Origin of the sequence: Virgibacillus salexigens (genome assembly GCF_014905415.1) — a bacterium.
Classification (GTDB): Bacteria; Bacillota; Bacilli; order Bacillales; family Amphibacillaceae; genus Virgibacillus; species Virgibacillus salexigens.
In genome coordinates, this window is sequence record NZ_BNEO01000005.1 from 230,687 (window position 1) to 274,809 (window position 44,123).

The window sequence follows — 44,123 nt, forward strand, 5'->3', positions numbered from 1 at the left end:
CCTAAAGAATATTTACCTACCTTGTCGTTAATTGGTTTTTCAAGACCAACAAGGGTGACAACTTCTTGTACACGTTCCTTTGTTACTTCTGGCATCATTCTGGCGTAATGCATTAAATTCTGCCATCCGCTCATAAACGGATACATTTCTGGATTCTCAACAATGGCACCTACCTCCTTTACAGCCTCCTTATAATTTGTTGAAATGCTATTTCCGAGAATACGAACATCTCCAGCCGATAATTTCATTAAACCTACCATCATTCGAATTGTAGTCGTTTTTCCTGCGCCATTTGGACCAATAAAACCAAATACTTCTCCTTTATAAATAGAGAATGATAATCCTTTAATAATTTCTTTGTTTCCTACTGATTTTTTAACATCGATTAATTCCATCGCTGTTTCCGGCATTTTTAAACCTCCTATATCATTGTTATTAGGTATTACGTAGGGGCTTACTAGATTGTTTCATTCCTTCAAAAAAAATCCAATATATAAAGAGGAAATTCCTCTTCATATATTGGTGTTTGTCTATTTATAGGGGGAATTGAATGATGAATGTCCAGCAATTGTCTGTCCAATCTTTGTTTAATCGTATCTTATTTAATCAAATCAGGGTTTTCGTTTTTTGCTTCACGGACTCTTGATTTACGATATCCACCAGCGATGTCCGCATGTTTGAAGTCCTTTGAATAATGAACTTCTTGTGCGTCAGTCAACTGTTTGTTTTTCGTTGGTTGATATTGTGTATTTCTACTCATCTTTTAAAAATCCTTTCTTAAAAATGGTTACATTTCTCGTATTCCCGTTAGAAATATACTTAAACGTAAAAAATTGATCCATTTACAGCGCTTTATACGTTTCCTCTTTAGATGATTAGAAGATGCTGCTTTTATGAATTCGATCAAACCTATGATATTCTATAGGCATATTGCTATAAAGGAGAATAGGATGCGAGAACAAGATATTGAATTATTTCATCGCGTACAGAATAAAGATGAAGTCGCTTTAGAGCTACTTTATGATCGCTATGAGAAATTACTCTTTTCTTTTTCTTTTCGTATGACCAATAATAAATTCTTGGCGGAAGAAGCCGTTCAGGATGTGTTTACTAAACTTTGGTCAAAATCATTGCCTTATTCGGAAGAAAAGGGTAAATTTTCATCTTGGTTGTTAACTATTACACGCAATGCCTGTCTTGATTTATTAAGAAAAAAGAAATCAAATGATTATGAGCTAAAGGAGAGGGACGCTCTTCAAGAAGATAATGATCCTTCTCCAGAAGAAACAGCTGAATGGAAAGAACAGCATGAAGAGATACAACATGCGATTAAGGAGTTAAAAACAGAACAGCAGGAAATTATTAATTTGTTCTATTTTAGAGGATTTACTCAGTCCCAAATTGCAAAGAAGTGTAACCTTCCGTTAGGTACAGTTAAAGGAAGAGTTCGTCTTTCGCTACAACACTTAAATAAAATACTGACTAAGAAAAAAGAAAGGGGGATTCGTGAATGATGGATAAACAATGTGATCTTTTACTAGATTATTTTAATGGGCATTTAACAAACCAACAGAAGGCTGCATTTGAATCGCATTTAAAAGATTGCCCATCTTGTCAGGAAGAACTAAAGGAATTAGAAGAGCTGACAATGGATCTCCCATATGCAAGTGAACCTATTGCTGTTCCAGATGGTATGAAGCAACGTATTTTATCAAATGTTAAAGACGATTCACAGATAGAGAATAAGGCCACATTTGATCAAACAGACAGTGAACCTGGTCCGAAACCACCAATAAAACCGAAGCGTACATGGTTTAAACCGTTTATGGTAGCAGCATTAACGTTATCGTTAGTGGGTAATGGGGCGGCCTTGTACTATATTAATGAACAAAAAGATGACGCTGATACTGGAGAATCCTTTTCTGTAGATAGCATGAAGGAAGCCTACACACTTCAAGCTTCTGAAGATATTGAGGCAGCAGCAACAGCGATGATGATCGAACAGAACCGTGAGACGAACCTCATTATTCAAGCAAACAATCTTCCAGAATTAAAAGGAGATGAAAAATACCAAGTTTGGGTGTTAGAAGAAGGTAAACCGTTTCGGGCTGGTACGTTTGTAACCAATCAAGACGGCAAAGGTGGTGTATCCTATACATTGCATGACATGAAGGAGCGGAATTATGATACGATTGCAATTACAAAGGAGCCAAATGCCAATAGCCAACAACCACAAGGAGATATTTTATTGAGTTCTCCATTATAATTTAGAGGCGGAACACATGAAGTGTTCCGCCTTTTTTAGCTATGGATAATAAATTTTTTGATAAAAATGTGATCTAAATTTATTTCTATTTCGTTCGCTTTACAGATTAATAAAAAAGGAGAGAGTGAAATGAATTGGAAAAAGACATTGGTTATTGCACCTTTAAGTGCAACATTACTATTTTCAAGTAGTGTAGGTGTGGTAAGTGCAGAGGAAACGACAGATAAGCCAACCGTAGAAACAGCAGCAGTAGATTTACGTGCTGACTTAGGACATTTATTAAGTGAACACGCATTTCTAGCGATTGAAGCAATGCGGAATGGTGCAGCGCAATCAGAGGACTTTGACGCGTCTGTTTCCGCTTTAGAATCGAACACAGAAGATCTAACGGCTGCAATTGCATCGGTTTACGGAGATGATGCAGGTGAATCATTTCAAACGATGTGGAGTGACCATATTGGCTACTTTGTTGACTATGTAAAAGCCACTGGCGAACAAGATGAAGAGGCAAAACAGGCAGCTTTGGATGAGCTTTCCCAATATAAAGAAGATTTTTCGAAGTTCTTGGAAGAAGCAACCGGAGAGAGATTAGAAGCTGGTTCATTAGCGGAAGGTCTTCAAATGCATGTTAACCAACTAATTGGAGCATTTGATAGTTATGTACAAAAAAATTATCAAACTGCTTATGAACATGAAAGGGAAGCTATTGGGCATATGCATATGGTAGCAAAAGGTCTATCATCTGCAATTACAGATCAATTTCCAGAAGACTTTAATAATACGAAAGCAGTAACACCTGCAGGAGATTTACGAGCTGATTTAGGACATCTATTATCTGAACATACTGGTCTAGCAGTAGTAGCAATGCAGAATGGAGCAGATGGGGCTCCGGATTTTGAAGCAGCGGCAAATGTATTAAATGCAAATACACAAGATCTATCGAAGGCTATTACATCTGTATATGGCGAAGAAGCAGGAAAAGCATTTGAGGAGATGTGGTCTGAACATATTGGCTACTTCGTTGATTACGTAAATGCAACAGCTGAAGAAGATGAAGAGGCAAAACAAGAAGCACTAGATAACTTGGCTATGTATAAAGAAGAATTTTCTAGCTTTATGGCCGAGGCTACAGAGGGTAATGTTCCAGCCGACGCTTTAGCCGAAGGTCTACAAATGCATGCAGATCAACTGATTGCAGCATTTGATGCATATGCAGAAGGTAACTATAATGAAGCGTTCACGAAAGCACGCGAAGCATATGGTCATATGTATGGAGCAGCCGCACAATTATCATCCGGTATTGTTATGCAACACCCTGATAAATTTGCTCAAGAAATGCCATCTGAAATGCCAAATACCGGTCTCGGAGCACCAGAAGATCAATCTTCAACTATGGCATGGGCATGGATCGTTGGAGCAAGTGTGCTTGGTGCAGCTATACTATTTGTTATTAGAAAAATGAAATTAAATAATGAACGGAAATAGTAGATTTCAAGAAACAGGAGGGATTGGATGATCAAATATATAGCTTTCGTTGGAATAGCTATTTGTTTAGTAGCGTGTTCTCCATCTCAGAATGAAACAGCTGACACTTCGGTTTCCTCCAATCCTTCCAATAGTAATTCAGGTATGAAACAGGAACAGTTGGAATACAATTCGGAAACTGCGAATGTAGAAAATAAGACCTCGGATTCAATAATTAAAGATAAAGAATACCATCTTACGCCAAAAAAAATTACCATTGACGCTATTGATGTCAAATCTGAAATCGAAAGTGTTGGTTTACTGGATAATGGTGAAATGGCTGTTCCAGAGGATTTCACGAAAACAGGATGGTTTGACCTTGGTACGAAACCAGGAAATCGTGGAAGTGCGGTAATCGCTGGTCATGTTGATGATAAAACGGGTCCGGGGGTATTTTTTGATTTAAAAGATTTGAAAATTGGTGATGAAGTGAATATAACTGGAGAAGATGGACGAACGTTAACTTTCGAAGTAGTAGATAGACAGGTATTTCCTAAAGATGATGCACCAATTGAAGATATCTTTGGTTATACATCAAGACGAATGTTGAATCTAATTACTTGTATTGGAACATTTGACCATTCCATTGGCGGGAGAACAGAAAGACTTGTGGTATTTACAGAGTTAAAAGAAGAATAATTACTTAAGAAGCGTTAGAGTAAAAAAGAATCATCCGAACAATTCCTTAGAAATATTCATTTATTTATATTTGGAGAATTGTTCGGATTTTTTAATTGTTAATTTTTACAATTGAATTGCTAGGGAAGGAATGGATATCTTTCCTCTTAATCTTAGCAGCATGTGAAATAGGGATGAATCGAGCGGGAATAGCACAGTTCCGAAGGTCCACACAGATAAGCGACTTTTCTTTTAATCGAGTTAGCTAAAGCCGTGCCCGCGGGAGTTCCCTTATTGCATTGTACGGTTAATGAATAAATGTGTATTCGAAGTTAGATATCAGCACTTCTTGTGGCCAACACAAATAATTGGAAGTTAAATAATTTTTACATCCAGAGCATATTTTTTTTCTATAAAATAAATCATTAATTTGATATGATAATGCTAGTGACTTAATCAACATTTGGTTAGGTTTTTATTTTGTTTAATCCTATGTATAAGCAGGAAGAAGATAGAAACAAATCTTAACCATCAATAAGGGAGATTAGAAAATGGAATGGAAAAATATTTATCGTGGTATATTTATGGGAGCAAGTGATGTCATTCCAGGAGTAAGTGGCGGAACGATTGCTGTACTATTAGGAATATATGATCAATTAATTGCTGCAATTAATGGGTTCTTGAGTAAAGAATGGAAAAAACAACTAGGGTTTTTAATACCACTGGGAATTGGTGTTGTAATTGCGATATTTACATTAAGCCATGTAATTGAATGGCTATTTGAACATCACCCTGGACCAACCATGTTTTTTTTCTTAGGATTAATTATTGGAGTCCTTCCGTATCTTTTACATAAGGCCGAAGCTAAGAGCAAATTTAAAGCAAACCATATTGTATTGTTAATTATTGGTGCGATTCTGGTTGGTTCTATGGTTTTCTTACAGGCTGGCGAAGGGCCAGTGATTACGGAAATGAATATGTCAACCTATATTTTACTTTTCTTTTCCGGTTTTATAGCAAGTAGTGCTATGATTTTACCTGGAATAAGTGGGTCATTTATGTTGCTTGTCCTTGGCGTCTATCCTACTGTTATTGGAGCAGTAAGTAATATGCATGTCGATATTATTGCAGTTACTGGTATTGGGATTGTAATAGGAATTGTCGTTATGAGTAAAGTAATTAACTACTTTCTTACTCATTACAGAACAGGGACTTTTGCTATTATCATTGGGATGGTAATCGGTTCAATCGTTGTCGTATTTCCAGGATGGCCAGCAACAGGTTCACTTGTTTTAATCAGTGTTGCGACGTTTGCAGCTGGATTATTTGTCGCATATATTCTAGGTAGAGTAGAATATTAAGATAGAGCAAACCATAAGACAAACATATAAAAAATCGGTACAATAAACATTAGAAAAAGAGGGGGTAGTCAAAATGGAAGCAATTAAAACAGAAGAAGCTTTTTATGAAATTATTCAAAACGATGAACCAGTTATCGTTAAATTCTTTGCGGATTGGTGTCCGGATTGTAAACGGATGGACATGTTTATTGGCGATATCTTGGAAGAATTTAATAACTATAAATGGTATGAAATAAATAGTGATGAAGTCAAAGGTATTGCTGAAAAATACGAAGTAATGGGAATCCCTAGCCTATTAATTTTCCAAAATGGGGAAAAGAAAGCACATCAACATAGTGCATATACAAAAACACCAGAATCGGTTACAGAATTTCTTCATCAGCAATTAGGATAATTATAAACAGGCTGTCATTTATGACAGCCTGTTTATTAATGGTGTGAGTTTTTTTAATCGAACACCCTAAGTAAATGGGTGTGCTTGCGCTCTTATCTGGCAGCTTTTTGATATACTGTATATTTCTTAGCCATTTCCACGGCTCCATTTGCTTCAATATATCCCCAAATATCATTGAGCATTGGCTCAGAAGAAGATTTAAGGATGCTTTTGATATCGTTCGGACTTAAATTGGGATTTGCCTCCAGCATTTGAGCAATTACTCCTGCGCAAATCGGGGTTGCCATGGAAGTTCCTGATAACTGTAAATAGTTCTCATCGATGACTTGCTCAGGAAGTTCTTGTTCTAAGGCAGAACCAGGTGCCAATAAAGATATGATGTCTGTGCCAGGTGCGTATATATCAGGTTTCACAAAGGAATCTACAGTGGGACCTCTGCTTGAATACTCTGCAATTTGATCATCTGATCGTGCTTCAGTATTTTGGTCCATGGTTGATCCGACCGTAATAATAAATGGGTTGATGGCCGGTGTACTAATGGTTGTTTGTTCTGGGCCACTATTTCCTGCGGCAGCACATACAACAATTCCCTCATGCCATGCTTCCTCTACAGCAACTGATAAAGGATCGTCTCGGAATGATTCAAAGGCTTGAGCTCCAAGAGATAGTGAGATAACCCGAATGTTATACTCATCTTTATTACTTATGCACCACTCAATCCCTTCAATAATTGTAGATAATCTCCCACTTCCATTCTTATCAAGTACTTTTACACCAATGATGGATGCTTCTGGAGCGGGTCCAACATATAATCCATCGGACTGTTGACCGTTACCTGCTGCATCTCCAGCACAATGCGTGCCATGTCCATTATCATCATATGGCTCTTCTTGATTATTTATAAAATCTTTAAATGCTATAATACGATTATTTGGCTTTGTTAAGTCACTATGAGGGTGGATACCTGTATCAATAACAGCGATGGTGACGTCTTTTCCTGTTAACCCAGCGCTTTCCTGTAGTTCAACAGAACCAATTTGTTTACTGGCAACGTCTAATAATGCAGTAACTGTACGATCGTAGAAAATACGGTCAACAGCTTCATGATCTTTAATTTGTTTAATCATTTGTGGAGTTAAATTACCTCGAGCAGTTCTTCTTCCAATATCTTTGTCTAGCTTACTGTTGTTATCTGCTTGGCAAGCTGTTAACAAGTCTTTCTTCTTTGTGTCATCTGAGTCTTTTGAATAATAAACAATTACTGGCAGTCTTTCGTTACTTGTCTCATAAGGATCTTCTTTCCGTTTTAACCGAAGTTGTTCTACTAATCCTGGATCTAGTCTGCGGCCGGCCTCTTCAAACCAAACTCTTTTTCTGTTACTCATTTTCTTCCTCCTTGTGATTTTAAATTTAAAATCTACGAAATAGAATACCAGTAACGAGAACAACCCCCTATATTTGTATCCCTGTTAAGAGAGAGTGGGTCGTATAGAGAAAATAAGTAGTCGTTTGTTTGATTTGATAGGGGTGAGTCCTTATAAATAGAATAGCACTGGATGATTATGGTAACAATATGTCAAAATTACCAATTTATACTATTCGTATATTACATTGTATTCAGTTGATAGGAAGTGGTATGTGTAATAATCATGTCTTTGTGCAAGTGATGGCAACTGTGCAACATTGTTAAAAACATGGAATAGTTATATCTATGAAAACTATCCGATTCTCCATACCGTACGCATCTATTATATAGAACCGTTTACCTAGATTTGCAGTTTTGAAGTCAGTTATTCACTTATGCTAAACATAAGCTTTTTTTCTTCTTCAAACTGTAAATTCGTGTTAGCCAGCTGGAAATGATTAGCTTGGATTCGATGTTGGTACAAGGCTTTAAATTCATTGACAGGTAAGGTAGTAGCAATATTCGTTATGTTTTGCTTATTAATTAATTGTTTATCATCTGGAACATTCATTGAATTTCCCCATTGAATTAAAAAAGGGAAGTACTTTTTCGGTTGTGGGAAAAGCATTTGCCATGTTAAGTCCATTCCATTTGGCTTTTTTCGATGACCATCAATGGGACCGATATATGGAGTCATCGCTGTGTCATAATGTTTGATAAAAGATGTCATGTTTTCTGTTCTTAAGGCGAATTGAATTGGTCCTTCTTCAGAATTATCTAGAGCTAAAATGAGTTGTTGAATTAATGGATTTTCCGATTGATTGGCTAATCGCTGGTTGAATATTCCTAACCATTCAATATAGCAGTTATTTGCGAAGTACGCTAAATGATTATAGGTACCCCACTTCTCATGTTTTCCACCTTCTATCGTTTTGATATGATTCTTAGATGCAAAAGCAAGAGCAGCTGTTTTCGGTTCCTTGGCAGCAACAATGATATGGTCCAATGCCAACATATTACTTATCCCTCCTGGTTAAAAAATAGCTTCCTATTCTCTTGTACCTTAAGTATAATGGAAAAAAATTATTCGTGAAGGGATGTAAAGGAAATGCAACCAATTTTAAAGGATTTTCCACATGAGTTCGAAACAAAAAGATTGTTTATCCGCTTGCCGCTTCCTGGGGATGGCAGTGAAATTTATGATGCATTGCAAGCAAGTCGAGCTGAGTTAAAACCATGGTTACCCTTTGCGCAAAATGACCAAACAAAAGATGAAACAGAGGCAAATGTTCGTCAAGCACATCTGCATTTCTTAAGTAGAGAAGATTTGCGTTTTCATATTTATGATCGAAACAGAAGAAAATTCATCGGTTGTACTGGGCTGCATCGAATTGATTGGGATGTTCCCAAATTTGAAATTGGTTATTGGATTGATACAAGGTATCAGGGGCAAGGTTTGATGAAAGAAGCAGTTCAAGGATTGATTGAATTTGCGTATTCTGAATTTCATGCACATCGCATTGAGATTCGTTGTGATGAAAAGAATGTAAGAAGCAGGTCTATTCCAGAACGGCTGGACTTTGCTTTGGAAGGTATTTTGCGTAATAATTCGAAAGCGGTTGATGGGGAAGGGTTACGCAGCACATGTATTTATGCAAAATTAGGATAAGAACAGACTTTTTACCATATATTTGTTATCTTTAAGAAGAAAGAAATGGTAATTAGTTGAATGGGTATACAAGCAATGAAAGTTATCAATAATCTAGATTAAAAAAGCAGGTGGAATCATGGGGCAACCAAACATTTTAATTGTAGAGGACGAGCAAAAGTTAAGCAGAGTTCTGCAATTGGAACTGGAGTATGAAAATTACGAAACGACAATTGCTACAAGCGGAAAAGAAGCGTTAAAGCAAATGGAAAATAACCAATGGGATTTAGTGCTTTTAGATATTATGCTTCCCGAATTAAGTGGTTTAGAAGTGCTGCGAAGAGTAAGAAAAACGGATGAAACGACACCAATTATTCTGCTTACTGCCAGAGACCAAGTCCATGATAAAGTTAGTGGTTTGGATTTAGGGGCAAATGATTATATTACGAAACCCTTTCAAATAGAAGAATTATTAGCACGAATTCGTGTTCATTTACGTAATCCGATTAAGAAAAAAGAAGAGAATGGAGATTTACTTGCAGTTGGTGAATTACAAGTCAATCAAAATAGTAGAGAAGTAAAGCGTGCAGAAAAACAAGTTGAATTAACGCCTCGAGAATTTGACTTACTTGTATGTTTGTTACGAAATAAAAACATCGTTTTAAATAGAGAACAATTAATTGAACAAGTATGGGGATTTGATTACTTTGGGGATACGAATGTCGTAGATGTCTATATTCGCTACTTGAGACAAAAAGTAGACAAAGGCTATGATCAACCCTATATCCAAACCATTCGAGGAGTTGGCTATACAATAAAGGATATTGAAGCATGAAGCTTAGAACAAAAATCCAACTATTTACAGGTTTGTTTATGCTCGTTGTAACGTTATTAATAAATACATCTATTTACTTTTTGTTTTATAAAATCTCCACGGATAGTGAATTAGAGGAATTAGCAGATCAAACGGAGCGCTTGGTAGAGACGATTCAACAGCAACCGGATGTTGCTTCAAAAGAATTATTTACTTCATTTTCTCCGCAACAAGGAATGATTCAAGTCATTAACCAGTCAGATATAGCGTTTCTTGCCGCAAACCCCGCAAATTACGAACCACCAACGGCGTTTTCGGCTAACGAGGAAAATACAATTATAGAACAAAACAATGCACCGGATGTAGCATTAGTATCCAAGCCAATTATTTGGGAGACAGGCGATCAGGCTGGTGAGGTTGTTACCATCCAATTTTCAAATCAGCTGACTACATTAGATAGTACAATGACAACTTTGTTTTATGTATTATTAGCTGCATCAGGGTTGATAATTATTCCAATCATTATCGCTGGTAATGTGCTAAGCAGATTCTTATTAAATCCAATAAAAACATTAATTCAAACGATGCGTGAAAATATGCGCGAAGCCAATTGGAAGAAGATCAATGTCGACAATCGTTCCCGAGATGAGCTCTATGAGATGGAGAAGACCTTTAATGAAATGATTGATCAGTTGAAAGATAATTTTGAGAAACAGGAAATATTTGTATCGGATGCCTCTCATGAATTAAAAACACCTATTTCTATAGTGAAAAGTTATGCTCAGCTATTAGAGAGACGAGGAACGGATAATCCATCTCTTGTAAAAGAGTCCATTGAGACCATCGATTCAGAAGCAGATCGAATGAGTAAATTGGTGGAACAAATGCTGCGTTTAGCTAAAAATAAAGAAGCATCTGTAACGGAAACGATAGATATCTCTGCATTAGCAAAGGAGACAGTATGTACATTTGATGGTGCTTATTCTAGAGAAATCCAATTTGATCAAAGAAGACAGCAATTGATGGTAAATGGCAGTCGTGATCAATTGGAGCAAGTAATGTATATCTTAGTAGATAACGCGCTTAAATACAGTAATGAACAGGTAGAAGTCAGCATTGATCAGAGCAATGATAAGGCTGTTTTTTCTGTACGTGATTACGGCAAGGGGATTCCTGAGCAAGAGCAAGCGCGTATATTTGAACGATTTTACCGTGTAGACAAGGCGAGAAGCAGGGATACAGGTGGAACCGGTTTAGGCCTTGCTATCGCGAAGGCAATCGTTAAAGAACATCAGGGAGAATTAACGGTTTTTAGTAAAACGGATGCAGGTTCGACATTTACGGTAAGCCTACCAATTGTTGATTCTTAGCAAATTTTAATGTGAATCACCACTGCTTCTCATGCGCTTTATTTATCCTTGTAATATAAGGAGGGAAGACCTTTGAGTAAAAAAATAGGTATCATTGTAGCAAGCATAGTAGGAGTCATTCTTTTTGGTTTTGGGATGATCTATTTTAGCGTTACATCATCAGGGACGGAGCTCTCCAAATCAGAAGCAGAGGATATTATTACTAGTCAATACCCTGGGAAAATTAATGGTGAAGTAGAAAAAGATGCAACGCATGGATATTATCATGCTGTCATTGAACATAATGGGAAAGCTTATGACGTGAAAATTGATGGAAATACCGGTGAGGTATTAAATTTAAAAAAACTACAAGTACCTGTTGATGATCATTCTACGGAAAACCAGGAGGATAAAAACGCAGCGGATTCGAAAAAGAAAAAAAACGAAGAAAATCAAAACAATCATGAAAAATCCAATGAAAACGAAGTAGTAATAGATATAGAAAAGGCAAAAGAACTTGCTTTAGAACAATTTGATGGAACAGTCGAAGACATAGAAAAAGATGAAGATGATGGCATTTATGTTTATGAGGTTAAGGTTGTAAATGGTGAAGACGAGGCAGAAATTACAATTGATGCATCAACTGGAGAAATTATTTATAAAGATATTGATGTTGAGAGAGAAGATGAAGATTAATCTGTATGGTTCCTGTTACAAAAACAGGGACCTTTTTATGGAAGCTGACCTTGCCATAGAGCGGATATTCTAGTTAAACCTGCCTTTAAGAGGGTATTTCCTTTTTATTTTCTCATTAAATTCTAATCTTGTTCACACGATCCTCTTATCCCGAATGGTTATGATAAGACTAACAACAAATTAGGAGGAATAAATATGAAAAAAACATTCGGTATTATTATTGGAGCATTGGCAGGGACAGCAGTTATTGGATCAGGAGTTTACTATTCAGATGCAGATGTAAAAAGTCCAAAGTTAAATAGTGACGAGATTCGACAAATGGTCGAGGATCAGTATGATGGAACAATTACTGAGTTAGAGCTTGATAAGGATCGCAATCAAGCTGTATATGAGGTAGAGGTTATCGAAAAAAGCAAGGAGCATGACCTTAAGTTAGATGCTGATACAGGAGAAGTATTACGTGAAAAATCAAAAGACATCAATAAAGATGACGATGATATCGAAGATGATGTTAAACTTGATATGAATAATGAAGATTTGATTGGTGTAGAAAAAGCAAAAGAAATCGCCAAAAATAACTTTGATGGGAAAGTAGTAAGCATTGAGTTGGATGATGATGATAATCGCTTGATATATGAATTGGAATTAAAAAATGGTAAGAAAGAAGCCGATTTTGATATTGATGCCAAAAACGGTGAGATTTTAGAAATGGATGTAGAAGCAGACGACGATGACGAATAAACATAAAAAATATCCAGTTGATGATGCATCAGCTGGATGTTTTTTATACAGTCACGATAAATCATTTATTTGGCGATAACCTTATAATTATTTGTTACCGTAGCTTCTATAGTGGTATATGTATCAAAGTATTCTCTGATTAGTTCAACGGTGTCTTTTTGAATTTCTTTTATAACGCTTTTCCCTTTAAACATTGCATAATTTCCACCGCCTGAGGCACGGTAGTTATTCATAACAACGGAATATGTAGCCGTATTTTTAATTGGTTGTTTTTGATAAGATAATTTTTCTATTCTATTGCCAACTGGATTGGCGACATTAATGGTATATTCAATTCCTTCCCACATATCATAATTATAGTGTTGCGGCTTTGGATCTTCATATGCAGGATTAACAATGATTCTCCCGTCTACGGCTAATTTAAAATAGGTTGCGGTTTGTTCTAAAGCTTCCTTTATGTCTTTCCCGGATAGCTCTAAAACAACCAATGTATTAGGGTACATATAATTACTAACTACATTACGCATTGTAACTGTTGAAGAGAACCCTGTTGCGTGGTTATTTAAGAGAGCAGTTACAGAAATATTAGCTCCGCTAGCTCTCATTTGTACTTTCTGGATAAATTCTATAAATGGGTGCTTGTTTATTCGCGCCTCAAATGGATTACGTATGGTCATATCACCAATAATATTACCAATCGGTTGGTCTAGCCATTTCTGTGTGGATGCTTCTAAATAGGAAGCATCTTCAACAATTTTTTTATCTGTATCCATAGTTTCTAAACGACCAATGGATGCTTGTTTATTTATAATGTTCCAATGATTGGTTTCATCTTGTTCAAGGGTCACTTGTATTTCACCATAGGTTACCGCGTTATGACCAGGTTGAATAAATAGTGTGCCATGTCTATCTCCAATGATTTTTCTATGTTGATGGCCAGTGAGTAATATATCAATTCCTTCCAAGTCGCACATTTCATATGCTTGATTTTCTCCAGTTAACGTCTCTGTAGGTTCACCAGTTTGTAAATCTTTTTCAAATCCGCCATGATAAGCAGCAATTAAAACATCTGGCTGTTCAACCATTTGAATATGAGAGACCCATTTTTGAAGGGTTGAAGATGCATCTTCAAAATTAATCCCTTGAAGGTGATCCGGGGATTCCCAATTTGGAATATAATGTGTTGTAACTCCAATAATTGCAATCTTTAAACCATTCTCAAATATTTTTGTTAGATAGGGCGGCCCAAATTTTGGTTGATTGGATTCCTTATCAATAATATTTGCCGCTAACCATGGATAATGGGATTGATCTATGGCGGCATGTAATACATTCATCCCATAATTAAACTCATGGTTACCTATCACGCCGGCATCTATTCCAATCGTATTCATCGCTTGTATCATTGGATTTAATTTGTTCATATGTTCTTTTACATAATGTGTCATTAATGGCGTGCCTTGAATCAGATCACCATTATCAACTACGATCATGTAATCTGACTCTTTTCTTTTTTGTTTAACTACTGTGGCATATTTCGCTAAACCACTATCCGTTTTTTCATTGGTAGCATAATTAATTGGCATGATATGTCCATGAATATCACTTGTATATAAAATAGTAAGATTTATCAACTTAAAAAGCATCCTTTCGAAGCTAAAATGGTACTTGAGGATTTAGTTTATAACGTTTTACATCATTCCATGCCTTTATTAAATACTATTTAAAACAAAAAAGCTATATTAAATTAATATGATAGGAAGACGCCCAATGATTAGATGTAATGCATGGATCTTACATGGATAGGTTTCTTTTCACATATATAAGGAAATAAATAAGTAATAGCGGAGGAGTGGAGGTTTTAGCAATGGGTTATAATAAAGCATTATATATATATAATGGAAACGCTGGAAAAGAAGCAATGGAAGAAAAATTAGCACAAACGTTACCCATTTTATCCCAAGCAATCAAACAATTAATTATTATTCAGACGGAATCAATTGAAGATGCTAGAACAACATGTATCGACTATGCTTCGCACATAGATTTGCTGATTATCTTAGGTGGAGATGGAACGATACATAATTGTATTAATGCGATAGCTCCTTTAAATGAACGACCGGTAATTGCTATACTCCCTGGAGGAACTTCAAATGACATTACGAGGATGTTGCAAATCCCCCAAAACTTATACCAAGCAGCTAGTGCGATCATAGATGGCAAGGTTGTTCCTATAGATGTAGGCAAAGCAGATGACCGTTACTTCCTTAATTTTTGGGGAATTGGCTTAGTCGCAGAAACTTCCCAAAACATTGACAACGACCAAAAGAAAAATTTAGGCGTTCTTAGTTATTTTATGAGTACGTTAAAGACAGTAGGTCAAGCTAAAAGCTTTTCTTATGAACTAAAAACAAGTTCAGATAGATATCAAGGGGAAGCGGTGATGGTGATTGTGCTCAATGGAAAATACCTGGGGACGAGAGAAATCCCGATAACATCAATCAGCCCTTCTGACGGGAGGTTAGATGTCTTAATAGTTAAGAATTCAAGCTTAGCATCTTTTCGAGAACTATTGTCTATGAACAATCCAGAAACAGAAATAAACGATCTCCAAGAAATTACGTACACACAAACAAATCGGTTACACATACACACAAACGAAACAAAGGATGTGGATACCGACGGTGAAATCATATCTGGTACCCCCTCGACTATTGAAATATTACCATCGCATCTGCGCATGATAAAAGCTACATCAAATTAAAGAAAAACACAATTCCATTTTTTGGGAATTGTGTTTTTAAATTCGCTCTAATTTACAAATTTAGGAAAGAAATTATGCTATAATACCTTTAATTATGGAATCGGAAAGAGGGGATGAAATGATAATAGATAATACATTAAAAGAGAAAAAAGAGGATGCCTCTCTAAAATTATTTGTCGTTCTTTCAAAGGCATACCGAACAATTATGGAACAAGTAGAAGCTGATATTCAATCGAGAGGACTCAATTTAACGGATTTTGCAGTGTTAGAATTACTCTATCATAAAGGAGCACAACCTTTAAAAAGCATTGGAGAAAAAATACTATTAACGAGTGGAAGTATTACGTATGTCATTAATAAGCTTGAAAATAAACGGTTATTAACAAGAATACCGAACGCTGAAGATCGACGTGTTACTTTTGCTGAAATTACTGAAAGCGGGGCTGACTTATTGCAAACCATTTTCCCAGGACATTGGGAGAGGATTGAGGAAATTACTGCTGGATTAAATGATGCAGAAAAAGAAATTGCGATTGATTTATTAAAAAAATTGGGTACTTCTATCCGATCTTTATAACATATTTTATTTCCATCTGTGACGAACATCACTGATGAAAATAGAAAAAAATGGTAATATATACAATGGATATGGGGATGTCCCAGCTCTATTATGATATAACACGAGTCAAGGTTCCGTTTACTTGACTATAAAGAAGCAAAATGTCTTTTAAAAGATGTTTTGCTTCTTCTCTTTGCGGATATAGTATTTAGTGTGCTAATTTTGAGTTTCAAAGGGGGGGAATAATCATTTATGCGAGTGCTCGTAATAGGAGCTAACGGTGGAGTAGGAAGGCATATTGTCACCAAACTAAGAGCAGAAGGACACGAGCCTATTGCAATGGTTCGTAAAGAGAGTCAGTTGTCAGATTTTGAAAAAAACGGATGGAAGGCTGTTCTTGCAGATTTAGAATCTGACTTTGAATCGGTATTTAATCAGATAGATGCAGTTATTTTCGCTGCAGGTTCGGGTTCTAATACAGGTGCAGATAAAACAATTATAATTGACCAAGAAGGTGCGATTGCAGCAATGCATCTGGCTCAAAAGCATTCTATTAAACGGTTTTTACTGCTTAGTTCAATGGGAGCAGATCAACCAAAAGAAGCTCCTGATTCGATCAAGCATTATTTGTATGCAAAGCATCGAGCAGATGAGTATCTAAAACAGTCACGTCTTGCTTATACAATTATACGTGCGGGTTATTTAACGAATGAAGAAGAAAAAGGTACAGTAACTTTACAAGATGAAGAAAATGAAATAGAAATTGACTCGGTAACGCGAAGTGATGTTGCAGCTGTAATGTCAGCTTTACTAACAGATGAGAGAGCTCAATATAAGGTTTTACAATTAACGAATGGAAAAACACCAATTAGCAACCTTTTTCAGTAAGTGGGCTATATAAATCTGCAGCTAGGTATCTTCCTAGATCGTAGGTTTATTTTTATGACAAATAATGCAAATAATGTAATCAAGATGTAATCATTTTATTATATTTCTGTTTGTTTTTCCTTTATGACGGGTACTATAGCATTAAGCAGCTGATAAAGATGAAAAAGGAGGCTCTTAGTTATGGCAGATCCAGAGGTGGTCGTTTTTGTTAGCAACGATAATGCTGAATGTGAAAAGTTACTAGAACATTTGCGTGATTGGAATGTCACTTATGTGACTAAAAATGTTAATACAGATAGTGGTCACATGAAGGAGTTGCAAGAAAACGGAATCTACGGTACTCCAGCGATGTTTATCAATGGAGAAAAAGAACCAATTTTGGGCTTTCAGAAAAACAAAATAAAATATAGACTTGGTTTAGCTAATACCGATGTCTCACATTATAGTTCATTGTTTGAAGGGTATGAAAAATGATGCATTCATCTAAATGTCACACACCTTAATGAACAACATAAACTAGTAAAAAAGATAAAGAAGGTGTGTGTTCAAATGTTTCATCGGCCTTATTTTGATCACGCTTATTTTCATGATGATGGCCAACGTAATTATCCTTATCCTCAACAATATAACTACAATTTGAATACGGATCCAGGGAATCAAAATTACCACGGGAGTAATCCATACAATTTTCAAGCCGTGCAGCAGACCCCCTATGATTATTTTGCTAAGCCACAACAACCAATGAGCTGGCCAGGTACAAAATCGCAACTAAATCAACAAACGGATTATCAAGACATGAATGTTCCAGAATTTGCTACACAAGATCAAGCTCCCCCTGGACCAGGTCAACAATTAGATTTAGATAAAATGTTATCAACCGTAGGGCAGTTAGCTAATACGTATCACCAAGTGTCGCCAATTGTGAAGCAATTCGGTTCACTAATAAAGACGTTTCGATAGAGGAAATCAAGCTGATGGTAAAAAAGGAACACATCAGCTTTTTTGTTGGAAAAATAGTTTGTTATTTTATCCATTAAGTAACTATAATAATTTTTTCCTTTATCGGGTAAACGAAGATATAGGATATGAAAGAGGAGAATAAATATGATGACAGCATGTTTAATTATTCATGGTTATACTGGCGGCCCTTATGAAGTGGAACCACTAGCCAATTATTTACATGAACATACCAATTGGCATATTAATGTTCCTACGCTACCTGGACATGGAAGAAGGCTTAACTTAAAAAATGTTTCTTATAAGAAATGGATTAAAGCAGCAGAAACTACATTGCTGCAATTAAGAGAGAAGTACGAGACAGTATATCTTATTGGATTTTCAATGGGAGGAATGATTGCTGCTTATCTTGCAGCAAAATACAAAGTAGAGAAGCTCGTTCTTTTGGCAACTTCAGGAAAGTACTTGTCTTTTAAACAAATTAGCTTAGACGTTGGCGGGGTAATTGCTGATGCAATAAAAGGTGATTTAGGAAGGAATAAGTTATACATCCATTATAAAAAGAAATTAGGAGCCGTACCGTTAAAAGCAAATATTGAATTTCTAAAATTGGTAAAATTCACAAGGAGATATTTAAAAAAAATTAAATCGCCTGTATTAATTGCTCAAGGGCAACAGGACGGAATGGTACCATATAAAACCGCTTATTACTTAAATAAAGAAATTACTTCAGAACGCAAGGAAGTAGTGTTTTTTGAACGTTCCAGACATTTAATTTGTTTAGGGGATGATAAAGACACCCTTAATCAAATGGTCTATTCATTTCTTACCAAACAAGAGGTAGTGATGAACACATAAAAAGAGTCTGTAACCCATGTGTTAACAGACTCTTACATACATAATTCAGTCTCGAAAGAAGGAAATGACGAGGGCACCTTCACCACCGTAGGTAGAAATTAGTGGACCAGTATCCATGAGATAGGCGTCTTTGAAATTGTACTTTCTACGAATTTCGGCTAGTACGTTATTTGCCCGCTCCTCGGCATTACAGTGTGCTAATGATATAACCTTATCTTCCACATTTTTAGTATATTCTCCGATCTGTTCAATAAATCGGCGAATGGATTTTTTATCACCACGTACTTTTTCACTAACTTCAATGGTACCTTCCTCACTAGCTCTCATTAATAACTTAATGTTTAATGTTTTGGCTATGGTACCTTTCACTTTGTCTAAACGACCACCTAGAATAAGATTTTCAAGCGTTTTAAGCACAAATAGTGTGGTGGTGTGCTCAACCATTTGGTGCATATGCTCTACTAATTCTGAAAATGCAAAGCCGTCATTTATTTTTGAGATTGCTTCATGAAGTAATAACGCAATTCCTGAAGAAGCGGTTTTTGTATTAATTACCTCTATATTGCGTTCTGGTTCTTCTTCTAACAACATTCTCTGTCCCAACACCGCATTCTCATACGTACTACTTAATCCTTTAGTAAGACTTAGCATAAGAATTGGTGTTTGTTTATCAATTTGTTTAAATGCTTCATAAAAATCATTAGGGCTTGGTGCTGCTGATCTAGGCAATTCGTTTAATTCTGAAACTTTTTTATGGAATGCAGGGAGATCTAAATCAATTCCACTTTGGTATTGGCCATCACTAAAATGCAAATAGAGTGGTACTTGAATAATTTGTGTTTTATTAAGCAGCGACAATGGAATATCTGCCCCACCATCTGTCATTAATTGAATGTACATGTATTCACCCATTTCGTAAAAATTAATCTTGCTGTTCTTTTTTTGCGATTGTCATTTTCGTTTTTCGATTGGTACTTAAAATAAATAAAAACAAACCAAAGAGTACGATTGTCCCACCTAATAATTGAAAGGCAGTTATATTCTCGCCTAATATAATATAGGCGAGGATAGAGGCTCCTATTGGTTCAAAAACAATCCCCATAGAAATGGTTGCCGTACTTAACCATTTTAACGCCCAGTTAAATAAGGTATGCCCAAGAAAAGTCGGAATAATAGCAAGTGCTAAGAAAATCCACCAATGATCGGCTGGATAATTAAAGAAAGCGTTGCTAAGCAATAAGTTATAGACAATAAGCGTGATGGAGCTGACGCCATATACAACAAATGTATAGGTCATTAACGAAAGATTTCGTCTAACTTGTTGACCTAATAAGAAATAAGCAGTAACGGTTATTGCCCCAAGTAATGCTAGTATATCGCCAAAGAGAGCTACTCCACTTATCTTAAAATCGCCCCAACTTATGATAATGCTTCCAATTAATGCAATTAGCATGCTAATTACGGCTCCAGATGAGAAGCGTTCCTTGAAAAAGAAATAGGTGCCTAGAAATGCAAAAATAGGCTGAAGCGTTACAAGTACAACTGAACTTGCTACGGAAGTATAGTTTAAAGATTCAAACCATAATATAAAATGGAAGGCTAAAAAAATTCCGGCCAAAATGGACAATATCCAATCTTTTTGATTAATTAATTTTAACTCATGTCGATATTTAGTTAATACGAAAGGAGCCATTAATAATACGGCAAATAATAAACGATAATTTGCGATAATAGCTGCAGGTGCTTGGTCTGCCAGCTTTACAAATACTGCAGAGGTCGAAACAGAGGCAACTCCAATAACTACAGCAATGTATGGGTTAAACGGAGGAAGACGCATCCTAAACCCTCCTAATTTATACTTGTATATCCCATACATTTTATCATGGTATAGTAAAAAAATCATTTTCTAATTAGTATCCTTATGAAAAATATGTTATCATATTGATTGCATGAACTTACGATTGAGGCCTCTTACCATTATGGTGAAGCCTTTTTGTACTTTAGAAGTATAAAAATACATTCTGATTTTAGAATATAAATAAAGTCATACGATTTTTGTGTAAAATTCCCTTAAAGATAAGCTTTTACTATACTGTGAACGCGGGAACGATATCAAGAACTAAAGTATAGAAGCAACCAAGGCCTCTTTTACAATCACAAAAAAAGGAGTAGAGGAATAGGTGACAACATTCAAAGAATTAGGCATCTCAACTTCCATTATGAAAGCATTAGAAAAAATGGGGTTCGAAGAAGCTACACCGATACAAGCAGAAACAATTCCACTTGCTTTAGAAGGCAATGATTTAATTGGACAAGCTCAAACTGGAACAGGGAAAACCGCTGCTTTTGGTATTCCAATGATAGAAAAATTAGATGCAAAAGCAAGAAAAATTCAAGGATTAGTAGTAGCGCCGACAAGAGAATTAGCTATTCAAGTAGCAGAAGAATTAAATAGGCTAGGAAAGCTTAAAGGAGTACGCGCTTTTGCAGTTTATGGTGGTCAACCCATGGATCGTCAAATTCGATCTTTAAAGGATGGTCCACAAATCGTTGTTGCTACACCAGGAAGACTATTAGACCATATGCGCAGGAAAACAATTCGTACAAACTATATTCAGACTGCTGTATTAGATGAAGCAGATGAAATGTTGAATATGGGATTCATTGATGATATTCGTGATATTTTAAAAGGAATTCCAGAAGAAAGGCAAACATTATTGTTTTCAGCAACAATGCCTAAAGAAATTAGAGAAATCGCAACAAATTTGATGAAAAGTCCAAAAGAAATTAAGATTAAAGCGAAGGAAATGACGGTTGAAAATATTGATCAGTATTTCATTGAAATACCGGAAAAATATAAATTTGATACGTTAAATAATCACTTGGACATTTATTCCCCAGATTTAGCGATCGTTTTTAGTCGTACGAAGAAACGTGTCGATGAGATTACGGAAGGTTTGCAAGCAAGAGGTTATCGAGCTGAAGGAATCCATGGCGATTTAACCCAAGGTAAGCGTATGTCCGTCCTTAAGAAATTCAAACATGGTCGTGTTGATGTATTAGTTGCGACAGATGTGGCTGCTAGAGGATTGGACATTTCTGGTGTTACGCATGTGTATAACTTTGATATTCCACAAGATCCAGAAAGTTATGTTCATCGAATCGGTCGTACGGGACGTGCTGGTCGAACTGGCGCAGCCATTTCATTCATTACTCCAAGAGAAATGGCACACTTGCAATTAATTGAAAAAGTAACGAAAAGTAAAATGAAACGTATGGTACCTCCAACGAATCATGATGCCCAAAAGGGACAGCAACAAGTATCATTAAATAAAATTAAAGGTACGATTGAGAAGAAAGATTTGAATGATTACCACCAAACGGCCAATCAACTATTAGAAGAACACGATTCTGTTTCAGTCGTAGCTGCAGCATTGAAGTTACTAACCAAGGAGCGCAAAGACACTCCTGTTAAGATATCTTCTGTAGCACCAGTAAGTGTTAAAAAAGCACAACGTTCGAAGGATAGTCGACGTTCAAATAATAAACGTGTTTACGGGAAACGCGGTCAAAGTGGTCGTAGTGGTCAAGGCGGCCGCAACCAGGGTGGCCGTAATCGGAAAGGTAATTTTCAAAAGCGGAGAAATAGAGATTAGTTAATATAAAAAAAGCTTCTTGAATAGCAAGAAGCTTTTTTTATATGGTTTAGTATAGATGAGCTTCATGGTAGGATAAGAATAAAATGAAACATATTCTATCGATGTATCGTATTAGTTGAGAAGAAAATTAAAAAACAAGGTGATTGGACATGAGACAACCTCCGAAACATACGATAGCTCAAGACGCTATCAAGGTATGGAGAATTACCGAAGCAATATTTTTTGGTATCCTTATTATCATTGGGATAGCTGCATTTATTATTAGTATGCTCTTTGATTTTACTATTTGGTACAGCATCATTGGCTTGGTTGTAATTATCGTATTGGCGTATATTGCAATACAATACTTGCCAGCTCTTCGCTGGCGGCGCTGGAGATACGAAGTGTTTGACCAAGAGATTTACATACAGCATGGCATTATTATTGTTTCGAGGACTTTAGTTCCCATGATACGTGTACAGCATGTGGATACAAAACAAGGGCCAATATTAAAAAGGTATGGATTAGCAAGTGTGACAATATCCACAGCTGCTACCACACATGAGATACCAGCTTTACTTGAGGAAGACGCCTCCGTGTTGCGAGATCGGATCTCAGAATTAGCAAGGGTGGATGAAGAAGATGTATAGAGCAAAACGAATGCACCCTGCTGTTATTTTGTTTCAATTTTTTAAGTCACTCAGAGAAATGATTATCCCTATCGTTGTAGCTTTTTTTGCTTTTCGCGATGAACATTTTATGTACTTTATTGGAGCGATTACGCTTGTAACTGTACTTCTTGTCACTTTTAGTACCATTACTTGGCTGCGATTCACTTATACAGTGACTGATGAGGAACTGCGTATTGAATCTGGAATTTTTATTAAAAAGAAAAGGTATATTTCAAAGGGACGTATTCAATCAATCGATTTAACAGCTAATGTCCTGCATCGGTTATTAGGCTTAGCAAAAGTACAAATAGAAACTGCTGGTTCAGGTACTTCAGCAGAAGCTTCTCTAACTGCGGTGAAGGTAGCAGAGGCTGAACAACTAAGAAATCTTTTGAAAGTAACCAAGGTAGCTACATCGGAAGTTGGAGAAACGAAGACCGTACAAGCACCTTTTTATCAAATTACCAACAAGCGGTTGTTCATTGCTGGAACAACATCTGGAAGCATCGGTGTATTATTAGCTTTTATCGCTTTTGCATTGTCCGAATTAGAACAATTTATTCCTGATAATTATTTTGATCATACGATACAGTGGATAATTGGGCTAAGCGTTGTGCTTATCGTTATAATAACAATTGGATTCTTATTCGTTCTATGGCTGCTTGGAATAGTAGGGACGATGGTTAAGTACGGTCATTTCCGTATTGAGAGGCGTGATGAAGAATTATTTATTACGAGAGGCCTACTAGAAAAAAAGCAAATTACTATACCTTTAAAACGTATTCAAGCCATTGGTATGAAAGAAAGCATGATTCGTCAACCCTTTGGTTATGTTTCTTTATTTGCAGAAGTAGCTGGTGGTTCCTTAGATAAAGGAGAAGAGTATTCCACTTTATTATTTCCAATCATGAAAAAAGACGAAGTGGAGGATTTTTTGAGGACACTCCTTCCTTCCTATAGTTATCCAATCGAGCCAACATGGAGAAAACTCCCAATCAAGGCGAAGAAATTTTATATGCTTCGTGGAGTTATCCCATTTATTCTAATCGCGATACCAATCGCTATATTTATTCCAACTTTCTTATGGACTGTCATTGTTTTTCTTATACTTGGGTTATATCTAGGTTATCTCCGTTATTCAGATGGAGGCTTTCTTATACAAGAAAAACGATTAATGATCCGCTGCCGCACTTTTAGTAGGATAACAGTCGTCTTGTTTCATAAGCGTATTCAAGCCTATGAAAAGAAACAACACATTGCACATCGAAAGCAAAACCTTGCTAACTTTAAACTATCTATTATCGGAAAGTACGGTTCTGGTAAACATTATCAATTAAAGGAAGTAAAAGATGTCCAAGCAGATTCATTAGCAGATTGGTTTTCATACCGAGTGTAAAAAGGAAGGGAAGTCAAAGAATTTTATCATTTAATAATCCGAACGATTTCACACTCGAATCAGTTCGGATTATTTGTTTACCAAAAACAGGTTCTATTCTAGCTCCATAAACACTTCACTTTTTAGGGGGACTTCAGCTCGCGATGTTCCTGCAGGAATCTACGGATCGAACCGCATTTCTTATCAGGATTTACTTCACCACTATATTATTGTTCGGATTTTAGTGAACGACCTTTATTGGGTCCTAGCCTCTGCGGTAGCTTAGGTGGTTAACTGCAAAATCTCATAGGGGTTTTTAAATATATATTCCGCATTTGTAAATCTGGTAGTAGAAGTCAGTCCCCATGCTGCTACCCCGAAATCTACTCCTGCTGATTTCGCGCATTCCATGTCATAAGGGGAATCCCCAATATATATAGCCTCATTTGAGTCGCAATTTAAGTATTGTAAGGCTAACTGCAACGGGTCTGGATTTGGTTTATGGTATTCTGTGTCATCTGCAGATACAACTGTTTGAAAATGCTGTGCAATTGAAAGCCTTTCAAAACCTGCTTGCAGTTCTTTTTTGGTTTGGGATGTGACAATTCCTGTTTTTGGTAATCGCTTGATTACTTCGAGAATATCTCTAAAGATAGGGACATTTTGCATATGCGGCTGTTGTTTTTGGAACCAAGTATCGAGCGCTGTTTGAGTATCGGAAATGTCTAAGACTTCGAGTGTTCTTAATCCTGGAATACCAATCGAAAAACGTAGTTCTTCAAGATCTTTAACGATTCCCATCTCGGATAATGTTGCTTGTAATGCTTCCAATCCAATTTTTTCTGAATCAATAATCGTTCCATCCAAATCAAAAATAAATACTTGATACACCATCATCATCTCCTAAGAATAGTTGCTATGTTTATCCTAGAGGATGAAATGGATTTCAGGTCAATAGTTAAATAGAAGATCGTTGAATTATTTCATAAGGAACGTTGACTTTTGCTTGTGATTTTTGAATAGCAAGTTGAAATGCTTGCTCACCAACTTTCATTAAGCGATGATTGACTGTTGAAAGATCAAGAGCTATTCCAATAGGCTGGTTCTCTTGGCCGACAATTGCTAGCTCATCGGGTATTTTTACTCCTACTGATTGTGCATAGTTGTAAATGCCGCCAGCAACCTCATCTCCATTTGCGTAAATAGCATGTGGTCGATCATTCAATTGCAAAAATTCATGGGCTGCTCGATAGCCATCTTCCAAACGGTAACAACCGGAAATATGTAAATGGGGTGGGAGTTTTCCGATTACTTTATGGTAAGCTTGGATGGTTTGCCTGGTACTAAGGCTTTCATTGGCTCTCGCAGTAGTAATTGCTATGTTTGTATAGCCTTTCTTTTTAAGCATTTGAAATGTATCAACATAGGAAGCATAGCGATCGATATACGCACAACCAACTTCTTCAGCTGTTGTATACTCACATGAAATAATGGATCCATATTTTGTGTACGGAACGATCTTCTCCCAATCATTGGAACGGGAAGTAATAATAAGACTATCTAAAAATTTATTCTTTAGCATCGTAAGATACTCCATCTCTTTTTTGTTATCATATTTTGTTGGGAGTACAGTGACAGAATAATTATATATCGTAGATTGATTTAGAATGCCGTGTAACATTTGGTCGAATGCTTGATTATTATTGTACGGAATAATTACACCAATCATCTTTGTTTCACCACGTATCAAATCGATTGCATTCTTATTTGGGGTATAATTGAGTTCCTCTATCACTTTCTGTACTTTGCTTCTTTTGGTTTCTGATACATATTTGTAGTTATTAAGTACTCTGGATACGGTCGTAACAGATACTCCAGCTAATCTAGCTATTTCACTTATATTTGCCATTAGTATTACTCCAATCAAGAATAGTAATTGATAATAAAGCTGGCTGGTACATAACTAAAACGAGTAACACGAAAATCGGATAATTTATTTTTGCTTTAAACCCAATCTGAAACAGACTATGCTTTCGAGGAACGGCACAACCAACTTGGATGGGGCTTTTTCATTAGGAATCAGGACTGTCTTAGTCATCATCATTTAAAAACGAACGATAAAATATCCGAACTACTTCGAATATTACTTCGTATACTCGGATGTTCGTTCGGATTACTCTTTATCTACTTTGCTTTTTGGTTCAACTCCGTATTCGCCACTACATTATTCTACTAATTATTCCTAATAAAACTAAGAGGATGAAAATGATCCACCATATATTTTTTTTCATGGAACGTGGAATTCGTTTCTTTTTCCAGCGGTTAGGGTCAAATGATATGGTTTCGCTGTCATCCTTCCTTCGCGTTGCCATAGTTACCCATGGATTATACATTTTAGCATTCGCTAAAACGACAGGTGCTATTGCAAAGCCGCCAATAAACCCAAATATATGTCCATATACGTTTATATTTGCTCGTATAAATGTCATAATGAGACCAACAACGAAAATAGTAAGGATAATTTGGGAGCTTGTCTGATCTATTAAATGTTTACGAAATGCCACCATAAAGACGTAAATACCAAATAAACCAAAAATAGCACCTGATGCGCCTACGTGGACGTACCAAAATTCAGAGGGGCCGAAGAAATAAGTTCCGAGGTTCCCGGCAATACCAGCAACCAAATATGCAATAATAAATTTTGTGCGCCCTAGCATTTGTTCTAAGGCTGGACCAAATAATACGAGGGAGAAAGAATTAAATAGGGCATGCATTAAATCGGCATGAAGAAATATTGGCGTTACAAGCCGCCAATACTCACCTTGATTGATATAAAAATTACTCCCAGCTCCTAATTGATAAATTGTTTCACCGATAGACAGTTGTAGGAAGTTAATAATTAACCATAATGCTAAGTGGACAATCACTAATGTAGAAACAACAGGATAAGACGTTATAAATTCTTTCAAACTTCTTTCATTTCGAATAAACATGGAATAGACTCCCCCGATTTTTATATTATAAAAGGATAATGGTTCTGTAAATCATTGTTATTATATTGTAATAAAATACTACAAGTAGTATGACCAATTTTATCGTACTAAAATAACAATCAAAAATATAATCATTTGCATTTTAGTTAGAAAGGGTTCGTGGTCGATGATAAAGGGAATTGGATTAGACTTAATAGAATTAAAACGAATAGAACAAAGTATTCAAACGAATAACCGTATTATTGAGAGAATTTTAACGCCATCAGAAAGAGAGGAATTTTACACACTAGAAAGTAATAAGCGAAAAATAGAGTATTTATCTGGAAGATTTGCTGCCAAAGAGGCATTTGCTAAAGCAGCAGGTACAGGAATTGGAAAGCTTCGTTTTCAAGATATTGAAATACAATCTTGTGAGAGTGGAGCACCTAACTTAACTGCTTCTGGTTACGAGAAAGTTAATATCTTCTTGTCGATTACACATAGTAACGATTATGCTGCTGCACAGGTTGTCATTGAAGAAGATGAACAAAATGCATAAACAGAAAGGTTGTCTCATATATTTTAGTGCGGGTAGGAGGGAACAAATTGTTTATTGTCACCGCGAAGGAAATGTACGATATTGATAAGTTCGCAATGCAGGAAATTGGCTTAGATGGGAAATTGCTGATGGAAAATGCCGGACGAGCCGTTGCTGAGAAGATCACAGCAATGAGCTCTAAACAGGAAAAAATCTGTGTATTAGCTGGTGCAGGAAATAATGGTGGAGATGGTTTTGTTATTGCTCGGACAATGATGGATCAAGGGTACCATATCCATGTGTTACAAGTGGTTCCAGATAGTAAAATACGAGGAGATGCATCTTTTCATAAACGTATTTATGAGAATTGTGGAGGCAGTCTATCTTTATTCGATGGAATCGATGGAACAGAGGTGTTAGATGCAGATATTATTATTGATGCAATGATTGGCATTGGCGTGAAAGGGGAATTAAGAGAACCTTTGTTATCATTGGTCTCGCTTATTAACCAACAAACCAAAAAGGTAATCTCTGTAGATGTTCCGTCTGGTTTACCAGCTGATGAAGGTACAGTTGAATTTAGTGCAGTAGAAGCAACATACACTTTTATTATCGGGGCACCAAAAATCAGTGCGTTTTTAAATCATACATCCCCTTATTACGGTACATGGGAACCTGTTTCCATTGGTTTACCCAAAAAAGCATTCCAGTTAAGTACAAGCAAGTCTATTTGGAACGAGACGAATGTTCGAGATTGTTTTCCCGGTCGAAAACCAGATGATCATAAAGGAACACATGGAAAGGGACTGGTGATTGGAGGATGCACGGAAATGCCGGGGGCGCTTTCTATGACACTAAAAGCAGCTCTAAGAGCAGGAGCGGGATTAATTACTGGGGCTACATCAGAACATGTAATTAATCGTATTGCGTCTGCGAATGTGGAAGCAACCTATGCCGTATTATCTACGACAGATGGATTTATCAATAATGATTCGAAAGTAAATGTACAAGATTATGACGCAATCGCATTAGGAATGGGGATGGGTAGAAAAGCATTTACGAGTGAGTTGGTAAGAGATGTTGCTAGTGAAGCCAATTGTCCAATTATTATTGATGGTGATGGACTACATCATATTCAACCATATCTTACATCCTTAAAAAGACGAAAATCCCCTACCATTATGACGCCACATCCTGGAGAAATGGCTATGCTTTTAGGAGCGAATGTTAACGAAATTTTGGTAGAACCTTTTCGTTATGCTTCCGAATTTGCTAGAAAGTTTGACGTTTATCTGGTTTTAAAAGGGATGTATAGTATTATCACGTCTCCAGAAGGAAAGCAGTCGGTAAATATGACTGGTAATCCAGGTCTTGCTAAAGGGGGAAGTGGAGATGTGTTAACAGGGATTGTATTGGCAATGATTTTGCAGAGACAAGACGTGTTTGATGCCATCTGTAATGCCTGTTATGTTCATGGGAAGTCCGCAGATCTTTTAATTAAACATCAGCACTCTCATCATGATCTATTAGCCAGTGATGTGATTGACGGAATAGCTAACGTTTATCGTACCATTTCTTGAGAGGTATTTAGGTGATAAGGTTCCCTTTGTTTTTTAATTGAGACAAGGGAGATATGTTCATGAAAAGAAAAATCGGTGGTTGGATCATTGTATTTGGCTTTGTTCTATTATTATCAGCCTGTGGAGAAAAGACACAGGAGGATGTGGTTGCAGACCTAAAAGATAATATGGAAGAAATGGATGGCTATAAAGCAAAAGCTGAAATGAGTATGAACACTGGCCAAGAACAACAAATGTTTAATATTGACGTTTGGCATAAAAAAGATGATTTGTATCGAGTAGGGTTATCCAGTAATGAGGATGAAAAGGGTAACCAAATCATTTTAAAAAATGAGGATGGTGTATTTGTTTTAACACCAGCTTTAAGCAAAAGTTTTAAGTTTCAATCTGAATGGCCGGAAAATAGTAGTCAACCATACCTATACCAATCATTAATTAATGATATTGAAAAAGATAAAGAAGCGGAATTTGAAGTAACCGATTCCCATTATGTGTTTAAAACAAAAACAAATTATCAAAGCAATAACAATCTTCCATTTCAAGAAATTTACTTTGATAAAAAGACATTACAGCCTGTACAAGTGAATGTACTAGATAAAGATAGAAATGCTTTAGTAGAGGTGAAGTTCTCAAATTTCGATCAAGAAGCATCGTTTGAAGATGACGATTTTTCAATGGAGAAAAATATGGCAAGTAGTGGATCTCAAGAGGAGCCAGTTTCAAGTGATAAAGGAGGAAATTCGCTTACCGTATTTTATCCTTCATACATGGCTGGTGCAGAATTAACCGAAAAGAAAGAAGCTTCAACTGAAAATGGGGAAAGAGTCATTTTAACATTTGAAGGAGAAAAGAACTTTACCTTAGTAGAAGAAAAAGCGGAAGCACAAAAAACCATGGCATCCCCAAATGAGGTAGCAGGCGAAATTGTAAACTTAGGTTTTGCGGTAGGAGCAATTTCAGACAACTCCATCGAGTGGACGCATGATGGAGTAGACTTCATGTTAGCTAGCGATGAGTTAACAAAAGAAGAACTCATCCAAGTAGCGCAATCCGTACAAAGCAAAGAAGTGAAATAATATGCCATTATAATAAAGCAGACTCTAACTAAATAGAGTCTGCTTTTATTTTTGGAATCAGAATCGTATTACGTCGTAAAAGAATTGACAGCCTTGACAAGACAAGAAATAATAGGTAGAGCTAAAAAGTAGCAAAAGGAGACAAAATTGGTTTTCGGAAGGGAGTCAAGATTTGTGGATTTACATAGAAGTACATGGGTAGAAATAGATTTGAATGCTATTGCATATAATATAAATACAATAAAGAATAAGATGCCTAATCATACAAAAGTAATTGCTGTGGTGAAGGCCGATGGTTATGGTCATGGAAGTATTCCGGTTGCCAAAAAAGCTTTAGATTCAGGGGCTGAGGCATTGGCAGTAGCTTTATTGGAAGAAGCACTTGAATTAAGAGATGCTGGTATAACTGCACCAATTTTAGTACTGGGTTGGGTGCCACCAGCATCAGCAATAATTGCTGCAGAGCAGAATATCACATTAACATTCTTTCAACAAGAATGGATACAGCAAGTTAACACGTATTCATTTACGAAACCATTGAAGCTCCATCTAAAACTTGACTCAGGAATGGGAAGAATCGGAATAAGAACGGAAGAAGAACTACATGCTATCTTATATGCATTAAATAAAAATTCAAGCATATATTTAACAGGAGTATACACCCATTTTGCAACAGCTGATGAACCAGAATCAACCTATTTTGATGTACAAAAAAAACGCTTTGAAAGGGGGCTCTCGCTTTTACAAGATAATTGGAATGGTAATCTAGATATCCATATTGGTAATAGCGCTAGTGCTATTCGGTTACCAGAAGGTATGTACAATTATATACGTTTTGGTATTGCCATGTATGGATTGTATCCTTCTAAAGCTGTTAAAGAAAAAGGAGATATAGAATTGAAGCAGGCCTTCTCTTTGCATAGTCAATTGGTGCATGTGAAACAGATTCAAGCAGGAGATTCGATAAGTTATGGATGTACCTATACAGCTAAAAAGGAAGAATGGATTGGTACAATTCCGATTGGATATGGGGACGGTTGGTTACGAAAAATGCAAGGGTTCTCTATTTTAATTAACGGAAAAAGAATGCCTATCGTAGGCAGGATTTGTATGGATCAAACGATGGTACGGCTGGATCGCGCATACCCTGTTGAAACAAAAGTGACTTTCATTGGTCACCAGAATGATGCATTTATTCCGATGGATGAGGTGTCGGAATATGCTGAAACGATTAACTATGAGATTCCTTGTGTGATTAATAAGCGGATTCCACGAATATATAAAGGTCTTTAGGGAAAAGCTCTTCATAACGGATTAAATTATTCATATACCACGTATAGAATTCTAATAAACGACAAAACAAACGACTTTTTTAGAAAAAATTCGGGCAACCCTTTGCAAATGGGCGAATTCAATGATATTATTGAAAATGACTTTTACAAAGTTCGTTCAACAGTTGGCGGAGGTGTGATGGTTTTGTCAGAGAGTTTACAAGAAGTATTAGTGAAAATACCGAAAAACCTGTTAAATGAGGTGGATGGTCTAATGAAGTATGAGAATAGTGATTTAAGTGATTTCATATGTCAGGCTACAAGAAACTATCTTCAACACAAAAGAGATGAGCATTTCCAACAATTTCGTGAAAATATGCAAAAAGGCTATGAAGAAATGGGCCGCATTAATTTAACAATTGCTTCAGAAGCTTTTCAAGCTGAAGAGGAGGCAGAAAACACCTTGGAACGCTCAGTGATCGGGGTGTAATCACTTGATCGTACAAAGAGGCGAAGTATATTTCGCTGACCTTTCCCCTGTTGTCGGATCAGAACAGGGAGGCGTACGCCCGGTATTGATCCTGCAAAATGATATCGGGAATCGTTTCAGTCCTACCGTTATTGTTGCGGCTATCACAGCGCAAATTCAAAAAGCTAAACTCCCAACGCATGTGGAGATAGATGCAAAGCGATATGGGTTTGATCGTGATTCCGTTATTTTGCTAGAACAAATAAGAACACTTGACAAACAACGGCTAACAGATAAAATTACAAGATTAGATAAAGAGATGATGACTAAAATTAACCAGGCATTAGAAATAAGTCTGGGGCTGAAAGATATGTATGGTCAATGACGATACCCTTGTTATGCGGAACAAGGGTATTTTTATGTTTGTTACAAGATAATATTATATATAGAATTTGTTTCTGTGTTACAATTAATTTGACATTACTAGTGTTTTTTAACTAATTTATTGTGAAATTTATACAATTTTAGCCAGGAACGACAATTTTCTAAAACAGATAATTTGACAACATAAGAACAAATAAACAAATCTCTAAATACGTTGGAGGTATGGAAATGGACGAGAAGTTTAAAAAGGTTGCGATCGAAAACAGTGATTCCATAGTGAAAATGTGGATGGGTGAAATTCATTCACTAAAGGATGGGAATTACACTTCAAGTATATCTGATGAATTATTTGAAAGCACAAATAGAGAGTTTGTTAATGTTATATTTACAAGTATAAAAAACGCTGGATCACCGAAATCGGTTGAAAGCTTTTCGGAGAAAATCATTAATCTTGGTTGGCCATTAAGTTATATCATTGATGGGCTACAAGTATTTCGCAGGGTAACAGTAGATTATATTTTAAGTCAATCGGAACAAGTGGATTCTGCATTTATCTCATCTGTACTTCGAAGTGTAGATACTTGGGTAGAGCCGCTGATTAGGCAATTGGTTAATGAGTATTCCGGTAGTTGGGAAAATACGGTCTCTTTACAACGTGTAGCACTTCAAGAGTTATCTGCACCACTGATTCCAGTAATGGAGAGTATTACAATCATGCCGTTAATTGGAACAATTGATACAGAACGGGCAAAATTAATTATGGAGAACTTGCTTGATGGTGTAATTAAACATAACTCCGAAGTGGTGTTAATCGATATTACAGGAGTTCCTGTCGTTGATACGATGGTGGCTCACCATATTATTCAAGCTGCAGAAGCAGTACGCTTAATTGGTTCTACTTGTATATTAGTAGGGATTCGTCCAGAAATTGCTCAAACGATTGTAAACCTTGGAATTGACTTAGGCAAATTTCCAACAAAAAGCTCTTTGAAAAAAGGCTTCCGAACCGCACTTGAAATAACCAACAGACAAGTTGTCGATATAGAAAGTAAAGAAGATAACATGGAACAAATGATTAAATCATTGAAAGGGGAGTAGAATCTTGCGTATACCGATACTAAAGCTCCATAATTATTTGCTAATTTCCATTCAGACGGAATTAGATGATCAAACAGCTATTCAATTTCAAGAAGACTTACTCGATAAGATCCATAAAAGCGGGTCATCTGGAGTAGTCATTGATTTAACATCTGTAGAGATTATAGATTCTTTCATTGCCAAGGTTTTAGGCGATGTGGTTACAATGTCTGATTTAATGGGGGCAAAGGTAGTTTTAACCGGTATCCAACCAGCAGTTGCAATGACTTTAATTGATTTAGGAATACACTTAAAGAATGTGCCAACTGCATTAGACTTAGAACAGGGTCTTATTAAACTCTACCAGGAATTGGGGGAATAGCGCATGAAACCTCAATCTTGCGTAAACATAAATAAAGAGTGGGATATTGTTGGGGCTAGGCAGTTAGGCAGAGATATTGCGAAAAAAATTGGATTTGGGACTGTCGATCAAGCACGTATCGCTACCGCGATCTCAGAATTGGCTAGAAACATCTATTTGTATGCTGATCATGGACAAATATGTTTTGAAATAATAGATAACATGGAACATAAAGGGATTTGTATGGTAGCGATCGATGTTGGTCCTGGAATCGAAGACATTGGACAAGTTATGGAAGATGGGTATTCTACTTCAGGTGGATTAGGTGCTGGGTTACCTGGTGTTAAACGACTTATGGATGAATTTGACCTCCAATCCGAAGTAGAAAAAGGAACGAGAGTCAAAGCAATTAAATGGGTGAGATAGAATGACTTTTTGCTCAAGGTGTGTACATTATGATTGTACACACCCTGTGTTGTTTTAGATCGTAACAATCCTTGGTTTCATAGGGAGATAGGGGGAAGAGAGGTGGACGATATATTGAAATTGGATGCCGAAACATATAAAGAGTTAATGAAGCGATATATGGAGACAAGGGATGAACAGTCCCTATATGAAGTAGAACAGGCCAGCAAATCCTTTATACAAAACAATATCTTACCAGATGAAATCGTTAATATGCATATCCAAGCATTGGAAGAGTTATACCCCAGTTTGAGTGAAGACATACAGTATTCAATGAACTTCTTACTAGAAGCCATGATTGCCTATGGTATTGCTCATCAAGAATATCAAACATTACGCGAGAAACAATCTGAATTAAAATCGGAAATATCGGTCGCAGCTAGCATGCAAGAAACCTTGCTTGGTACAACGAAGCCAGATATCGAGGGGATAGACATCGGCATAATTAGCGTTCCAGCTCATCAAATGAATGGAGACTATCATCACTTTATCAAAGGGAGAGATGGTTCTTTAGGTATTGCGATGGCTGATGTGATTGGTAAAGGTATTCCAGCAGCATTATGCATGTCCATGATTAAGTATTCCATGGATAGCTATCCAGAAGATGTTATGAGCCCAAAAGCTATTTTAAATAGTTTAAACCGTGTGGTAGAAAGAAATGTTGACCCCAGTATGTTCATTACAATGTTCTATGCACAGTATCTTCCCTCGGAACATAAACTTCGTTATGCATCGGCAGGTCATGAACCTGGTTATTATTATAATGCTGCAAATGATACCTTTGAGGAGATTGAAACAAAAGGGCTTGTACTCGGGGTAACTCCGGATACAGCGTATCCTGAATATGAGATGGATATTAACAAAGATGATATGGTAATTATGTTAACGGACGGAGTTACAGAATGCCGTGATGGTGACCGATTTATTGAAAGTGAAGAGGTGTTAGAAGTAATTAGATACTATGCACATTTACCAGCACAGGAAATGGTCAACCAAGTATTTAAACATTTTGAACGACTTCAAGAATTTGAGTTACGAGATGATTTTACGTTACTAATCATACGAAGAGAGGTTTAATGGTTAAATAAAATGGGTAAAAACTAGAGTTACGAATTATATCGTTCTGATATAGGAGGAAGAGTATGAATTTAAGTGTGGATGTTGTAGAAGAAACGAATAAGTCAATTGTTAACCTCGCAGGTGAAATAGATGCATATACTGCACCAGAATTAAAAGAAGCATTACTACCTTTAACAAAGCAATCCGGTCATTTAGTAGAGGTGGATTTAGAACAGGTGAATTACATGGATAGTACAGGTTTAGGAATATTTATCAGTGCCTTAAAATCGACCAAAGAGAATAATAGTCAAATGACGCTTGTTAACATTCAAGATCGTGTGCTTCGTCTTTTTAAGATTACGGGTTTAGATGAAATTATGGATATCAATTCTGCGATTCGGGGTGGAAGTGAATAATGGAAAGATTTGATTTTATTGAACTAAAAGTTCCTGCAAAAGCAGAATATGTTGGAGTAGTGCGATTAAGTATTTCGGGGATAGCAAATCGCATGGGCTTTTCTTATGAAGATATTGAAGATCTAAAAGTAGCTATATCGGAAGCAATTACGAATACCGTTACACATGCTTATGAAGACAATGATGATGGAGAAGTTACCATCGGTTTTGGCGTGTACGAAGATAGACTAGAAGTTATGGTAGCTGATCATGGAGGTAGTTTTAATCTGAACGAAGTGAAAGACGGAATCGGCCCCTATAAGCATACGGATTCGATCGAAGACCTAAAAGAGGGAGGTTTTGGTCTGTTCCTAATCGATGCATTAATGGATAAAGTACAAATAAATAATAACTATGGGGTTATTGTTTTAATGACAAAGTATTTAAATGAAACTGAGGTGGGCTTTGATGACGACCAAATCTCAACCACACAATAGCGGAAGAGATGAGGTTTACCAATTAATTGAATCGTTACAACAAGATCCTACTAATGAAGGTCTGCAGGAAAAAATTGTTCTCACCTATAAGGATCTCGTAGAATCTATTGCACGTAAGTACTCTAAGAATAGTAGTATACATGAGGATCTAGTTCAAGTAGGTATGATTGGGTTACTAGCTGCCGTTCGTAGGTATGATCCAGCTTTTGGTAAATCTTTTGAATCCTTTGCAATACCCACGATTATTGGAGAAATTAAACGATTTATCCGCGATAAAACATGGAGTGTCCATGTACCAAGGAGAATTAAGGAGTTAGGACCAAAAATAAAAAAAGCAGTAGACACATTAACCACTGAAACGCAAAAATCTCCATCAGTTAAAGAAATAGCGGATTATCTAGAGGTATCAGAAGAAGATGTTCTAGAGACAATGGAAATGGGCAAAAGCTATAAAGCATTATCTGTAGATAGAAAAATCGAAGCAGATTCTGATGGAAGTACGGTAGCTATTTTAGATTTAGTTGGTAAAGAAGAGGACGGTTATAATTCGATCGATCAAAAAATGTTACTGGAGAAAATTTTACCTATCTTATCTGAAAGAGAACAGCAAATTCTTCAGTATACCTATTTTGAAAATCGCAGTCAGAAAGAAACTGGCGAACTATTAGGGATTTCACAAATGCATGTATCAAGACTACAGCGTCGTTCATTACGTAAATTAAGAGAAGCAATTCAGTCTGAGAGCTCAGAGGTCTTTGATTAAGAATGCAACATGTACAAGTATCTGTCTTTCAACAAGCGAAAGAAGGAAATTACTACTGTGGCGATAGTTATTTTTATAAAGAGACAGATAAAGAATTTGTATGTGCTGTAGCCGACGGATTAGGCAGTGGTGAGTATGCAAAAGAGTCATCCCAAATAGTGATCGATATTATTAAACAGAATATGCACACAAGTATAGAGGGCATCATAAAAGAGTGTAATAAACAATTACAAGGGAAGCGCGGCGTAGTAATCGGCATTTTGAAGATTGATTTTCAGTCCAATATGTATTCATTTTCTTCCATTGGCAACATTGGTATTTTAACGGTTAATGATAAGCAAAAAAAGAAGAGAAATATACCTAATGCTGGGTACCTTGCAGGTTATCATCGTCCTTTTAAAATTATCCGTGAGAAATTGGAGGAAGATATGATGTTTATCATGTTTTCTGATGGAGTAACGGATAAGGATCTATCTCAACGATACATTATGACAGAAGATGTGAATGAAATTACGCAAACCTTTGAATATGTAAGCGACTCTAGTCGAAAAGACGATACAACACTTATTGCAATGCATTTTAGGCAAAGCTGACAATGAAAAGAGTCAGCTTTTTTTCTTGTATCCTGTCAATGGAGAACGAATCTTCGTACAATTTGTAGCGTGAGGTTGTATTCAACTTCAGTTTTCGATTTATGATAAAATAGATTTGGATGTAAAGGAGGAAAATGTGTGGCGAACGAACAGAATCAAGAATTAATCCAATGGGTGGCAAAAGAGACAGAAGTAAACACTTCGATTGTAAATAAGGTTATTGGATTATTAGAAGAAGGTAATACGGTACCGTTTATTGCACGTTACCGCAAAGAGATAACGGGTGGTTTAGATGAAGTACAGATAAAATCTGTTCAAGATAAATGGAGTTATGCGGTTAATTTAGCTGAAAGAAAGCAAGAAGTATTGCGCAGTATTAAAGATCAAGGGAAATTGACAGATGAACTGCAGCAGGAAATTATGCAAGCCATGCAGTTACAACGAGTGGAAGATCTTTATCGCCCTTATAAACAAAAAAGACGTACACGAGCGACAATAGCTAAGGAAAAAGGTCTCGAACCATTAGCAGAATTGATTTGGCAGCAATCGATTACAGATATTCAAGAAGAAGCAGCTGTCTATATATCAGAAGAACAAGAATTACATACAATTGAAGATGTATTAGCAGGAGTAAACGATATTATGGCAGAATGGATTTCAGAGGAGCCAGCATATCGTGAATTTATGCGAGAAGAAACGTTTAAACGTGGTATGATTGAATCCGAGGAAAAAGATGTAGAGAAAGACGAGAAACAAGTATATGAGATGTATTATGAATTTCATGAGGCGATACGTTCACTTGTATCACACCGCATTTTAGCACTGAATCGTGGTGAAAAAGAGGGTATATTAAAAGTGTCTGTAAACCCACCAACGGAACGAATTATTGAGTATTTACAAAGGAATGTTATTACAAAAGCAACATCTGAAGCGTTGACTCAAGTCTTAAAGCATGCAATTGAAGATAGTTATAAACGATTGATCCAACCGTCTATTGAGCGTGAAATTCGTAACAGTCTAACAGAAAGTGCAGAGCAACAAGCAATCGACGTTTTCTCTAAGAATTTGAAGAACCTATTACTCCAACCGCCTCTTAAAGGAAAAACTGTACTGGGTGTAGATCCAGCCTTTCGTACCGGTTGTAAACTAGCTGTGATCGATGAAACAGGTAAAGTGCATCAAATAGGTGTTATTTATCCAACAGCACCCAGAAATGATGTTGCTGGAGCAGAAAAGACGGTGATGGAGCTCATAAAGACTTATAAGATTGAGTTGATTGCCATTGGCAATGGTACAGCTTCCCGAGAAACAGAACAATTTATCTCAAATGTTATCGGAAAAAACAAATTACAAGTGCCATATATTATCGTTAATGAAGCAGGAGCCAGTGTATATTCAGCTTCTAAACTAGCTCGAGAAGAATTTCCGGATTTACAAGTAGAAGAGAGAAGTGCGGTATCCATTGCTAGACGTGTTCAAGATCCATTAGCTGAGTTAGTTAAAATTGATCCAAAATCCATAGGAGTTGGTCAATATCAACATGATGTGAGTCAGAAGTCGTTAAATGAATCATTATCTTTTGTTGTTGAAACAGCAGTAAACCAGGTTGGTGTAAATGTAAATACTGCTTCCGCATCGTTATTACAATATGTCTCGGGGCTTAGCAAAGCCGTCGCAACGAATATTGTGAAACAGCGTGATGAAGAAGGGAAATATACGAATCGGAAACAATTAAAGAAAGTACCTCGCTTAGGTGCAAAAACGTATGAACAAGGCATTGGTTTTCTTAGAATTATTGATGGAGATAACCCGCTTGATCGTACTCCCATTCATCCAGAGAGTTATTCAAACACGGAAAACCTGTTAACAATGTTAAATTGCGATGTAAGCGATATTGGGTCAGATAAACTTCGTGAAGGGATTCATGCTATAGATCCTAAGCAAGTTTCTGAACAATTAGGGATTGGCGAACCGACATTGATTGATATTATACAAGCATTAACGAAGCCAGAGCGTGATCCGCGTGATGATTTTCCACAACCTTTATTAAAGCAGAATGTGATAGCAATGGAAGATATTAAGCCAGGTATGGAAATGCAAGGAACTGTTCGAAATGTTGTTGATTTTGGTGTGTTTGTAGATATTGGAGTGAAACAAGATGGACTTGTTCATATTTCCAAAATGTCTCATTCATTTGTTAAGCATCCAATGGATATTGCTTCGGTTGGAGATGTAATTACAGTTTGGGTAGAGAATATAGATATTAATAAGGGAAGAATTGCTTTATCGATGATCGAAGGAGAAAAGTAAAGAAGCATGGCTCACAAAAGGGCCATGCTTCTTTCATTAGTGTTACTTATTTTACGCCTTCTGGAACTTGTAAACCAAGACCTTGGGCTACACGTTCGCCCCATTCAGAATCTGCTTTGTAGATATGCTCAATTTGACGAAGTTTAATTTCATCTTTTGTAACTGGAGTCATATGATCAACAAAAGCTTGAACCAAACGTTCTTTTTCATCTGATGACATAAGACGGTAAAGGTCACCAGCTTGGGTATAGTGATCGTCACTGTCGTAAGCAACGCTATCAGCTTCTCCGTATACTTCAAATGGCTTAATTTTAGCATCGCTATCTTCTGTAGGACCGTTCACGCTGTTTGGCTCATAGTTTGGTTTGTTTCCACCATTACCATCTACACTCATAAAGCCATCACGTTGATAATTATTTACTTCGTTCTTAGGACGGTTTACTGGAATGCTATGATGATTTGCACCTAGGCGGTAGCGGTGAGCATCAGAGTATCCGAATAAACGCCCTTGAAGCATTTTATCTGGAGATGCTTCAATTCCAGGTACGAATTGACCAGGTGAAAACGCAGCCTGTTCTACTTCTGCAAAGTAGTTTTCAGGGTTACGGTTCAATACCATGCGGCCAACTTCAATACGTGGATAGTCTTTTTTAGACCAGATCTTTGTTACATCGAATGGATCCCATTTGTATGTTTTAGCATCTTCATAAGGCATGATTTGTACATATAATCTCCATGCAGGGTAGTCGCCTTCTTCAATCGAATTAAATAAATCTTCTGTGTGATAATCAGGATTTTCACCAGCAATTTTATCTGCTAGAGCAGGGTCTAGGTTTTTGATACCTTGTTCACTAATGAAATGGTATTTAACCCAAAATGCTTCTCCTTCTTCATTAACCCATTTAAACGTATGGCTTCCATATCCATTCATATGGCGTAAGGTGGCTGGAATACCACGGTCACTATGAAGATAGGTTACTTGGTGCAATGATTCTGGAGATAGAGACCAGAAATCCCATACCATGTCTTTATCTTTCAAATGAGTTTGTGGATTACGTTTTTGTGTATGAATGAAATCAGGAAACTTAATTGCATCGCGTATGAAGAAGATTGGTGTATTATTACCAACTAAATCATAGTTTCCTTCCTCTGTATAAAATTTAACTGCGAAACCACGAGGGTCACGAACAGTGTCTGCGGATCCAAGCTCACCTGCAACTGTAGAAAAACGGATAAACATATCCGTACGTTTACCTTTTTCACTGAGGAAATCAGCTTTCGTATATTTTGAGATTTCGTCATTTGTAACTTCGAAGTACCCAAATGCACCAGCACCTTTTGCGTGCACAACACGTTCAGGAATACGTTCTCTATTAAAATGAGCAAGCTTCTCTAGTAAATTAAAATCTTGTAGTAGTGTAGGTCCATTATGTCCAGCTGTAATTGAGTTTTGATTGTCACTTACTGGTGCACCAGCAGCAGTAGTCAAAGTATTTCTTTTATTACTCAATGTAAATCTCCTCTCTTTTACTAAGTATTAATATATCTACACTTAATATTATAATATAATTCAAATAAAAATCAATGTTTAATTACAATAATTTTAAATAACGAACATAACATTTTTGACACATAATATAGGAAAGAATAAAAATATGCTGCAATAAAATCGATAGTATATTAAAATATTAGAATAGCTTATTGATAAGGAGAGAATTTTGATGAGGCTTCCAGATGATAACGAGTTATTTGAATTAGTCGATAGGCTATCAATAGTACATTTCAATAAACCTTTCTTACATAAGGTATCTTTTAATTCCCGATTACGAACGACAGGTGGCAGATATATTCCGGGTAGGAAGACCATTGAACTCAATCCTAAGTATGCGATGGAAAGGGATGAAACAGAATTTATTGGAATTATAAAGCATGAACTATGCCACTATCATCTTCATATAGAAGGAAAAGGATATAAACACGGAGATCGTGAATTCAAAGAACTTTTAAAAGCTACGGGCTCTCCTCGACATTGTAAACCATTGCCTTCTCAAATGAAGTATAATTATGAGTATCAATGCAGAAATTGTAATCAGACGTATAGACGAATGAGAAGAATAAATACATCTAAATACCGCTGCGGAAAATGTAAGGGGAGGATTATACTACAATAAATATAAAAAAATGGTGATAAACCATTGACGAATGATGTCATCCGTGATAAATTAATTAAGCTGTCTCATACAGTGGATTCAACTTACATAGTTTTCGTTGAGAAAATCATAAAAAAATGTTGACTTTTAGCTCAGAATGCTGTATTATATTTCTCGTTGCAATTGTTATTGATCTTTTATTCCACAGTAGCTCAGTGGTAGAGCTATCGGCTGTTAACCGATCGGTCGTAGGTTCGAATCCTACCTGTGGAGCCATATGGAGAAGTACTCAAGTGGCTGAAGAGGCGCCCCTGCTAAGGGTGTAGGCCGTGTAAGCGGCGCGAGGGTTCAAATCCCTCCTTCTCCGCCATTTTTTAATGGCCCGTTGGTCAAGTGGTTAAGACACCGCCCTTTCACGGCGGTAACACGGGTTCGAATCCCGTACGGGTCATCATCCTAATTGCATAGGTCGGGTCCGGTAGTTCAGTTGGTTAGAATGCCTGCCTGTCACGCAGGAGGTCGCGGGTTCGAGTCCCGTCCGGACCGCCAGATGTTGGGCTATAGCCAAGCGGTAAGGCATCGGGTTTTGATCCCGTGTACCCCAGGTTCGAATCCTGGTAGCCCAGCCATTTTTTCTTTTGAAACCATAAATAATTAACCGAACTAAACGAACTAGTATTAAGAAGTAAATTCATTTCATATGAGCCATTAGCTCAGTTGGTAGAGCATCTGACTTTTAATCAGAGGGTCGGAGGTTCGAATCCTCCATGGCTCACTATTATTCAATTACGCGGGTGTGGCGGAATTGGCAGACGCGCTAGACTTAGGATCTAGTGTCTTCGGACGTGGGGGTTCGACTCCCTCCACCCGCATCGTAGAAGCTGTGTTAAATCACAGTCTTTTATTTCCTGTCATTTTACTTTGCGGTCGTGGCGGAATGGCAGACGCGCTAGGTTGAGGGCCTAGTGGGTGTATAACCCGTGGAGGTTCAAGTCCTCTCGACCGCACCAAAAAGTTCTTGCATAAATTAATCGGATATGATAGATTTGAAAATGTTGTTTTAAGCGCCCGTAGCTCAATTGGATAGAGCGTTTGACTACGGATCAAGAGGTTAGGGGTTCGACTCCTCTCGGGCGCGCCATGATTCCGGGAAGTAGCTCAGCTTGGTAGAGCACATGGTTTGGGACCATGGGGTCGCAGGTTCAAATCCTGTCTTCCCGACCATCGCAGAATTAAATAGATTTCCATCTTTGCGGGTGTAGTTTAATGGTAAAACCTCAGCCTTCCAAGCTGATGACGAGGGTTCGATTCCCTTCACCCGCTCCATGATTATATGGGCCTGTAGCTCAGTTGGTTAGAGCGCACGCCTGATAAGCGTGAGGTCGGTGGTTCAAGTCCACTCAGGCCCATTTGCTTTTTGAAGCAAAAAAGGTATTGACTTTACCTTATTGAGATGATATATTAGTAAAGTCGCCAATTTGAGAAGCGAAACAGTTGATGATAAAAACTTGAAAAAAGTTATTGACAAACGCTAATCAAACTGGTATAATAAAAGAGTTGCTGCAAAAAGCGACTAAGAAATATTTGCTCTTTGAAAACTGAACAAAACAACCAGTATGTCAAGAAAAACAGGTAAC

47 protein-coding genes and 12 tRNA genes (1 of these 59 cut by a window edge) are annotated in these 44,123 nt (G+C 36.8%); 48 read left to right on the forward strand and 11 right to left on the reverse strand.

The genetic code is table 11. The features are described from left to right. A protein-coding gene (locus tag JKP73_RS18370) for an ABC transporter ATP-binding protein (protein ID WP_021288623.1) crosses the window boundary here: on the reverse strand, positions 1–410 show its beginning. Its footprint begins 508 nt before the window's first position; 410 of the gene's 918 nt are visible here — the first part of the coding sequence; its start codon is at positions 408–410; the stop codon falls past the left edge of the window. Between the two features lie 188 nt (positions 411–598). Next, on the reverse strand, positions 599–760 hold the full coding sequence (locus tag JKP73_RS18375) for a YfhE family protein (protein ID WP_021288622.1): 162 nt from the start codon (positions 758–760) through the stop codon (positions 599–601). Positions 761–950: 190 nt separating this feature from the next. Here JKP73_RS18375 and JKP73_RS18380 point away from each other — a divergent pair, with 190 nt between their 5' ends. The 6 genes from JKP73_RS18380 (at position 951) to JKP73_RS18405 (ending at position 6,163) form a co-directional block, all read left to right on the forward strand. Further along, entirely contained in the window at positions 951–1,514 is a 564-nt protein-coding gene (locus tag JKP73_RS18380) for an RNA polymerase sigma factor (protein ID WP_188943631.1), read from the forward strand. Next, positions 1,511–2,266: an anti-sigma factor gene (locus JKP73_RS18385; RefSeq protein ID WP_021288620.1), complete on the forward strand. Its 756-nt coding sequence runs from the start codon at positions 1,511–1,513 to the stop codon at positions 2,264–2,266. The genes JKP73_RS18380 and JKP73_RS18385 overlap by 4 nt, the downstream gene beginning before the upstream one ends. Before the next feature lie 129 nt (positions 2,267–2,395). Next, the gene (locus JKP73_RS18390; RefSeq protein WP_021288619.1) at positions 2,396–3,751 is read left to right on the forward strand and encodes a hypothetical protein; all 1,356 of its coding nucleotides are present in this window, start codon (positions 2,396–2,398) and stop codon (positions 3,749–3,751) included. A 27-nt stretch (positions 3,752–3,778) separates the two neighbouring features. Then, a complete protein-coding gene (locus JKP73_RS18395) occupies positions 3,779–4,429 on the forward strand; it encodes a class F sortase (RefSeq protein WP_021288618.1) in 651 nt (216 codons plus the stop codon). A 530-nt stretch (positions 4,430–4,959) separates the two neighbouring features. Beyond that, positions 4,960–5,769, forward strand: coding sequence for a DUF368 domain-containing protein (locus tag JKP73_RS18400; protein WP_021288617.1), 810 nt, complete (start codon positions 4,960–4,962; stop codon positions 5,767–5,769). A gap of 73 nt (positions 5,770–5,842) precedes the next feature. After that, positions 5,843–6,163 (forward strand): thioredoxin family protein, encoded by a 321-nt coding sequence (locus JKP73_RS18405; RefSeq protein WP_021288616.1) that lies wholly within the window; start codon positions 5,843–5,845, stop codon positions 6,161–6,163. Between the two features lie 92 nt (positions 6,164–6,255). Here JKP73_RS18405 and JKP73_RS18410 read toward each other — a convergent pair whose 3' ends face one another. Next, on the reverse strand, positions 6,256–7,548 hold the full coding sequence (locus tag JKP73_RS18410) for a S8 family peptidase (RefSeq protein WP_021288615.1): 1,293 nt from the start codon (positions 7,546–7,548) through the stop codon (positions 6,256–6,258). A gap of 405 nt (positions 7,549–7,953) precedes the next feature. Beyond that, the gene (locus JKP73_RS18415) at positions 7,954–8,583 is read right to left on the reverse strand and encodes a VOC family protein (protein WP_021288614.1); all 630 of its coding nucleotides are present in this window, start codon (positions 8,581–8,583) and stop codon (positions 7,954–7,956) included. Positions 8,584–8,676: 93 nt separating this feature from the next. Between JKP73_RS18415 and JKP73_RS18420 the strand changes: the two genes are divergently transcribed. From JKP73_RS18420 to JKP73_RS18440, 5 genes are all read left to right on the forward strand, one after another. Further along, positions 8,677–9,237: a GNAT family N-acetyltransferase gene (locus JKP73_RS18420; protein ID WP_021288613.1), complete on the forward strand. Its 561-nt coding sequence runs from the start codon at positions 8,677–8,679 to the stop codon at positions 9,235–9,237. Positions 9,238–9,355: 118 nt separating this feature from the next. Then, complete coding sequence (locus JKP73_RS18425) at positions 9,356–10,051, forward strand: response regulator transcription factor (protein WP_021288612.1); 696 nt, start codon at positions 9,356–9,358, stop codon at positions 10,049–10,051. Then, positions 10,048–11,400 carry a HAMP domain-containing sensor histidine kinase gene (locus JKP73_RS18430; RefSeq protein ID WP_160807655.1) on the forward strand — a complete coding sequence of 451 codons (1,353 nt, stop codon included), beginning with the start codon at positions 10,048–10,050 and terminating at the stop codon, positions 11,398–11,400. The genes JKP73_RS18425 and JKP73_RS18430 overlap by 4 nt, the downstream gene beginning before the upstream one ends. 72 nt (positions 11,401–11,472) lie before the next feature. Beyond that, the gene (locus JKP73_RS18435; protein ID WP_160807656.1) at positions 11,473–12,075 is read left to right on the forward strand and encodes a PepSY domain-containing protein; all 603 of its coding nucleotides are present in this window, start codon (positions 11,473–11,475) and stop codon (positions 12,073–12,075) included. A gap of 195 nt (positions 12,076–12,270) precedes the next feature. Next, positions 12,271–12,816: a PepSY domain-containing protein gene (locus JKP73_RS18440; RefSeq protein WP_160807657.1), complete on the forward strand. Its 546-nt coding sequence runs from the start codon at positions 12,271–12,273 to the stop codon at positions 12,814–12,816. Positions 12,817–12,881: 65 nt separating this feature from the next. On the opposite strand, the gene JKP73_RS18445 is transcribed toward JKP73_RS18440, so the two are convergent. Further along, positions 12,882–14,462 carry a bifunctional metallophosphatase/5'-nucleotidase gene (locus JKP73_RS18445; protein ID WP_031334863.1) on the reverse strand — a complete coding sequence of 527 codons (1,581 nt, stop codon included), beginning with the start codon at positions 14,460–14,462 and terminating at the stop codon, positions 12,882–12,884. Between the two features lie 221 nt (positions 14,463–14,683). Between JKP73_RS18445 and JKP73_RS18450 the strand changes: the two genes are divergently transcribed. The 6 genes from JKP73_RS18450 to JKP73_RS18475 all read left to right on the forward strand — a co-directional run bounded on the left by JKP73_RS18450 (position 14,684) and on the right by JKP73_RS18475 (position 18,842). Further along, positions 14,684–15,580 carry a YegS/Rv2252/BmrU family lipid kinase gene (locus JKP73_RS18450; protein ID WP_160807658.1) on the forward strand — a complete coding sequence of 299 codons (897 nt, stop codon included), beginning with the start codon at positions 14,684–14,686 and terminating at the stop codon, positions 15,578–15,580. Positions 15,581–15,698: 118 nt separating this feature from the next. Continuing rightward, complete coding sequence (locus JKP73_RS18455) at positions 15,699–16,157, forward strand: MarR family winged helix-turn-helix transcriptional regulator (RefSeq protein ID WP_021288606.1); 459 nt, start codon at positions 15,699–15,701, stop codon at positions 16,155–16,157. A gap of 234 nt (positions 16,158–16,391) precedes the next feature. After that, positions 16,392–17,027, forward strand: coding sequence for an SDR family oxidoreductase (locus JKP73_RS18460; RefSeq protein WP_021288605.1), 636 nt, complete (start codon positions 16,392–16,394; stop codon positions 17,025–17,027). A 180-nt stretch (positions 17,028–17,207) separates the two neighbouring features. Beyond that, entirely contained in the window at positions 17,208–17,501 is a 294-nt protein-coding gene (locus JKP73_RS18465; protein WP_021288604.1) for a glutaredoxin domain-containing protein, read from the forward strand. A 75-nt stretch (positions 17,502–17,576) separates the two neighbouring features. Then, positions 17,577–17,987, forward strand: a complete 411-nt coding sequence (locus JKP73_RS18470) for a YppG family protein (protein ID WP_021288603.1) — start codon at positions 17,577–17,579, stop codon at positions 17,985–17,987. 147 nt (positions 17,988–18,134) lie between these two features. Next, positions 18,135–18,842 carry an alpha/beta hydrolase gene (locus JKP73_RS18475; RefSeq protein ID WP_031334861.1) on the forward strand — a complete coding sequence of 236 codons (708 nt, stop codon included), beginning with the start codon at positions 18,135–18,137 and terminating at the stop codon, positions 18,840–18,842. A gap of 45 nt (positions 18,843–18,887) precedes the next feature. Here JKP73_RS18475 and JKP73_RS18480 read toward each other — a convergent pair whose 3' ends face one another. Together JKP73_RS18480 and JKP73_RS18485 are read right to left on the reverse strand one after the other, a co-directional pair. Further along, complete coding sequence (locus tag JKP73_RS18480) at positions 18,888–19,742, reverse strand: DegV family protein (RefSeq protein ID WP_021288601.1); 855 nt, start codon at positions 19,740–19,742, stop codon at positions 18,888–18,890. Positions 19,743–19,764: 22 nt separating this feature from the next. Continuing rightward, positions 19,765–20,679 carry a DMT family transporter gene (locus JKP73_RS18485; protein ID WP_021288600.1) on the reverse strand — a complete coding sequence of 305 codons (915 nt, stop codon included), beginning with the start codon at positions 20,677–20,679 and terminating at the stop codon, positions 19,765–19,767. Positions 20,680–21,022: 343 nt separating this feature from the next. Here JKP73_RS18485 and cshA point away from each other — a divergent pair, with 343 nt between their 5' ends. The 3 genes from cshA (at position 21,023) to JKP73_RS18500 (ending at position 24,547) form a co-directional block, all read left to right on the forward strand. Continuing rightward, on the forward strand, positions 21,023–22,498 hold the full coding sequence (gene cshA / locus JKP73_RS18490; protein WP_021288599.1) for a degradosome RNA helicase CshA: 1,476 nt from the start codon (positions 21,023–21,025) through the stop codon (positions 22,496–22,498). A 152-nt stretch (positions 22,499–22,650) separates the two neighbouring features. Next, a complete protein-coding gene (locus tag JKP73_RS18495) occupies positions 22,651–23,130 on the forward strand; it encodes a PH domain-containing protein (RefSeq protein WP_021288598.1) in 480 nt (159 codons plus the stop codon). Beyond that, on the forward strand, positions 23,123–24,547 hold the full coding sequence (locus JKP73_RS18500) for a PH domain-containing protein (protein WP_021288597.1): 1,425 nt from the start codon (positions 23,123–23,125) through the stop codon (positions 24,545–24,547). The genes JKP73_RS18495 and JKP73_RS18500 overlap by 8 nt, the downstream gene beginning before the upstream one ends. A gap of 261 nt (positions 24,548–24,808) precedes the next feature. Here JKP73_RS18500 and JKP73_RS18505 read toward each other — a convergent pair whose 3' ends face one another. From JKP73_RS18505 to JKP73_RS18515, 3 genes are all read right to left on the reverse strand, one after another. After that, complete coding sequence (locus JKP73_RS18505) at positions 24,809–25,426, reverse strand: HAD family hydrolase (protein ID WP_234447136.1); 618 nt, start codon at positions 25,424–25,426, stop codon at positions 24,809–24,811. Positions 25,427–25,484: 58 nt separating this feature from the next. Further along, a complete protein-coding gene (locus JKP73_RS18510; protein ID WP_200411640.1) occupies positions 25,485–26,435 on the reverse strand; it encodes a LacI family DNA-binding transcriptional regulator in 951 nt (316 codons plus the stop codon). A 310-nt stretch (positions 26,436–26,745) separates the two neighbouring features. Next, a complete protein-coding gene (locus JKP73_RS18515; protein WP_021288594.1) occupies positions 26,746–27,519 on the reverse strand; it encodes a rhomboid family intramembrane serine protease in 774 nt (257 codons plus the stop codon). A 166-nt stretch (positions 27,520–27,685) separates the two neighbouring features. Here JKP73_RS18515 and acpS point away from each other — a divergent pair, with 166 nt between their 5' ends. The 15 genes from acpS to JKP73_RS18590 all read left to right on the forward strand — a co-directional run bounded on the left by acpS (position 27,686) and on the right by JKP73_RS18590 (position 40,336). Further along, the gene (acpS, locus tag JKP73_RS18520; RefSeq protein ID WP_200411641.1) at positions 27,686–28,057 is read left to right on the forward strand and encodes a holo-ACP synthase; all 372 of its coding nucleotides are present in this window, start codon (positions 27,686–27,688) and stop codon (positions 28,055–28,057) included. 47 nt (positions 28,058–28,104) lie between these two features. Next, positions 28,105–29,616, forward strand: a complete 1,512-nt coding sequence (locus JKP73_RS18525; protein WP_200411642.1) for an NAD(P)H-hydrate dehydratase — start codon at positions 28,105–28,107, stop codon at positions 29,614–29,616. 59 nt (positions 29,617–29,675) lie between these two features. After that, positions 29,676–30,692 carry a LolA family protein gene (locus JKP73_RS18530; protein ID WP_200411643.1) on the forward strand — a complete coding sequence of 339 codons (1,017 nt, stop codon included), beginning with the start codon at positions 29,676–29,678 and terminating at the stop codon, positions 30,690–30,692. A 174-nt stretch (positions 30,693–30,866) separates the two neighbouring features. Then, entirely contained in the window at positions 30,867–31,985 is a 1,119-nt protein-coding gene (alr, locus tag JKP73_RS18535) for an alanine racemase (protein WP_200411644.1), read from the forward strand. A 183-nt stretch (positions 31,986–32,168) separates the two neighbouring features. Beyond that, complete coding sequence (locus JKP73_RS18540) at positions 32,169–32,453, forward strand: CopG family ribbon-helix-helix protein (RefSeq protein WP_031334858.1); 285 nt, start codon at positions 32,169–32,171, stop codon at positions 32,451–32,453. Positions 32,454–32,457: 4 nt separating this feature from the next. Continuing rightward, on the forward strand, positions 32,458–32,817 hold the full coding sequence (locus JKP73_RS18545; RefSeq protein WP_021288588.1) for a type II toxin-antitoxin system PemK/MazF family toxin: 360 nt from the start codon (positions 32,458–32,460) through the stop codon (positions 32,815–32,817). 227 nt (positions 32,818–33,044) lie between these two features. Continuing rightward, positions 33,045–33,914 (forward strand): RsbT co-antagonist protein RsbRA, encoded by an 870-nt coding sequence (gene rsbRA, locus JKP73_RS18550; protein ID WP_021288587.1) that lies wholly within the window; start codon positions 33,045–33,047, stop codon positions 33,912–33,914. A gap of 4 nt (positions 33,915–33,918) precedes the next feature. Continuing rightward, positions 33,919–34,275 carry an STAS domain-containing protein gene (locus tag JKP73_RS18555; RefSeq protein ID WP_021288586.1) on the forward strand — a complete coding sequence of 119 codons (357 nt, stop codon included), beginning with the start codon at positions 33,919–33,921 and terminating at the stop codon, positions 34,273–34,275. 3 nt (positions 34,276–34,278) lie between these two features. Further along, positions 34,279–34,680, forward strand: a complete 402-nt coding sequence (locus JKP73_RS18560) for an anti-sigma regulatory factor (protein ID WP_021288585.1) — start codon at positions 34,279–34,281, stop codon at positions 34,678–34,680. Between the two features lie 102 nt (positions 34,681–34,782). After that, entirely contained in the window at positions 34,783–35,796 is a 1,014-nt protein-coding gene (locus JKP73_RS18565) for a PP2C family protein-serine/threonine phosphatase (RefSeq protein ID WP_021288584.1), read from the forward strand. A 65-nt stretch (positions 35,797–35,861) separates the two neighbouring features. Next, positions 35,862–36,194, forward strand: coding sequence for an STAS domain-containing protein (locus JKP73_RS18570; RefSeq protein ID WP_021288583.1), 333 nt, complete (start codon positions 35,862–35,864; stop codon positions 36,192–36,194). After that, positions 36,194–36,670 (forward strand): anti-sigma B factor RsbW, encoded by a 477-nt coding sequence (rsbW, locus tag JKP73_RS18575; protein WP_021288582.1) that lies wholly within the window; start codon positions 36,194–36,196, stop codon positions 36,668–36,670. Before JKP73_RS18570 ends, rsbW begins: the two co-directional genes overlap by 1 nt. Beyond that, positions 36,642–37,433, forward strand: coding sequence for an RNA polymerase sigma factor SigB (sigB, locus tag JKP73_RS18580; protein ID WP_021288581.1), 792 nt, complete (start codon positions 36,642–36,644; stop codon positions 37,431–37,433). Before rsbW ends, sigB begins: the two co-directional genes overlap by 29 nt. 2 nt (positions 37,434–37,435) lie before the next feature. Next, on the forward strand, positions 37,436–38,026 hold the full coding sequence (locus JKP73_RS18585; protein WP_021288580.1) for a SpoIIE family protein phosphatase: 591 nt from the start codon (positions 37,436–37,438) through the stop codon (positions 38,024–38,026). A 138-nt stretch (positions 38,027–38,164) separates the two neighbouring features. After that, positions 38,165–40,336 (forward strand): Tex family protein, encoded by a 2,172-nt coding sequence (locus JKP73_RS18590; protein ID WP_160807659.1) that lies wholly within the window; start codon positions 38,165–38,167, stop codon positions 40,334–40,336. 46 nt (positions 40,337–40,382) lie between these two features. Here JKP73_RS18590 and JKP73_RS18595 read toward each other — a convergent pair whose 3' ends face one another. After that, entirely contained in the window at positions 40,383–41,846 is a 1,464-nt protein-coding gene (locus JKP73_RS18595; RefSeq protein WP_021288578.1) for a catalase, read from the reverse strand. A 211-nt stretch (positions 41,847–42,057) separates the two neighbouring features. Between JKP73_RS18595 and JKP73_RS18600 the strand changes: the two genes are divergently transcribed. The 13 genes from JKP73_RS18600 to JKP73_RS18660 all read left to right on the forward strand — a co-directional run bounded on the left by JKP73_RS18600 (position 42,058) and on the right by JKP73_RS18660 (position 43,895). Continuing rightward, on the forward strand, positions 42,058–42,507 hold the full coding sequence (locus JKP73_RS18600; protein ID WP_021288577.1) for a SprT family protein: 450 nt from the start codon (positions 42,058–42,060) through the stop codon (positions 42,505–42,507). A gap of 180 nt (positions 42,508–42,687) precedes the next feature. Further along, positions 42,688–42,762, forward strand: a tRNA-Asn gene (locus JKP73_RS18605). Between the two features lie 3 nt (positions 42,763–42,765). Continuing rightward, positions 42,766–42,856 (forward strand) — tRNA-Ser (locus JKP73_RS18610). A gap of 9 nt (positions 42,857–42,865) precedes the next feature. After that, positions 42,866–42,937, forward strand: a tRNA-Glu gene (locus tag JKP73_RS18615). 21 nt (positions 42,938–42,958) lie between these two features. Then, positions 42,959–43,035 (forward strand) — tRNA-Asp (locus JKP73_RS18620). Positions 43,036–43,040: 5 nt separating this feature from the next. Then, a tRNA-Gln gene (locus JKP73_RS18625) sits at positions 43,041–43,115 on the forward strand. A 73-nt stretch (positions 43,116–43,188) separates the two neighbouring features. Further along, positions 43,189–43,261: transfer RNA gene (locus JKP73_RS18630), tRNA-Lys, on the forward strand. Between the two features lie 15 nt (positions 43,262–43,276). Further along, positions 43,277–43,358: transfer RNA gene (locus tag JKP73_RS18635), tRNA-Leu, on the forward strand. A gap of 51 nt (positions 43,359–43,409) precedes the next feature. Further along, positions 43,410–43,496: transfer RNA gene (locus JKP73_RS18640), tRNA-Leu, on the forward strand. Positions 43,497–43,550: 54 nt separating this feature from the next. Next, positions 43,551–43,627, forward strand: a tRNA-Arg gene (locus JKP73_RS18645). Positions 43,628–43,633: 6 nt separating this feature from the next. Then, a tRNA-Pro gene (locus tag JKP73_RS18650) sits at positions 43,634–43,710 on the forward strand. Between the two features lie 28 nt (positions 43,711–43,738). Then, positions 43,739–43,812: transfer RNA gene (locus JKP73_RS18655), tRNA-Gly, on the forward strand. Positions 43,813–43,821: 9 nt separating this feature from the next. Beyond that, a tRNA-Ile gene (locus tag JKP73_RS18660) sits at positions 43,822–43,895 on the forward strand. Positions 43,896–44,123: the final 228 nt, after the last annotated feature.

Excerpts from the sequence above, each read along its gene's own strand:
- JKP73_RS18375 (WP_021288622.1), bottom strand. The coding sequence starts at position 760 with ATGAGTAGAAATACACAATATCAACCAACGAAAAACAAACAGTTGACT.
- JKP73_RS18380 (WP_188943631.1), top strand. The coding sequence starts at position 951 with ATGCGAGAACAAGATATTGAATTATTTCATCGCGTACAGAATAAAGAT.
- JKP73_RS18385 (WP_021288620.1), top strand. The coding sequence starts at position 1,511 with ATGATGGATAAACAATGTGATCTTTTACTAGATTATTTTAATGGGCAT.
- JKP73_RS18390 (WP_021288619.1), top strand. The coding sequence starts at position 2,396 with ATGAATTGGAAAAAGACATTGGTTATTGCACCTTTAAGTGCAACATTA.
- JKP73_RS18395 (WP_021288618.1), top strand. The coding sequence starts at position 3,779 with ATGATCAAATATATAGCTTTCGTTGGAATAGCTATTTGTTTAGTAGCG.
- JKP73_RS18400 (WP_021288617.1), top strand. The coding sequence starts at position 4,960 with ATGGAATGGAAAAATATTTATCGTGGTATATTTATGGGAGCAAGTGAT.
- JKP73_RS18405 (WP_021288616.1), top strand. The coding sequence starts at position 5,843 with ATGGAAGCAATTAAAACAGAAGAAGCTTTTTATGAAATTATTCAAAAC.
- JKP73_RS18410 (WP_021288615.1), bottom strand. The coding sequence starts at position 7,548 with ATGAGTAACAGAAAAAGAGTTTGGTTTGAAGAGGCCGGCCGCAGACTA.
- JKP73_RS18415 (WP_021288614.1), bottom strand. The coding sequence starts at position 8,583 with ATGTTGGCATTGGACCATATCATTGTTGCTGCCAAGGAACCGAAAACA.
- JKP73_RS18420 (WP_021288613.1), top strand. The coding sequence starts at position 8,677 with ATGCAACCAATTTTAAAGGATTTTCCACATGAGTTCGAAACAAAAAGA.
- JKP73_RS18425 (WP_021288612.1), top strand. The coding sequence starts at position 9,356 with ATGGGGCAACCAAACATTTTAATTGTAGAGGACGAGCAAAAGTTAAGC.
- JKP73_RS18430 (WP_160807655.1), top strand. The coding sequence starts at position 10,048 with ATGAAGCTTAGAACAAAAATCCAACTATTTACAGGTTTGTTTATGCTC.
- JKP73_RS18440 (WP_160807657.1), top strand. The coding sequence starts at position 12,271 with ATGAAAAAAACATTCGGTATTATTATTGGAGCATTGGCAGGGACAGCA.
- JKP73_RS18445 (WP_031334863.1), bottom strand. The coding sequence starts at position 14,462 with ATGCTTTTTAAGTTGATAAATCTTACTATTTTATATACAAGTGATATT.
- JKP73_RS18450 (WP_160807658.1), top strand. The coding sequence starts at position 14,684 with ATGGGTTATAATAAAGCATTATATATATATAATGGAAACGCTGGAAAA.
- JKP73_RS18455 (WP_021288606.1), top strand. The coding sequence starts at position 15,699 with ATGATAATAGATAATACATTAAAAGAGAAAAAAGAGGATGCCTCTCTA.
- JKP73_RS18460 (WP_021288605.1), top strand. The coding sequence starts at position 16,392 with ATGCGAGTGCTCGTAATAGGAGCTAACGGTGGAGTAGGAAGGCATATT.
- JKP73_RS18465 (WP_021288604.1), top strand. The coding sequence starts at position 17,208 with ATGGCAGATCCAGAGGTGGTCGTTTTTGTTAGCAACGATAATGCTGAA.
- JKP73_RS18470 (WP_021288603.1), top strand. The coding sequence starts at position 17,577 with ATGTTTCATCGGCCTTATTTTGATCACGCTTATTTTCATGATGATGGC.
- JKP73_RS18475 (WP_031334861.1), top strand. The coding sequence starts at position 18,135 with ATGACAGCATGTTTAATTATTCATGGTTATACTGGCGGCCCTTATGAA.
- JKP73_RS18480 (WP_021288601.1), bottom strand. The coding sequence starts at position 19,742 with ATGTACATTCAATTAATGACAGATGGTGGGGCAGATATTCCATTGTCG.
- JKP73_RS18485 (WP_021288600.1), bottom strand. The coding sequence starts at position 20,679 with ATGCGTCTTCCTCCGTTTAACCCATACATTGCTGTAGTTATTGGAGTT.
- JKP73_RS18495 (WP_021288598.1), top strand. The coding sequence starts at position 22,651 with ATGAGACAACCTCCGAAACATACGATAGCTCAAGACGCTATCAAGGTA.
- JKP73_RS18500 (WP_021288597.1), top strand. The coding sequence starts at position 23,123 with ATGTATAGAGCAAAACGAATGCACCCTGCTGTTATTTTGTTTCAATTT.
- JKP73_RS18505 (WP_234447136.1), bottom strand. The coding sequence starts at position 25,426 with ATGATGATGGTGTATCAAGTATTTATTTTTGATTTGGATGGAACGATT.
- JKP73_RS18510 (WP_200411640.1), bottom strand. The coding sequence starts at position 26,435 with ATGGCAAATATAAGTGAAATAGCTAGATTAGCTGGAGTATCTGTTACG.
- JKP73_RS18515 (WP_021288594.1), bottom strand. The coding sequence starts at position 27,519 with ATGTTTATTCGAAATGAAAGAAGTTTGAAAGAATTTATAACGTCTTAT.
- acpS (WP_200411641.1), top strand. The coding sequence starts at position 27,686 with ATGATAAAGGGAATTGGATTAGACTTAATAGAATTAAAACGAATAGAA.
- JKP73_RS18530 (WP_200411643.1), top strand. The coding sequence starts at position 29,676 with ATGAAAAGAAAAATCGGTGGTTGGATCATTGTATTTGGCTTTGTTCTA.
- rsbRA (WP_021288587.1), top strand. The coding sequence starts at position 33,045 with ATGGACGAGAAGTTTAAAAAGGTTGCGATCGAAAACAGTGATTCCATA.
- JKP73_RS18560 (WP_021288585.1), top strand. The coding sequence starts at position 34,279 with ATGAAACCTCAATCTTGCGTAAACATAAATAAAGAGTGGGATATTGTT.
- JKP73_RS18570 (WP_021288583.1), top strand. The coding sequence starts at position 35,862 with ATGAATTTAAGTGTGGATGTTGTAGAAGAAACGAATAAGTCAATTGTT.
- rsbW (WP_021288582.1), top strand. The coding sequence starts at position 36,194 with ATGGAAAGATTTGATTTTATTGAACTAAAAGTTCCTGCAAAAGCAGAA.
- sigB (WP_021288581.1), top strand. The coding sequence starts at position 36,642 with ATGACGACCAAATCTCAACCACACAATAGCGGAAGAGATGAGGTTTAC.
- JKP73_RS18585 (WP_021288580.1), top strand. The coding sequence starts at position 37,436 with ATGCAACATGTACAAGTATCTGTCTTTCAACAAGCGAAAGAAGGAAAT.
- JKP73_RS18600 (WP_021288577.1), top strand. The coding sequence starts at position 42,058 with ATGAGGCTTCCAGATGATAACGAGTTATTTGAATTAGTCGATAGGCTA.